The organism is Bradyrhizobium sp. AUGA SZCCT0158 (assembly GCF_018130065.1).
Taxonomy (GTDB): Bacteria; Pseudomonadota; Alphaproteobacteria; order Rhizobiales; family Xanthobacteraceae; genus Bradyrhizobium.
In genome coordinates, this window is sequence record NZ_JAFCME010000003.1 from 247,293 (window position 1) to 304,963 (window position 57,671).

The following is a 57,671-nucleotide window of genomic DNA, read 5'->3' on the forward strand; positions in this document are numbered from 1 at the left end:
TCAAGACGCTGAAAAACATCGCGCGCGAACTGGCCGCCGAACGATTGAACCTCGAGGTACTGGCAGAAGAGGACGCCGACGCCGCACACCACACGTTGACCGCGCTGCATGGTATCGGCCCGTGGACCGCCGACGTCTATCTGCTGTTCTGCCTCGGCCATGGCGATGCCTGGCCGGCCGGCGACATCGCGATCCAGGAGGCGATCAAGGTCGGGCTCGGCCTGAAGGCGCGTCCGACCGCCAAGCAGATGGCGCCGCTGGCCGAGCCGTGGCGCCCCATGCGCGGTGCCGCAGCGCATCTTTGGTGGAGCTACTATCGCGTCGTGAAGAATCGCGAGGGCGTGATCACGAAGTAGACATTGTCTCGGAGGCATGGACCCCGGATCAGCAGCGCACCGCTTCGCGCTGCGCAGCATCCGGGGAACGCAGACCGAGACAAGTCAGCCCCGCAGCCTGACCCGGTCCTCGCGCGCGCATGCCGTGACGAAGTCGATCACCGCGCGCACCGCGGGGAGTTCGACCAGATCCGGATGCGCCAGCAGCCAGAGATCGGCCACGCTGACGAGTTTTTGCGGCGCGACCCGCACCAGATCGGGGTCGATGGCGGCGACGAAGCAGGACAGCGCCGAGATTCCGAGGCCGGCCTTCGCCGCGGCCAGCATGTCGCCCTGCGACGAACAGCGCAGCACCACCGATCCCTGGCGGGTGATGAGATCGCTCCAGCGCGCCAGGCGTTCGTTCGAGGCCCGGTCGGCAAAGCCGATCACGCTGTGCCCCTTCCATTCGTCGCGCCGCTCCGGCAAACGACGCCGCGCCGCATAGGCGCGCGAAGCGTAAAAGCCGGTGCCGAGCCGGCCGATCCGGCGGCCGATCAAATTCTCCTCGCCACTGTCCACCGGACGCAGCACGACATCAGCCTCGCGGCGGCGCACGCTGGCCGGAAACGGATGGGTGATGATCTCGATCTGGATGTGGTCGTGCGCGCGCAGGAACGGACCCAGCCGCGGCATCAGCCAGTGCGAGGCAAAGGTCGCTCCGATCGAGAGCTTGACCACGCCGCGGGCGTCCGCACCGGTCGCGGAGACCGCGGCCTCGGCGCGCAGCGCCGCCGCCGCCATGGCGTCGACATGCTCACGGAATTTGCGGCCCTGCGCGGTCAGCGACAGGCCTTCGTTGGAGCGCGCGAACAGGGGTATGCCGAGCTGGCCTTCCAGTTCGGCGATCTTGCGGCCGACCGTCGGATGGCTGGAGCGGAGCTGGCGCGCGGCCGCGGCGAAGCTGCGGGTTTCGGCCACCGCGACAAAGGTCTTGCACAGGTCCCAGTCCATTGGCGATCAGGCCTAGATGTTCATTACTGAATGGTCAGCTGTTCAATATTGAACGTCGGAGACGACCCGTCCAGCCCTATAATGCAGCGCATAAGCAAGCCGGCTGGAGCGGAACCGCTCGCCGGCCTCGAAACCCAGAGGGAGGATTGAATGCCGTTGCCCGCGTCGCTTGCCAATTCGCTTGAACTGCCCGTGGTCGGCTCGCCGCTCTTCATCGTGTCCGGGCCGGAACTCGTGATCGCCCAGTGCAAGGCCGGCATCGTCGGATCGTTTCCGGCGCTGAACGCGCGGCCGGTCGAAAAACTCGACGAATGGCTGAGCCGGATCAAGAATGAACTCGGCGAGTACAAGGCGCTGCACCCCACGAAGAAGGTCGCGCCCTATGCGGTCAACCAGATCTGCCACGCCTCCAACGACCGGCTGATGAAAGACATGGAAACCTGCGTCAAGCACCAGGTTCCGATCATCATCACCTCGCTGCGGCCGCCGCTGGAGATCGTCGAAGCCGCGCATTCCTATGGCGGCGTCGTGTTCCACGACGTGATCAACGTCAAGCATGCACGCAAGGCCGCCGAACAGGGCGTCGACGGGCTCATTCTGGTCTGCGCCGGCGCCGGCGGGCATGCCGGCACGCTGTCGCCGTTCGCGCTGCTGCGCGAGGTCAAACAATGGTTCAAGGGCACCATCCTGCTGTCGGGTGCGATCTCCGACGGCTGGAGCATTGCCTCCGCGCTCGCGCTCGGCGCCGACCTCGCCTACATGGGGACGCGCTTCATCGCCACCGAAGAGGCGAATGCCGACCTCGCCTACAAGAAGGCGCTGACCGAGCACGCCGCCCATGACATCGTCTATTCGAACCTGTTCACCGGCGTGCACGGCAATTATCTCGGCCCGTCGATCGTGGCCGCGGGCCTCGATCCCGACAATTTGCCGGTCGCTGACAAGACCAAGATGAATTTCGGCTCCGGCGGCAACACCAAGTCCAAGGCATGGCGCGACATCTGGGGCTCGGGCCAGGGCATCGGCCAGATCAATGATGCACCGCCGGTCGCCGAACTCGTCGCGCGCCTGAAAGCCGAATTCGACGACGCCGGCAGCGACTTTCTCAGGCGAGCGCGCGCTTAGGCGGCGCACTCTCGGCTTCGACAACAAATGAAAACAGAGGGATGGGAACGATGAGCGTGTCACGCACTGCATTGAGCATGGTGTTCGCATTGATGGCGACCGGAGCCGTCGCCGCCGATGACAAGGGCGAAATCCGCATCGGCCAGACGCTGCCCTATAGCGGGCCGGTGTCCGGCTTCGGCACCATCGGCCGGGCGCAAGAGGCCTATTTCGACAAGGTCAACGCGGACGGCGGCATCAACGGCCGCAAGGTCAAGTTCATCACTCTCGACGATGCCTACTCGCCGCCCAAGACCGTCGAGCAGACCCGAAAGCTGGTCGAGCAGGAAGAAGTGCTTGTCATGTTCGGCTCGCTGGGCACCGCAACCAACAACGCCGTGCACCGCTACCTTAACAACAAGAAGGTTCCGCAGCTGTTCGTGCTGAGCGGCGCCACCAAGTGGGCCGACCCGAAGCATTACCCATGGACCATGCCGGGCATGGCGACCTATCAGTCCGAGGGCGTCGTCTATGCCAAGTACATCTTGCAGACCAAGCCGGACGCGAAGATCGCCATCCTGGCGCAAAACGACGATTTCGGCCGCGACTATGTCGCCGGCTTCAAGCGCGCGCTGGGAGACAAGGCCGCGACCATGATCGTCTCCGAGGCGAGCTATGAGACCAGTGCGCCGACCATCGCTTCGCAGCTTGCGACGCTGAAAGCCTCCGGCGCCAATGTGATGTTCGGCGTCGTGCTCGGGAAGTTCACCTCGCAGATGATCAAGGGCGTTGCCGAACTGAACTGGAAGCCGGACCTGTTGTTCGTGCCGACATCGGCGTCATCGATCTCGTTCCTGGAGCCCGGCGGACTGGAAAACGCGGTCGGGCTGATTTCGTCGAGCAACCAGAAGGACACGATGGACGCGCAATGGGCCAATGATGCCGGCGTGAAGGAGTATTTCGCGTTCATGAAGAAGTATCTGCCCAATGCCGACCTGAACAATTCGAATTACGCGGCGGGCTATCATTATGCCAACCTGATGACGAAGGTGCTGACGGCCTGCAAGGACGATCTCAGCCGGGAGAATATCATGCGGCAGGCCGCTTCGCTGCGCCAGGTTTCGCTGCCGCTGCTGTTGCCTGATATAACGGTGTCGACCGATGCCGAGGATTATCTGCCGTTCCAGCAATTGCGGCTGCGGCGCTTCGACGGCAAGAGCTGGGTCGGTTTCGGTGAAATCCTGGACGACCGATAAGGGAGTGCGTTGAGTGCGAACCAAATCGGCAGACGTCATCCCCGCGCAACGGCTTTGCCGTTGTCGCTGGAGGTGCGAGCCTTGCGGTGCACTTGCACCGCTGGGCGAGCCTCGAAGGATGGACCACGGGCGCTTCTCATCCTTCGAGGCTCGCCGAAGAGGCTCGCACCTCAGGATGACGCGATAGGGTGCGAGCTGGCGGCTTCAAACTAACTCATCATGCTTTAGGGAGCACGTGACGGTGATCATCGGCGGCGAACGCACAATTACCTATCCGGAAATCCATGACCGCATCGCACGCGCGGCGACCGGATTTCAAAGCCTCGGCCTTGGTGGCGACACGCCGGTCGCGATGATGCTGCGCAATGATTTTGCGTTGTTCGAAGTTACCGGCGCAGCCGCCGCGCTCGGCAGCCCGGTGGTGCCGATCAACTGGCACCTGAAGGCCGAGGAGGTCGCCTATATCCTTGCCGACAGCGGCGCCGAGATCCTGGTCTGCCATGCGGACCTGTTGCCGCAGATCAGGGACGGGCTACCAGCCCATATCAAGCTGCTGATCGTAACCACACCGCTGGAGATCGCCACGGCGTTCAATGTTCCGGCTGCGCTGACGAAGGTTCCGGACGGCATGACCGACTGGGACGTCTGGCGCGACACCCATGCGCCATCGCAGGAGCCGCCGATCGGCAGCGCGCCAATGTTCTATACGTCAGGCACCACGGGCCTGCCCAAGGGCGTGCGGCGCAAGCCGATGAAGCCGGAGCAGCAGGCGGCCTCGGCACGAGTCGGTGGCATCGCCTATGGCGTCAAGCCGAACGAGGATCAAGTCATCCTGATGAACGGCCCGATGTATCATTCGGCGCCAAGCTCCTACGGCATGCTGGCGTTTCGCAGCGGCTGCACAATCGTGCTCGAACCGCGTTTCGATCCAGAGGACATGCTGCAACTGATCGCGCGCCATCGCGTCACCCACATGCATATGGTGCCGACGATGTTCGTGCGGCTGCTGCGCCTGCCGGACGAGGTGAAACAACGTTACGACCTGTCGTCGCTGCGCTTCGTCGTCCACGGCGCGGCCCCCTGCCCGCCGCAGGTCAAGCGCGCCATGATCGACTGGTGGGGACCGGTCATCAGCGAATATTTCGGCTCGACTGAAACTGGAATCCCGGTGTGGCATTCGGCCGGGGAGGCGCTGGCCAAGCCCGGCACCGTCGGCCGCGCCATCGAAGGCGGTGTCGTCAAGATCTTCCGCCCCGACGGCGAACTGTGCGGCGTCAACGAACCCGGCGAGATCTTCATGCGACAGATGTCGGTGCCGGACTTCGATTACCACGGCAAGGCCGAGGCGCGCGCCGAGGCCGGGCGCGACGGCCTCGTCAGCGTCGGTGACGTCGGCTATCTCGACGAAGACGGCTATCTGTTCCTGTGCGACCGCAAACGCGACATGGTGATCTCGGGCGGCGTCAACATCTATCCCGCCGAGATCGAGAACGCACTGATCGGCATGGACGGCGTGCGCGACTGCGCGGTGTTCGGCATTCCCGACGACGAGTTCGGCGAGCGGCTGTTTGCCTGCATCGAGCCCGACACCGATGCCACGCTTTCGCCGGCGGCAGTGCAGGAATTCCTGCGCACCCGCCTCGCCAATTTCAAGGTGCCAAAGGACATCCAGTTCATGGACTCGATGCCGCGCGAAGCCACCGGCAAGATTTTCAAGCGCAAGCTGCGCGATCTGCATGCGGAAGGCCGCCTGCGCGCGGCTAGGTGACGGCGGCGCAGAAAAGCAAACGGCGTTTCAAACGGACAGTGTTTTAAACGTCCTTGTTGAACATACTTGCTGTTGCAAAATGGTCATTGGAGAGCGCAAAGATCAGGGCATATCAAGCGTAGGGACCTGACACATGCACGCCACTGATTTTATCGTCGCCCGCCATGATCTGCAGCAATACAAAGTGATCGAGACAGAGCTACCCAACGCGGGCACATTGCCGGGTGAGTCGTTGCTGGTCAAAGTTGTCAGTTTCGCCTTCACCGCCAACAACATCACCTACGCCGTGCTTGGCGACCAGTTCAATTACTGGCAGCTGTTTCCTGCGCCAAAGGGTTTCGGCAATATTCCGGTGTGGGGATTCGGCGACGTGATCGCGTCGAAGCATCCTGATATTGCCGAGGGCGAACGCCTGTTCGGCTATTTCCCGATGGCGACGCACGTGGTGATCGAAGCGGCTGACGTTAGCAAGCACGGCCTGCGCGATGCCGTCGCGCATCGACAAGTCGCTGCGCCGGTCTACAACGCCTATGCCCGTGTCAGCGGCGATCCCTCCTTCGCCGGACGTCGGGGCGATTTTCAGGCGCTGCTACGACCGCTGTTCATGCTGTCCTTTCTGGTCGATGATTTCCTCGCCGAGAACGATTTCTTCGGCGCGCAGAGCGTGATGCTCTCCTCGGCCTCCAGCAAGACCGCGTTCGGGCTTGCGCATCTGCTGCACACAAGGCGCAATGGAATCAAGGTAATCGGGCTCACCTCGGCACCCAATGTCGACTTCGTGAAATCGCTCGGCTGTTACGACGAGGTCGTGACCTATGACGCCGTGACATCGTTGCCGCCGGATTCACCTGTCGCGTTGGTGGACATGGCGGGGAACAGCGAATTGCGCGCGACGCTGCATAACCATTTCGGCGACCAGATGAAATATTCCGGACGCATCGGACTTACCCATCGCAGTTCGTCGCCCGACGAGCCGGAATTGCCCGGCGCCAAGCCCACCTGGTACTCCGCGCCCGTCCAGATTCGCAAACGCGCCAAGGAATGGGGCTCGGGCGGCGTCGGCACGCGGTTCGGCGCGGCATGGTCGGGTTTTGCGCCGAAGCTGGACGGGTGGCTCACCGTGACCGAAGGCCGCGGCCCGGCGGCGGTGCAACGGGTCTATCTCGACACCCTCAACGGCCGTGTGCCGCCGGACCAGGGGCATATCCTGTCGATTTAGAGATAACCGCTATCTCCTCGCGCCCTTTCTGCAGCCTCCCGAATGGGTATAGGCTCGCGGAACAGGGAAACGCCGCACAGACGGCCGGTGACGAGAAACGCGCATGCTCGACAAGACGGACGATATTTCGGTGGCCGCCGACAACTGGCTTGCGCAGTTCGAGGAGGCGCTGGCGAAATCCGATAGCGGCCTGCTGAAGACGCTGTTTCACGCCGACAGCCATTGGCGCGACGTGCTGGCGTTGAGCTGGAACATCCAGACCGTCAACGGCGCGGACGCGATCCTGAAAGAGTTGAGCGTGCACGCACCGGCCGCCGGCCCTGTTGGATTTACGGTGGATCCCAACCGCGCCGCCCCCCGCAAGGTGATGCGCGCGGGCACCAACGCAATCGAGGCAATCTTCAAGTTCGAGACCAGGGTCGGGCGCGGCAGCGGCATCATCCGCCTGATTCCGGATGCCGACAATGTCCTGAAGGCCTGGACGCTGCTGACCGAGCTTGGCGAGCTCAAGGGCTTTGAAGAGCAGATCGGCGTCGCGCGGCCACGTGGCAACGCCTATTCGCGCGACTTCCGCGGCCCCAACTGGCTCGACCTGCGCAAGGCCTCCGCCGGCTATGCCGAACACGATCCGACCGTGCTGGTGATCGGCGGCGGACAATCCGGCCTCTCGATCGCGGCGCGGCTGAAGCAATTGAACGTCGATACGCTGATCGTCGATCGCGAGAAACGCATCGGCGACAACTGGCGCAAGCGCTACCACGCGCTGACGCTGCATAATCAAGTGCAGGTCAACCACCTGCCCTACATGCTTTTCCCGCCGAACTGGCCGACCTACATCCCGAAGGACAAGCTCGCCAACTGGTTCGAGGCCTATGTCGAAGCCATGGAGTTGAACTTCTGGACCGAGACCGAATTCGAGGGCGGCAGCTACGACGAGAAGGAACAACGCTGGACCGTGACGCTGCGCCGCGCCGACGGCAGCAAGCGCACCATGCAGCCGCGCCACGTGGTGCTTGCGACCGGCGTCAGCGGCATCCCGAGCAAGCCCGACATTGCCGGCCTGAAGGATTTCAAGGGCAGCGTGATGCATTCCAGCCAGTACGACGATGGCGAGAACTGGAAGGGCAAGCGCGCGATCGTGGTCGGCACCGGCAACAGCGGCCACGACATCGCGCAAGACCTGCATTCGAGCGGCGCCCATGTCACGCTGTTTCAGCGCTCATCGACGCTGGTCGTCAGCATCGAACCCTCGGCGCAGCTGGTGTACGCGCCCTATAATGAGGGCACGCTCGAGGACAACGATCTGATCGCGACCTCGATGCCGTTGCAAGTCGCGCGGAAGAGCCACGCGCTGACCTGCGCGAAGTCGAAAGATCTCGACAAGGACCTGCTCGACGGGCTGCAACGCGCCGGCTTCAAGCTCGATTTCGGCGAGGACAATACCGGCTGGCAGTTCAAGTACCTCACCCGTGGCGGCGGTTATTACTTCAACGTCGGCTGCTCCGATTTGATCGTCAAAGGCGATATCGCTCTGAAGCAATTCGCCGATGTCGACGGTTTTGTAACTGACGGCGTCAAGATGAAGGACGGCGAGACCATCGCCGCCGATCTCGTCGTGCTGGCGACCGGCTACAAGCGGCAGGAAGAGCTGGTGCGGCTGTTGTTCGGCGAAGCCGTCATGAACCGCGTCGGCACCATCTGGGGTTTTGGCGAGGGCCAGGAACTGCGCAACATGTACACCCGCACCGGCCAGCCCGGCCTGTGGTTCATCGCCGGCGGCCTTGCGCAATGCCGCATCGGATCGAAGCATCTGGCGCTGCAGATCAAGGCGATCGAGGAAGGGTTGCTGCCGCGCGGCGCGAAGCCGGCGGCGGGCGTCGCGTGAATCACAGCTAACATCATGGGGGAATAAACATGCCGTCGATTCTCGGCTCGGGCGAACATCGCTATCGCGTGGTGGAGAACTGGGCGAAGCTGCCCGATGGCTGGAGCCTCTCCGACGTCGCTTCCGTCGCGGTCGACAGCCGCGACCGCATCTACGTCTTCAACCGCGGCGCCCATCCGATGGTGGTGCTGGATCGCGAGGGGAATTTCCTCAGGAGCTGGGGCGAAGGCCTGTTCAACCGCGCCCACGGGCTGCACATCGACGCCGACGACAATCTCTATTGCACCGATGACGGCGACCACACCGTGCGCAAGTGCTCGGTCGACGGCAAGGTGCTGCTGACGATCGGCATCCCGAACCGCCCGAAGCCGTATATGAGCGGCGAGCCGTTCCACCGCTGCACCCATACGGCGCTGTCGCCGAAGGGCGAGATCTACGTCTCGGACGGCTACGGCAATGCCTGCGTCCATAAATACACGCCCGACGGCAAGCTGCTGAAGAGCTGGGGCGAGCCGGGTTCCGATCCCGGCCAGTTCAACATCGTCCACAATATCGCTACCGATGTCGACGGCTTCGTCTACGTCGCCGACCGCGAGAACCATCGCGTGCAGGTGTTCGACGGCAACGGCAAATACGAGACCCAGTGGAACAATCTGCACCGGCCCTGCGCGCTGCATTGCTGCGGCGGCAAGCAGCCGCATTTCATCGTCGGCGAGCTCGGCCCGGGCATGCCGGTCAACCTGAACGTGCCGAATCTCGGGCCGCGGCTCTCCATCGTCGACGCCAAGGGCCAGCGGATCGCCCGGCTCGGTGGCGAGGACGGCCCGGGGATAGACACCGGCAAATTCCTCGCGCCCCACGGCCTGGCGCTGGATTCCAGAGGCGACATCTATGTCGGCGAGGTCGGCGTCACCAACTGGAAGACCAGCTTTCCCGACACGCCGATGCCCTCAGAGGTCGGCGTCGGCCGCTGTCTGCAGAAGCTCGAGAAGGTTTAGGACCGGCCGCGCGGCTCCGGGGGTTGGCACGCCCGATCACGATGGATTGACCGCGGATGCCCGCCCCTGCAGGTGCCTTGGAGATGCCCTGGAGGCCCGCGAAATCATGGCGATTCGTGGGCGGCATATGCTGGATAAGGCCCGGAACGCTCTTCACAATCCCGTCACGCTGCCTGTAGTATGCAGGGCGCATGCTGCTTCGCAGCTAACATGGGAGTCAGGAGCGTTTCTTGAACGCACACGTCTCGCAAGGCGGATGGCCGGTACTGGTGCTGAACGCGGATTTCCGGCCGCTGAGTTACTACCCGCTGTCTCTCTGGTCGTGGCAGGACGCGATCAAGGCGGTGTTCCTCGACCGCGTCAACATCGTCGAGCATTACGACCGCGCGGTGCACAGCCCGAGCTTCGAGATCCAGCTGCCGAGCGTGGTGTCGCTCAAATCCTTCGTCAAGCCGACCACGCATCCCGCCTTCACCCGGTTCAACGTCTTCCTGCGCGACCGGTTCAGCTGCCAATATTGCCTGGCGCATGACGACCTCACCTTCGATCACATCATCCCGCGCAGCAAGGGCGGCCAGACCACCTGGGAGAACGTCGTCGCGGCCTGCTCGCCGTGCAATCTGCGCAAGGGCAATCTGACGCCACAGCAGGCGCGGATGTTCCCGCGGCAACACCCGTTCGCGCCGACCGTGCATCAACTGCACCGCAACGGCCGCCTGTTCCCGCCGAACTATCTGCACGATAGCTGGCTGGATTATTTGTATTGGGACACCGAGCTCGATCCGTAGGCTCACGCGGTTTATTTCACAACGCTTCAAGCGTGCTGCGCGATGGTGCCATCGGCAGCCATTCCGGGATACGGCGCTTCGCGATCCAATATGGTCGCCAGAGCGATTGCCAAGCGGCGCGGTCGAGCGGCGCCGTGCCCCAGTCACGCCACCCCATTTCGACCTGCGACAGGTCATGCATGTGCAGCCACTGGCGCGCCGCCCACCACAGCTCACGCGGCACCTCTGCGTTCCCAGCGGCTTTGAGCTCGACGATATTCGGCAGCGGATCGCGATAACGCGAAGCAACGCGCAGCGTGGCAACGCGCTCCCCGTCGCGCCGAACGCTCCAGAGCCGCGAGCGATTATGCGCCAGGTTGTAGCCATAGGTGTGCAGGCAATTCCGCATGGCGTCCGCTTCTTCGGCGATAGCGACGATGGTGTCCAAGGGCAGGAAATCATAACCGGCCACGCGACCGGTCCGGAGCCACATGTCGCTGATCGGCAGGTGACCGAGATTCACCTGCAATGCGATGAGCATTCGCCAGTTGTCAGCAGCCGCAAGGGCCGGACCGATGCGCATGTCCGGCGTCCACGGCTTGCCGATCAGCCCGTGCGCGTACGTTGCCGGCTGGCTGGAAAACCATGACCAGAGACTGATCAGCCGCAATCGGGCCGGATTCACGCGCCGCTGCTCGCGGACGAGCTCGCGCGCGATCCACACCGCCGCCGCCTCATGCGCGAGATCGGCAACATCAGCCACGACCTGCAGCCAAGTTGGGGCGAGCTTGGGCGAGCGCGGAAAATGGTTCGCGATCTGCCGGCGAAACAGCTCGCCGTCAGGCAATCTCCCGATCGGACGCGTGAGCGCTTCCGGCGGCACCTTTCGCAGCCACATCGGCACATCGGCCGCCACCGCCGCCTCAGCTAGACCGAGGCCATCGACGACGTGCGCGAGCGCCGGCGCGGGATCGAGCCCGGGCCGCGGGACGGCCAGCGCGAAGAGAAGCGCGGGAAAGCTCGCGGCAAGGTCCGCAATGCGCGAGTGCCGCATTGCCAGAACACGCACCTCTCCCTGGAACCGGGGATGATATCTCCGGAGCCGACGTTCAAGCAGGTCGGAGCGCGCGGCCTCCCGGCGAGGGGCCAGCAACAGATTCGAGGTCATGACAACAATTCCGCAGCGCGGACTCAGAGGTCCGCAGCCAAGATTCGATCGCGTTGAGGATTTGGATATTTCACCCGGGGTTTGAATCCCGGGACGCGCGTCAAATATCGCGTATCGAACCCGGGAAGCGCGCAGACGTAAACATGGTCGCCTCCATCGATGGCGTTGCGGAGCCGTCCCAATAGCCAGTTTTCCGCCGATGCGCAACCCGGGAATGCATCCTGCCGGCAGTTCACCTGACGCCCGGCTAGCGTCGGTCTTCCTCATCTCTCAGCTTTCAACCGATCCGCCATTCGCTCGGCGATCGCGACCGTCGTCAGATGCGTGTTGGCGCGCGGGACTTCGGGCATGATGGAGGCGTCGATGACGCGCAAACCAGTGCAGCCGATCACGCGGCATTCGGGATCAACCACGGCGCGAGGGTCGTCGGCGGCGCCCATGCGGCAGGTGCCGCTGGCGTGCTGGGCGTCGCTGCACTCAGTGAACAGCCAGTCGTCGAGCTCAGTGGCGCTGAGCGCCTCGTCCATCGAGCGTCCGGTCGCGCCATACTCGACCCGGTGGGCGATGTCGGTGATGGCGGGCTGCAGGCAGATCTCGCGCAGGCGGCGCACGCCGTCGCGCATCCGAATGAGATCGCTGCGATCGGACAGCATGCGCTCCTCCACCGCCGGATCGATGGTCGGGTCTGTCGTGGTGATGCGGACGTGGCCCTGGCTGAACGCCTGATAGACCGACACCGCGATGCGGCCGCGCGCGGTGCTGGCCGTCTGATTGTCGTCGCGAGCGAGGTTGCCGGCGATCATGATCATATCGTTCTCACCGGCGTCTGCGAGGCCGGAGCTGTAGCGCAGGCAGCAATTGGTGTGCCGGTGCATCAGCGTGTTGACCTGGCCGTGCTCGCGTAAGTGCAGCAGCGCATCCATGATCGGATGATCGAGCAGGTTTTCGCCCACCGGCAGGTCGGCCAGAACAGGGATGCCCAACCCTTCCAGCAATGGCGCAGGACCGATGCCGGAGCGCTGCAGAATCGCGGGCGAGTGAATGGCACCGGCGCAGAGGATCACCTCATGCTTCGCCGCGGGTGCATATGATTTGCCGCCGATGCGCACCCGGACCGCGCGGGCGTGCAGCCGGTTGCCTTCGAACTCGATTCCTTCGACCAGGGCATCACCGACGATCCGCAGATTCTCGCGGCCGCGCGCCGGCTCCAGATAGCCGTCATTGGTGGAGACGCGGCGCCCGGCCTCGCTGTTGATGGCGTAGGGCGACACACCGGTGCCATCAGGCGCGTTGTGGTCGTCGCACCAGCCATAGCCGAGCCCGAGCGCGGACTGGCGCAGCGCCCGGTCCACATTTCCCCAATCCGGCACCGGCGCGCGATACACCGGGATCGGGCCGCGATCGCCGTGATAGGGCGCGTCGGGAAAATTCTTGTCGGTCTCGAGCTTGCAGAACCAGGGCAGCATCGCGTCCCAGCCCCACCCCTCGCAGCCGCTTCTCTCCCAGCGGTCGAGATCGTCGGGCACCGCGCGGATGGCGATCTGGCCGTTGATCGTGGAACTGCCGCCCATGGCACGCCCGCGCCACAGCAGGCGCGGCGCCTGCCGCTCGGTTCGCCTTGCCAAGAGCTTGGGCCAGCGGAAATTGTCATCGCCGATGGCGCGCATCGGGTTCGGGATCTGGATGTGCTCCGGCGTGTCGGCGGTGCGAAAATCCTGCCCGGCCTCGAGCAGCAGCACGCGGTGCAAGGGATCCTCGCTGAGGCGCGCGGCCAGCGTGGCACCGGCGGAGCCGCCGCCGATGATGATCGTGTCGTACTCGGAATCAATCATGCTACGAGGTTGTTCCGATCTTTTCGCGCTTAAACAATTTGCTGAAATGAGCTGAGCGGTCGTCGTAGCTTTCGTCGCTCTCCCCTTCCTCCCGATCGAGAACGAACTCAGCTTCGAGGTCGACATGATTGTAGGCGAGAATGCTCATTTCGCCGGGTTCGCGTTCCATATCCCGAAGGAGGAGCTGCGACACATATTCTTCGGTCGTCAAACCCTGCTGTTTAGCGCGGTTGGCGGCTGCCGTCGCGACCGCACGGTCAATATTGATGGTCGCGAGTTCACCCATGTGCTGTACCTCGTCCCAACTCAACCCAGCGACATATCCAGCGGCGGCGCGACGTTATCCGGCAACGGACAGACATAGGGCGTGCGGGCGGTGCGCTTGTTGAGGTCGGCTTTCGCGGCGGCGATCAGCTCCGGCTCGCCCAGCGCCTGGACGCCGAGCGCGGCCATCGCCTTGGCGGCCTGCACCATGGCCTTGTGGGCATGCGGGCTCTTGCCCTGGGCGACGATCTGCCAGGTGTGAAACGGCGTTCCGATGGCGACCGTGGGGGCGTGGACCTGAACGGTCGGGACCACCCAGCTGACATCGCCGACATCGGTCGAGCCGATCTGCGGATTGCGTTTTGCATTTAGCGGCACGATGAAATCGGCCAGTGGGCGGTCGGTCGGATCCATGCCGATCGAATGATAGACGGAGGCGATGTCCTTGTCGGTCAAAGTGGCGCGGATCTTCGTGGCGAATTCCTTGTCCGCTTCGTCGAAATGCGGGGGACCAAGTTCTTCCATGATGCGGTGCAGGGTTTGCTCGAGCGGGGTGTTGTCCAGAACATTGGAGACGGCGGAAATGATCCGCATCTCCACACTCGTTTCGGTCATCAGCGCGGCGCCTTGCGCGATCTTGTGCACGCGCCCAACCAACGCGTTCATCCCGGGCAGATCGCGGTCGCGGATCGAATAGCGCACGCGGGCGTGGGCCTGCACCACGTTGGGGGCAATGCCGCCGGTGTCGAGCAGCGCGTAATGGACGCGGGCTTCGCTCGGCATGTGCTCGCGCATGTAGTTGACGCCGACATTCATCAGTTCCACCGCATCGAGCGCGCTGCGGCCAAGATGCGGCGAGACCGCGGCATGCGACGCGCGCCCGGTGAAGATGAAATCGGCGCGCGTGTTGGCAAGCGACGGCGTCACCGCGACCTCCCAGAAACTGTTGGGGTGCCAGGTGATGGCGATGTCGGCATCATCGAAGGCGCCCGAGCGCACCATGAAGGTTTTCGCCGCACCACCTTCTTCGGCGGGGCAGCCGTAATAGCGCACGCGGCCCGGAATCTTGCTCGCGGCAAGCCAATCCTTCACGGCGGTAGCGGCGAGCAGTGCCGCCGAGCCCAACAGGTTGTGGCCGCAGCCATGGCCATGGCCGCCGGCCTCGATGGGGCGGTGTTCCGCGACGCCCGCCTCCTGGCTGAGGCCGGGCAGCGCATCATATTCGCCAAGGAAGGCGATGACGGGACCGCCTTCTCCCCATTCGCCCATCAGGGCGGTGGGAATATCGGCGACATTCTCGGTGATGCGGAAACCCTGATGGCGCAGTTCGGCCAGATGTTCGGCGGCAGAGCGCGCCTCGGTGTAGCAGACCTCGGGCATCGCCCAGACCCTGTCGGCCAAATCGATGAAGCGCGGCTTGATGACGTCAATGCCCCGCCAGATGTCGCTGCGATTGTCCATGCTACGGTCCCCAATCGTTGTTTGGATGAAATCGTATCAGCTTCGCCTGACGCGGCCTAGCGCCGGGCGGGTGACCTGCCATGCGGCCGACGCGATGAATATGCGCCTGCAACCTCGCGGCGCGATGCGCCCGAGCTTTGCTGGAAATCTCGCCCACTCATTGAGAGGGCGCAGGGAAGACCGGGTGCGCGCTGCACCCGCGGTCTCGTGTGCGAATAGTGCAAAGAAAGCTGCACACGAGCATACAGGGCAGCGGAGAACACCCGGCCTTCCCTGCGCAATGGCTTTACGGCTTATGCCGTGCTCTCCCCGGAGACGAGTTCTTGGTTGACTCCGTCGCTGCCGTTCGGCTCTCGCCTACCCGACAGCTTGACACCTGCAACGGGCGCCAGGACCACACGGTTTTGCCGTACGCTTATCCACGCCATCGTCTCAGCGTAAACCAGCGTCCACCGCAACCCGCCCAACGTCCGTGACGACGGCCGACGCCCTTCTGACCAGGACGGGATGGCGATAGATGCGCACTGATTTGGGTCGGCCGGCAACAAAATATTTTTGATTTACAGAAGTTTTCTACTTGACACGATTTCCGTAAACCAGAACTGATTTGCCCGTCGGGTCAATTTGCCGCACTCAGCCGTCATTGCGAGCGAAGCGAAGCAATCCATCCCTCCCGGGGCTGGCTATGGATTGCTTCGCTGCGCTCGCAATGACGGGTGGTTAGACGCGGGCCTACGCCACCAGCGCCGCATCCACCTCGGCCCCCTCGCCCCGCTGCGCCTTCAGCAGGCTGATGATCTCGGCATTGGGGCGGGCACGGCTGAACAGAAAGCCCTGGCCTTCGTGGCAGCCTTCGTTGCGCAGGCAGCTCAGTTCGGCTTCGGTCTCGACGCCTTCGGCGGTGATGGTGACGCCGAGGCCCTTGCCGAGGCTGATGATGGAACGCACGATCGCCTGCGCATCGCGGTTGGAGCCGAGATCGCGCACGAACGACTGGTCGATCTTGATCTTGTCGAACGGAAAGCTGCGGAGGTAACTCAGGCTGGAATAGCCGGTGCCGAAATCGTCCATCGAGATGCGGACGCCGAGCGAGCGCAGCGCATGCAGCGTCGCCAGCACCTGGCTGCTCTTTTCCAGCACCAGGGTCTCGGTGATCTCGAGTTCGAGCCGCGTCGCCGCCAGACCGGTTTGCTTCAACGTTTCCATCACCATCGACAGCAGATTGCCGACGCGGAACTGCAGCGGCGACAGATTGACCGCGACGCGGACGTCGTCGGGCCATTGCGCGGCATCCATGCAGGCGCGGCGCAGCATCAAGCCGCCGACGGCGTTGATCAGGCCGGTCTCTTCGGCGACGGGGATGAACTCGCCGGGCGAGACCATGCCGCGTTCGGGATGCGGCCAGCGCACCAGCGCCTCGAAACCGGTGATGCGCCCGGTCGAAAGATCGACCAGCGGCTGATAATGCGGCCGCAGCAGATCGTTCTCGATCGCATGGCGCAGCTCGATCTCGATCTTGCGGCGGGACTGCGCGCGGGCGTCCATTTCGGCTTCGAAGAAGCTGAACGTACCGCGGAACTCGTTCTTGGCGCGCGACAGCGCCATGTCGGCGTTCTTCAGCAATCTCTCGGATTCGTCGCCATCGCCGGGCGACATCGCGATGCCGATGCTGGCGCCGATCACCACCGAATGGCCGTCGAGCAGATAAGGATCGCCGATCGCCTCCAGCAGACGCCTGGCCAGCAGCACGGCGTCTTCGGGGCGCGTCGCCCCGCTCTGGACGATCGCGAACTCGTCGGAGTTGAGGCGCGCCAGCACGTCTTCCTCACGCAGCGTCGATCGCAGGCGCTTGGCGACGCCGCGCAGCAGCTTGTCGCCGATGCCGTGGCCGAGCGTATCGTTGACCGCCTTGAAATTGTCGAGGCCGAGCACCAGCACGGCGACCTTTTCGGCGCTGCGCCGCGTATGCAGCAGCAGATCGTCCATCTGCTGACGCAGCAGGGTGCGGTTCGGCAATCCGGTCAGGCCGTCGTGCTGGGCCATGAAGGCCAGCCGCGCTTCGGCGCGCTTGCGTTCGGTGATGTCCATCAACGCCAGCAGCACGGCTGGCTGGTCGCCGTAAACCAGCTGGCGCGAATAGATCGCCAGATCGATCAAGGCGCCGTCGGCCCTGACATGCTTCCAGGTCCGGGCCGCCTGTTCGTCGCTGCTGCGATCGCCCGCCCACGGCAATTCCGGATCGAACGCCTGCAGACTGCGGATCGTCAGTCGCTCGAACTCGGTGCGGCTATAGCTGTAGTGCTGGACCGCGGCGTCGTTGACGCCGAGAATGCGCTCGCCATCGAGCGAACAAACGATCATCGGCACCGGGTTGCTGTCGAACAGCAGGCGGAATGACGCCTCCCGCTGTTTCAACTCGGTAATATCGACGCGCAGGCCGATGACGCCGCCGTCTTCGGTCAGCCGCTCGTCGATCAGGATGACGCGGCCATCGGCCAGTGTCTGCTCGTGACGATCGCCCGGCTGGTGAAGCCTGGTCAGACGCTCGGTGAGCCATTCCTCCTCGCGGCCAATCGCTTCCGGATAATCGCCGCGCTCGACGCCGACGCGGATGGTGTCCGCCAGCCGCGCGCCCGGCTCGAACAGATCCGAGCTGCGGTTGTAGATCTCCGCATATTTCTTGTTCCAGAGAATGTAGCGGCCTTCGGCGTCGAGAAACACGATGCCCTGGGGCAGGATGTCGATCGCCTCGCGCAGCCGTTCGTGCGATTTGCGCGCGTCAGCAATCGCGGCCTCCGCCTCGGCGCGCGTGCGCACGATTTCGCTGCGCTCGGTGGGACCTTGGCGGCGATCAGCTGAAAGCTTTGGGCTGGGTTTTACCGGTCGACCGAACAGGCGAGCAATCGAGGTTCGCTTTGGTTTCTTGATTGTCTTTGGCCTTATCTTCGGCATTGCTGCGTCTCATCCGCCTTCTGCGTGCAACGTTCTCCGATAAGTGTCTGAAAAAATGGTATCTCTTGCCGGTTCGAAGCGCCCCGCGCCCGGCTCTCCGGTGCCCGCTAAAAAGGCTGGTTCACGCTATGCGTGTGCCGCTGCAACAGGTGCGCGAGACCAAACGCAGATGCACACGCAGAATCTCATCCAGCGCACGAAAAGCACGCGACACGCATTCGGATTGTACACGGAATGCGCGAAATCTGCGCCGGCGCATCAATATGCGCCAATGGTCGGGACGGTTATTGAAGCGTTAAGCCGGCGCTGATCGCCGCACAATGCAAGCTGTCCAAAGGGATTAAGCCTCGCGCACCGTGTCGAGGAATTTGCCGACTTCCAGCCGGAGGCGGTTGCTTTCGCCGGACAGCGACTGGGCCGAGGAAAGAACCTGCGCGGAAGCGGAGCCGGTCCGGCGGGCACCCTGGTTCACATCGACAATGTTGGTGGCGACATCGGAGGTGCCCACTGCCGCCTGCTCGACATTGCGCGCAATCTCCTGCGTGGCGCTACCCTGCTGATCCACGGAGTTCGAGATCGTCGCCGCGATTTGCGAGATCCGGCCGATGGTGGTGCCGATCTGCTTGATCGCCAGAACCGATTCCTGGGTCGCCACCTGCATCCCGGCAATCTGGCTGCTGATTTCCTTGGTTGCATTGGCGGTCTGCGCGGCGAGCGCTTTGACTTCCTGCGCGACCACCGCAAAGCCCCGTCCCGAATCACCCGCGCGCGCCGCCTCGATGGTGGCGTTGAGCGCCAGGAGATTGGTCTGTTCGGCGATCGTGGTGATCAGATTGACGACGTCGCCGATCCGCAAGGCGGCCTTCGACAGCTCGTTGATGCGGGCGTCGGTCATTTCAGCCTGAGTGACGGCTTCGCCGGCGATCCGGTTCGACTCCTCGACCTGGCGGCTGATTTCGGCGACCGATGCGGTCATTTCTTCCGTCGCGGCGGCGACCGACCTGACGTTTGAGGAGGCCTCCTCGGACGCTGCCTCCACCCTGCCGGAGAGCTGCTGCGTCTCCTCGGCGGTCCGGGTCAGACTGGTCGCCGAGGCTTCCAGCTCCGTTGAGGCCGAGGATACCGTCTGCACGATCTCGCCGACCGCGGCCTCGAATTCGGCCGCCAGTTTCTGCATTTCCGCCTTGCGCTGGGCATGCGCTTGCTTTTCGGTTTCCGAACGTTCGGCGCGCAGCCGGTTCGATTCCAGCATGTTGTCCTTGAAGACCTGCAGCGCGCCTGCCATGTCGGCGATCTCGTCCGAGCCGCCGGTCGCGATATTGGCCGCCAGATCGCCCGCGGCAATCGACTTCATGCTGTTCTGCAGATGCACCAGACGGCGCACGACGCCGCGCCCGACATAGTACCAGCCAATGACCAGCGCCGTTAAAAGGCTGACGAGCGCAAGACTGATCAGGATGATGCGTCCCTGCCCGATCTCCGCCTCCGATTCACGGACCGCGGTGGCGGCGCCCGCTTCGCTGCGCTTTCGCAGGCTGGCGACTTCCTTCTCGAACTCCAGGGCGAGCGTGCGGTTCTCCGTCACCACGTTGGCGCCGGCCTTCGCGGCCACCAGTTCGCGTTGCTTGAGCTCGAAAATGTTGCCGGCATCCTTGCCGGTCTTGACCAGTTCGTCGACCAGTTTCGACGCTTCGGGATTCTTGAAGGTCGCGGCTGCCTTGCCAAGGCGGCCCGCGGTCGCCGTGAAGCGGTCCTTGACCGGCGGCAGCAGATCGGCGGACGGCAGGTCGGCGGCCTCCACCAGGATTCCCAGTATCAAATTGGATTCCGCACGCAACTCCAGAATGGCTTGCAGCGATGCCAGTTCGTTGTCGGCCAGCGCCGACAGCGTCTTCTGAACGACTTCCAGATCCTTGTTGTCGGCCGCGGTCTGCAGGCCCATCGTCAGGCTGAACCCGGCGTCATCGGCCATCGGCGCCAGTTTTTCGGCAAGCTTCTGATGCGATTTGCGCAAGCTCGCGACCAGCGCGTCGCGCGAGGCGGCAATGGTCTGGCGCTCGGTGACGGATTGCAACAGCCGGTCGAGATTGACCAGGATGCGATCGGCGGTCTTGCTGACTTTGGCGACGTCGTCGGCGGCGAGCGCGCCGATGCTCTGCTTGAGCTCCTGACGCGCCGCGGTCAAGATTCTGGAGGCGTGATCGCGCTCGGCCTGATCGGTCGCGGCGAGAAGGCGGGGTGCCGCGGCGGCGACGTCGCCGGCGGCCCTGGCGACCTCGGAGGCCCGCGTGATCTCAGGCAGGCTCTTCTCGGAGATCGCGCCCAGCGAACGCCCGAGGCTGTCGTAGGAGATGATCGCACTGCCGCTCGCCAGCACCGTGAGTGCGGCGACGACGCCAAAGGCCATAAACAGGCGACCGCGAAGGCCGAGGCGATACCACGACATGCCAGCGTTCATCGCAAAACTCCAATCAACAAAGCAAAATCGTGCCCGCGAGCAGCCGGGTGTTACCCGGTGCTCGCGACTTTCTGAACTTACGATCCGGACTTCTCGAGCCGGTCGACCGCCTTGAAGCTGCCGTCCGCCTGGATCACGGTCAGGAACACTTCATTCGAGCCGCGGTTGCTGGTGGGGCTGTAGGAGAGCTTGAAGCCGCCGAGATCGAGGCTGCCGGCTTTTTGCACGGCGTCGATCATGGCCTGGCGGGTGAGGTCGCCATCAACCTTCTCGAGCGCTGCGGCAATCGCACGGCCGACGAGGTAACCCTCGAGCGAAACGAAGCCGGGCTGCGCGTCGGGCGCGCTGGCCTTGAGCGAAGCATGGTAGCGCCCGACCACCGGGATCGCCGCATCCTTCGGGAACGGAACGACCTGCGTGATCACGACGCCGGTGCCGGCAGCGCCGAGTTCCTTTGCAAGCGCATCGGACCCGACAAAGGAGATGTTCACGAAAGTGGCGTCGAGCTTGATCTGCTTGGCCAGCTTGATGAACTCAGCCGCGGGCTTGTAGGGGCTGATCATGATCACGGCCTGGGGCTCGACCTTCTTGATGGCCAGCAGCGCGGCTTTCACGGCCACGGTGTTGCGCTCGAAGGTGCCTTCGCCGGCAAGCTGCATCTGCCGCTTTTCGAGCGCCTTCTTGACGCCGGCAAGGCCGGCCTGACCGAAAGCGTCGTCCTGGTACATGATCGCGATCTTGGTCGCGCCGAGGTCCTTGGTCACCCGTTCGACCATGGCTTCGGTTTCCTGGAAGTAGCTGGCGCGAATATTCATCACCAGCGGCTTGTGCGGCTCGCGCAGGAATTCGGCGCCGGTGAAGGCACCGATGAAGGGCGCGCCTGCCGCCGTTGCGATCGGCTGGGTGGCGGCTGAGGTCGGGGTGCCAACCGCACCGACGAGCGCGAACACCTTGTCTTCTTCCAGCAGCTTCTTGGCCGCTTCGATCGACCTGGTCGGCTCATAGCCGTCGTCGACGCTCTTGAGCTCGAGCTTGCGGCCCTTGACGCCGCCGGCCTTGTTGATCTCGGCGAAGGCCGCTTCCAGCCCGATCTTCATGCCCTGGCCCAAGGCCGAGGCCGGACCGTCAAGCGCCGCGGCTTGACCAAACACGATCTTGTCGGCCGACACGCCGTTTTCGGCGGATGCGGGAATGCTGGTCGCGAGGAGAACAGCCGACGCAGCAAGGAAGGCGTTGAACGGAGTAGCTCGCATATGATTGTCCTTTGGCGGGTGTAATGGTCGAACGGATCTGCTGGCCCGGTCATCGTTGGCATGACGACACAGCAACACTGCGTTGCGATTGTGAGCCAGATAGCTTCAGAACAGATTAATGATTTGAGCGGTGCGTATTTGTACGGTTGCGCGATCGAGGCGAGGTTCGCGGCGGAGTTGCAGCCGTGAACACGCAGCCCGCACAAGGCGATCGTGGCCCAATCAAAATTGGCAGGGAATACCCGAGCGTGAATCGCCACTTGCGCGGATCAGCGACAAGTGTCCGGAATTCCAGCGGGGACCGGCAAGGTTATCGAAGGGTTAAGCTGATCGCCTGTCCGTGCGACGCAGTCCCGATTGTTCTTCGACACGATAGCTTAGTTGATCTGAATCCGCGTATTGCGTTGGCCGTTGCGCTGTACCAGCGCGAACAGCGCCGCCGCATGCGACGGGTGCAGCCTGACGCAGCCATGCGAGGCGCGGCCGCCGAGCCGCTTGATATCCGTGGTGCCGTGAATGGCGAATCCGTAATGGAAGAAGATCGCGTGCGGCATCGGCGAATTGTAGTATTTGCGCGAGAAGTAATGTCGATGCATCGATTGCGGACGGAATACGCCGCTCGGCGTGCCATAGCCGCTGCGGCCGGTCGAGACCGGCCAGCTGTACCGCGTCGCGCCGTCGATGCTGACGGCCATGCGCTGGGATGATTTGTCGATCTGGACCACGACCGCGGCGCGTGCCGGGCTCAGTGCCAATGCCGACATGAAAATCGCGGCCATACATGACAGCCGCAAACCCAATCGAAATTTCATAATGACGCCCTGCCGTCAAAAAAAGCTCTCTAATGGCGGCATGATGTGTTTTGGAAACGCGCCCCTGTAAAGAGCGGCGGCCCGGCCGGGCGCAAAGGGTCCGAATTAATCTTAACCCGGGGCGACCGGAATAGCGTGGAAATGCTGCGTGCAGATGCTGTGGGAGATTAAACAATTGCGATTGGTACGGTTGTCCCGCGCGGCCGATTCCATGTTACGTCTTGGGCAGCTAGAGTGATCCGATGACACCCCGCCTGATTCTGATCTCGCTCCTGGTTTTGATCGGTCTCGCCAATGCCACCCTGGCATGGGCGCAGGACAAAGGCAGCGTTGATCCCAAGCCGCTGCCGCCGCTGGCCAACCCCAACGATCCCAACATCGCCGCCAAGGAGTTGTTCGGCCGCAAGCTGCTGCCGGCAGCGACGCCGACGCGGGTGCTGGGCTTTTACGCCCATGGCTGCATCGCGGGCGCGGAGGGACTGCCGATCAACGGCGACACCTGGCAGGTGATGCGGCTGTCGCGCAATCGCTACTGGGGGCATCCCGACATGGTCGCGCTGGTGAGGCGGCTGGCCAACAAGGCGCACAGAGATGCCGGCTGGCCCGGCATTCTGGTCGGCGACATGTCGCAGCCGCGCGGTGGCCCGATGTTGACAGGCCATGCCAGCCATCAGGTGGGGTTAGATGCCGACATCTGGCTGACGCCGATGCCGAACCGCCGGTTGTCGCGCAACGAACGCGAGGAAATGTCGGCAGTCATGATGGTGCGCTCCGACCGGCTCGACATCGATCCCAAAGTGTTCACACCAGGTCATCTGGTGGTGATCCGCGCCGCCGCGCAGGAGCCGACGGTGCAGCGCATCTTCGTCAATGCCGCGATCAAGAAGGCGCTGTGCCGCGAAGCCAAGGGCGATCGCAGCTGGCTGCACAAGGTGCGGCCGATGTACGGCCACGACTATCATTTCCACATCCGCATCAAATGCCCGCCCGGCGCCGGCGAATGCGAGAGCCAGCCCGATCCGACCGAAGGCGAAGGCTGCAGCGCCGGCGACCTCGCCTTCTGGTTCAAGGACTCGGTTCTCCATCCGAAACCGCCGCTCATTCCGCCGAAACCAAAACCGCCGATGACGATGGCGCAGCTTCCCCCGGCCTGCAAAGCGGTGCTGACCGCACCGGATGCAAAGCAATAGCTGGCGGCGCGGAGCCTTTGCGCCGCCCCAACAATGCTGTAAGCTCGGCCGCGCGATATCCCGACCGACCGTAAGTCATCGGGATTGCCGGAACGGCGCTTCCGCCTGTCGCATCCCTGACCCAACCAATACCTGATTTGCGCGCGCGAGCCGCGCCGCAGACTCGCACGGAGCGCCAACATGCATCGTCCCGCCGGAATTTTTGCCGCCTTTTTCATTCTGTTTGGCGCGATCCAATCGCCCGCTGCCGCACAGGACAAGACGGTTACGGTGTTCGCCGCCGCCTCGATGAAGAATGCGCTCGATGACATCGACGCCGCCTATACCGCCAGGACCGGCGTCAAGATCACGGTAAGCTACGCTGCGAGCTCGGCACTGGCAAAACAGATCGAACAGGGCGCGCCGGCCGACGTGTTCATATCCGCCGACACCGACTGGATGGATTATGCGATCGGAAAGAAAACCCTCAACGAGCCGACCCGGGTCAACCTGCTCGGCAATTCCATCGTGCTGATCGCTCCGAAGGATTCGAAGATCGACAATGTCAGCATCGGCGCGGGCTTCGATCTCGCCAAGCTCGCGGGTGACGGCAAGATCGCGACCGGCGACGTCAAATCCGTGCCGGTCGGAAAATACGCCAAGGCGGCACTGGAGAAACTCGGCGCCTGGCAGGCGGCCGAGCCGAAATTCGCGATGGCCGACAGCGTGCGCGCGGCGCTGACGCTGGTGGCGCGCGGTGAAGCCACACTCGGCATCGTCTACTCCACCGACGCCAGGGTCGAGCCCGGCGTCAAGGTCGTCGGCACCTTCCCGGGCGATTCCCATCCCGCGATCATTTATCCGGTCGCAGCGACCACGACCGCCAAGCCGGAGACCTCGGATTATCTTGCCTTCCTGCGCTCGACCGCGGCCAAGAACATCCTCGAAAAATACGGCTTCAAGTTCCTGGTCAGCCCCTCGACCTGATGTTCGATATCTCGCCGACGGAATGGACGGCGATCCTGCTCTCTCTGCGGGTCGCCATCATCGCAACGCTGGTGGCGACGCCGTTCGGCATCGCGCTGGCGTGGCTGCTGGCGCGGCACAATTTCTGGGGCAAGTCGATCCTCGATGCGTTGGTCCATCTGCCGCTGGTGCTTCCGCCGGTCGTGACCGGCTATCTGCTGCTGCTCACCTTCGGCCGCCGCGGCATGGTCGGCGCGTGGCTGGCCGACAATCTCGGCATCGTGTTCGCGTTTCGCTGGACCGGAGCTGCGCTGGCCTGCGGCGTGATGTCGTTTCCGCTGCTGGTGCGGCCGATCCGGCTGTCGATCGAGGCGATCGACCGCCGGCTGGAACAGGCATCGAGCACGCTCGGCGCGGCACCGTGGCAGGTGTTTGTCACCGTGACCCTGCCGCTGGCGCTGCCGGGCATACTGGCCGGCATGGTGCTCGGCTTTGCCAAGGCGATCGGCGAGTTCGGCGCCACCATTACGTTCGTGTCGAACATTCCCGGTGAAACCCAGACGATTTCCTCGGCGATCTATTCGCTGATCCAGACACCCGACGGCGACCGCGCGGCGGGACGGCTGGTGCTGATCTCCATCGTGATCGCGATGGGCGCGCTGATCGCATCCGAGTGGTTCGCACGGCGCGCCACGCAGCGCCTGCACGGGAACTGACCATGCTGCGCGTCGAGGTCACAAAGCAGCTTGGCGAGTTCTCGCTGGAAGCCTCGTTCACCAGCGAGGGCCGCGTCACCGGCCTGTTCGGCGCGTCCGGCGCCGGCAAGAGCTCGCTGATCAACATGATCGCGGGCTTGCTGCGGCCCGACCGCGGCGTCATCACCCTCGACGGCGAAACGCTCGACGACACCTCGACGGGCGCGCACGTGCCGCCGCACCGCCGCCGCATCGGCTATGTGTTCCAGGATGCCCGGCTGTTTCCGCATCTTACCGTGCGGCAAAATCTCGACTACGGCCGGCGCATGAACCGCCTCACTGAAGATCCCGCGCAGCATGCGCGCATCACCGATCTGCTCGACATCGGCGGCCTGCTGGATCGCCGGCCCGGAAAACTCTCCGGCGGCGAGCGTCAGCGCGTCGCGCTCGGCCGCGCGCTGTTGTCGAAGCCACGATTGCTGCTGCTCGATGAGCCGCTGGGATCGCTCGACGAGGGACGCAAGGTCGAAATCCTGCCCTATCTGATCCGGCTGCGCGACGAAGGCATCCCGATGGTCTATGTCAGCCACGATGCCGCGGAGCTGCGCCAGCTCGCGACGCAGATCGTGATGTTGCGCAACGGACGCGTCACCGCGCTCGGCGGCGTCAAGGTGCTGACGGGCAGCACGCCTGCTTGATATCGTCCGTGATCCAGATCACGTTCGATCGGCGCAGAATCCAAGAAATCCAGTGTTTATAGGCACTTCCTGAACACCCGTTCAGAAAAATCCTTCGAACTATTTTCGCGGGCGACGCGTCTCATAAGCGCATCAGGCAATCACGCCTAGCACAATGGAGACTACAACTATGTTCCGTAAAATCGCTCTTGCAGCTGCTGCCGCGATCGCACTGACCGCTGCTGCTGTTGCCCCGGCTTCGGCTGGTGGCAAGGGTGGCCACGGTCATGGTGGTCATCACGGTCATGGCCATCACGGCCATCATCATGGTCATCATCATCACGGTCATGGCCATCATCACCACCACGGTCATCATCACCACGGCCACCACCACTTCGGCTCGTTCTACATCGGCGGAAGCTGCTGGCGGACGGTGTGGACCGACTTCGGACCGCGTCGCATCTACGTCTGCGGCCGCTATCTGTAAGCTGACGGCCGTCGCAAGAAGGTCTCAGTCGAAGGCTGGGGCCTTCTCCCTTTTGCAGGGTTGCGTCAACTCACCTAAACAATTTCGCGCGCCCGCAAATCCGCGATCGCGCCCGCGTCGTAACCGATCGAGGCCAGCACCTCATCGGTATGGGCACCCAATTCAGGCGCCATGCGGTCGAGCTTGCCGCCGCCATGGGCGAGCTGAAAACCGCTGCCGGCAAAACGAAGCCGGCCATAGGGCGTGTCGATTTCCTGAATGGCGCCGCGCGCTGCGATCTGCGGATGATCGATCACTTCCTCGACCTTCCAGATGCTGGCGCAGGGCGCGCCGGCCGCCTCCAGGACGGTCTCCCACTCGCGCGGATCCTTCTTCGACAGCGCCTCCTCGATGATGGCGCGCAAGGCCGGCTCGTTTTCCTGCCTCGCGAACCAGTCGACGAAGCGCGGGTCTTCCAGCGCGTCAGTGCGGCCGAGCGCCTTCATCAGCGACTGGTACTGCTTCTCGCTGTTGACGGCGAGCAGGAGATAACCGTCGCCGGCCTTGAACAGATTGGCGGTCGGCCGGCGGCTGACGGCCTGATTCCCGGAGAGTTGCTGGCGATGACCGGCAACCGCGTAATCCGCCACCTGACCTGAAAGAAACGCCAGCGTCGCTTCCAGCATGGAGACGTCGACCATCTGTCCCTTGCCGGTATGGGTACGCTGGAACAGCGCGCTGGAGACACCGAACGCCGCGGTCGAGCCGGACAACACGTCGCAGACCGCAAAGCCGGCGCGGGTCGGTCCGGTCTCGGCGTGGCCCGTAATGGACATGATGCCTGATAGAGCCTGGATCTTGCCGTCATAGCCGGCGCCAAGCCGCGCCGGACCGGTCTGGCCAAACCCCGAAATCGCGCAATAGATCAGCCGCGGGTTGATCGCCGAGAGCGCCGCATAGCCGATGCCGAGCTTGTCCATCACGCCGGGACGGAAATTCTCCATCACTACGTCGGCCTGCGCCGCGAGCTCCTTGACGATCGCGATCGCCTCCGGCTTTTGCAGGTCGAGCGTCAGGCTGCGCTTGTTGCCGTTGATCGCCTGCCAACCCGGGGCCAGACCGCGCTCGGCCCATTCGCGGGAGAGCGGCGTGCGGCGCATGTCCTCGCCCTCGCGCCGCTCCACCTTGATGACATCGGCGCCGAGCAGCGCGAGCTGGTAGCTCGCATAGGGGCCGGCCAGCACCTGCGTGAAGTCGAGAATCTTCACGCCTTCGAACGGTCGGGTCAATGGAGGTCCTCCTCGTTTTCTTCCCTCTCCCCTTGTGGGAGAGGGTGGCGCCTCACGAAGTGAGGCGACGGGTGAGGGGTTCTCTCCTCACGGCAACATTTCGAGATGAGGATAGAGACCCCTCATCCGGCGCTTCGCGCCACCTTCTCCCACAAGGGGAGAAGGAAGGCACCGCCTCACGCCGCGCGGTTGCCGCGCGCGATTTCTTTCTGCTTGTCGAATTCGGCGCGGCGCCGTGCCAGTTCTTCCGGGCTCATCTGCGCGATGTTGTTGTAGTCGAGCTTCCAGGAGGCATCGTCGCTCCAGCGCAGCGGCGATTGCATCGTGGTGCGCGCGCCGGACGCGGTTTCCAACAAGCGCAGCGCCAGTTCGAGCGTCTGCGCCTGCGAGGCCACATCCTGCGGCTTGCCGGAGGAGTTGCCGAGCGGAAAGTCCGAAAACAGGAAGCGCGGCACGGCGGCGTGTTCGACGATGTCCTTGGCGCAGCCCATCACCACGGTGGCGATGCCGTTGGCTTCGAGGTGGCGCGCGACCAATGCCGAGGTCTGGTGGCACACCGGGCAGTTCGGCACCAGCACGGCGACGTCGACCTTGTCGGCAAGACAACGCGCGAGGATGTCAGGCGCGTCGGTGTCGATGGTGACGCGATGGCTGCGATTGGTCGGCGCGCCGAAGAAACGCGGCGCCACCTCGCCGATCCGCCCCGCGGCTTGCGCCTTCAGGAGCTGCGGCAGCGGAAACCAGGTGCCGCTGTCGGTTGCTGTGGTGTGCTTGCGGTCATAGCCGATATGCGAGATGCGCAGATCGTGCTGTTTCGAGGTATCGCCGTCATACACCGTGTAGAATTTCGCGCCGCCATTATACGCAGCACCCGGACCCTGATCGCCCTTGGTGGGATCATATTGCGCGGCTGTGGTAACGATGGTCACCCGCGATTGCGCCAGCGGCTTTTTCAAAGGCTGGAACGGCGCATCGACGTAATGCGCCCAGCGGTAGGGCGTGGTGTAGCCGATCGCAGCGTAATAATCGCGGGTCCGCTGCATATACGGGACCGCGGAATCGTAGTCGGGCGCAAAGCCCAGTTGATCGTCGGACGGGCCGGACATTGTTGTGTCTCCTGCGTTTCCACCGTGAGGGCGCTGATCTTGAGCCTAAGCTAGTGATAGTCCGCCTGTTCCTCAACAGCGGATATTGCACGAGCCAAGACCCATGACCATGCGCGCCACGGCCGGACGGCAGGCCTTAACCGCAGGCTGGTATCTTGTTTTGCCGGTGCGGGTGCCGGCAACGGCGCGACCTAGTCGTCCTCCTCGGCCGGCTCACCCATTCTGCACGGGCGCAAAGCATCGCCGCCCTTGAGCACGATGATCGAGACCGCCGCATGATTCTGCCGGAAATCGTTGAGGCGGAAGATTCCGGCGGCGTAGCGTTCGCGCAGGCCTTGTTCCACCCTGGCGTCGATCGGATCACGGAATATCTCGCGCGCACGCAACAAACCCAAATCGCCATGGTCGCGGTACAGAGTCGAGGTGTGCTGCAAGCGCGAGGACAGATACCAGAACATCGCCGAGCGGTATTCCTTCAAGGCGTCTTTCGGGCAGGACTGCGGCGTACAGACACGCAAAGCCAGCGTGATCTTGTCGGGGTCAAAGTTGGGGAAACGATCATCGATCGAGCGCCCGCCGCGGTCGCGCGAGCCGCGCGAGGGAATGGCTTTCGTTCCAGCGACGTGCTGGCGGCCGTAGCAGGCCGGCGCCGTCTTCGGCTCGGACATGTATCTTTCCACGCGGGCGAAAACACCGAAGCCGACCATCGCGACGCCGCCGATGGCCAGACCCGTGGCAACCGCGCGCCAGCGGGTGAAGAAGCCCGAGGGCAAGCCTTGTTCGAGCATGCTCATCCGCATGCGTTCTTGCTGGGCCGAGCGGGGCCTACGACAGGCATCGGGGGCATCCCGCGCGGCGGCGGCGGACTTCCGAAGACTCCCGGCGTTCGGTTCGACATGAGCCGGGCAACATCGCTGGCCGGGATGTAACCGTCGGTTTCGAGCGCGACCAGACCTTCCTGGAGTTGCGGGTCGATCCGGGCGCTGGGCATGCCGGTCGCGCGTTGATTGTAATCGATCGGCCCCCCGGCAACCATTGCCGCCGGGCTGCCCACCTGCAATTGCCATTCTTCACGCGCCTGAACGACCAGCTTGGCATACTGCCGAATTGCCTCGTACAAATGATCCCGGTGCGGCTTCTGACAGAAGCGCTGCGGCTGTTCCCTGGTCAGGCACGCCACATAGGCGCCGCCGCGCACGACCCGGTGCTCGACGACATAGAGGCTATCGAAAGCTGCGTTCCTCTGCACAGCGGTCAGTTCGACCGTAGCGGCGCGGTCGGTGCAGATGCGATGAACTCTCTTCAGTTGTGCGTCACCGCCGCCGACCTGCTCGATCGCCGCAGCCGGATTGCCGGGGTTTGCGGTTTCGACGAAACCCCGGTCGAGCGACTTGCCCACCTGCTTCATGGAGTAGACACCGGCGCCGCCGATTGCGAATGCCAGTGCGACCCCGAGCGCCATGCCGCCGACCTGCTTGACCAGCGGCGGCATCCCGCCGTCGGAAGACGCCGGGATCGGTCGCCGCGCCTCGGGCGCCGGCTGCATCCCGCGCCGGCCGAAATCGCCATTCTGTCGACTCATGGGTTCTTCCTTTCGGTCAGCGGCGCGCGCGCTGCTTGCACAGGCGATCCAGGTCGCCGGCGTACATGGTTTTGTTGGCAGCGCCGTCGCTCTGCGCCAGACCCGAAGTCGGCGTGATGCGGGATGGATTGAGCAACAGAGTGTAGCGGACAGCATCGAACGGCAGACCAAAATGATCGGCCCAGTTCTGCAACGACGTACACAATCCCTGACGGCTGCTGACTTCGTCGCCGGTCGGGTCCACGGGGCGCGCAAAACTGGGGGCGCCAAACGTGCCGATCCGGAAGCCCGCCAGCGAGCCCGGTTGCGCGTCGAGAACGTCAAAGGCTGCATAGCCTTCAAATCCGACGCGTGGCGCCGATCCAGGCGTCAAGCCTTGCAGGCGCCAGCGGATCGGTTGATCGGCGATGATGACGACCCCATCACGCGGGACCTGCTTGAGGTCGAGTTGCAGCATCCGATAGCCGTCCTGATCGACGGCCAGTCGCGCCTGCGACGACGTTCCCCCGCCATCCGGTTTTGCGCTGTCGAATGCGACCGCAATAACCTGAAGCGATGCGGTCGCGCCGGAGGCCATTTCCGGCCTGCCGGTCAGCGCCCTGAGCCTCGCTATCTGCCGCCCGCGTTCCTTATCCAGTACCGAGGTGACGATGCCTGGCTTCGATGCTGGCTCGTCGCGGGGACCGGCGTGCTCCAGAATCTGCTGAAACCTGTTATTGTTGCGACCGACGACCGAGCCGAGCACGTGCCCATACGTCATCGTCAGCACGACAATCGGCGTGGCGATAAAACCGAGCACCGTGAACCAGACAAAGAAGCGAATGACCTGGTCAAGCAGCGGCGGTCGCGGCGGCGGATCTGTCTGCGTCACACTCATCAACGGCCCCGATGGCCGCCGGAGGGAACGCGACCTTACGGACCGAACTTACACGGAGAGGTTGAAAGGCTTTTTTGAGTACCAGACTAAAAGTCGCGCGATCCCGGCCATGTTTGATTAACGGGTTGTGTCTTTTCGAGACGACACCTCAAACCCCCGCGACCTGCGACCATATCTCGGCGAGCTTGCGCCTGAACCGCTGCATGCGCGTCAGGGGCACGGCCACTTCCTCTTCCTCGGGCAGTCGAAGGCCGATGACACTGACCCGGCCGCCACTGATGCTGCGCGCGACCAGGACGATGGGATCCAGCACCAGCTCGGCGCCTTCCTTTGGCGCGTGGTCGAGATGGATGTCGAAATGATCCGCCAGCGTCAGCTTGGCCTGCTCTTCACCGACCGCAACGCCGTAGATCGCAGCGAGTTCGCCCAGCGTGTGCTCGCCCGACACCGTGAAATCGCCGAGCAGATGCGGATCGGGCGCCGAACTCGGCGCCATGTCGACGAAGAACCGATCCAGCGCCTCGGCCTTTTCCGGCGGCGCCAGCAGATAGATGTAGTCCCCGGGCGCGATCGGATCGGCCTCGATCGGCGAGAGGATCCGCTCATCGCGGATCACCAGCGTCGGCTTCGACCAGGACGGGATCAGCCCACGCCGGAAATACAGGCTCTTGGAGCGCACGGGGTAGCCGACCAGTTGCTGCTCGAGCTGGCCCGGCAGATCGAGCTCCACGCGGCGCGGGCCACGGTCCGCGCGGGGCAACGCCACATGCAGCAGCCGCGCCGCCGGCGCCAGCGTCCAGCCCTGCAGCAGCAGCGAGATGAAGACGACGACAAAGGCGACGTCGAAATAGAGATAGGCTTTCGACAGCCCCACCAGCATCGGGATCGACGCCAGGAAGATCGCTACCGCGCCGCGCAGGCCGGTCCAGGCAATGAAGAGCTTTTCCCGCCAGTTGAAGCGAAACGGCGCGAGGCAGAGAAACACCGCCAGCGGCCGCGCCAGCAGCATCAGCACCAGCGCCACCAGCACGGCCGGACCGATGCTGCTCACCAGCCGCTGCGGCGACACCAAGAGGCCGAGCATCACGAACATCACGATCTGCGCCAGCCAGGTCGCGGCATCGAGGAACGTCACCACCGAATTATGCGCGCGCGTCGGCCGGTTGCCGATGATGATGCCGGCGAGATAGACCGCGAGAAAGCCGCTGGCGTGCGCGATCTGCGCCGCCCCGAAAATCACCAGCGCCGCGGTGGCGACAAAGGGCGCATGCAGGCCTTGCGGCAGCGCCACGCGATTGAGCCCGACCACCACCAGACGGCCGCCGATCACGCCGACGACGGCGCCGAGCCCGGCTTCACGCACGAATTCCAACGCGATATGCGCGGCCGAGCTTTGACCGAGCGAAATGTACTGCACCAGCATCAGCGTAAGGAAGACCGCGAACGGATCGTTGGTGCCGGATTCGGCTTCCAGTGTCGCACCGACCCTGGGGCGCAGCCGCAGGCCCTGCGCATGCACCAGCAGGAATACCGCCGCCGCATCGGTCGAAGCGACGACGGCGCCGACCAGCAGCGACTCGCTCCAGTTCAGATCGAGCACGTATTTGGCGAATGGCGCGGTGACCAGGGCGGTGAGCAACACGCCGACCGTCGCCAGCACCGTGGACGGCGCCAGCACCGCACGGATGCTTTGAAACCGCGTTTTCAGACCGCCGTCGAACAGGATCAGCGCCAGCGCCACCGACCCCACCAGATAGGTCGAGCGTACGTCGTCGAAGCTGAGCTGGCCGGGCCCGGAATCGCCCGCCAGCATGCCGATCATCAAGAAGACCAGCAGCAATGGCGCGCCGAAGCGCAGCGCCAGCAGGCTCGAGAGAATTCCGGCCATGATCAGGACGGCTCCGAGCAAAATCGCCAGACTTACTGAATCGAGAGAAGCCATGAATCCAGGTAAGCCTCGAATCTAGAGAAGGTTTGCACCGCTGCAATGTTGGGCAAATACTTGCAATTGCATCCTTATCGTCGCCACAGTTGAACGCCAACCCATTTCTCCGGATAGCGGCAATGTGCCCGGTTTATCGGCCTAACTTGCCCTTGCGGACGTCTTGTATCGATGGCATCCGCAGCGGGCTTGTGGGAATCTGCCAGCGCTTCGAATCAATTTTGCATGATGGGGCAGCTGGATAAGCAACTTGCCCCGAACGAGATTTTGCCGATGGATCCGAAAGAGATTATCGAGTTGCTGCTCACCACCGCACGGTCGCTCGGCGCGGAAGTCACCTCGCCGTGGTTCTATCTGCAGTTTGGCCTGATCCTCGCCGGCGCAGGCATCGCCTATGCTTGCGACGCGGCGATTCGTTCGCGCATCGACATGACCTCGTTCGCGATGGGCTTGCCGCTGCCGCTTCGGCACTTCGCCCGCGTGCTGATCTTCAGCGCTTCCACCGCGGTGTTCGCCGTTCTGATGATCGCCGCCCGCATCGCAATGGTCCACTCGACCTGGCCGAGCCGCAGCTATCTCTTGGCGGTCTCCGCCAAGCTGGCGCTGGCCTGGCTGGTCATTCGCCTCGTGACATCGGTCATTCGCAACGAGTTCATCGTCCGCCTGGTGTCGCTGTCGGCGTGGCTGGTCGCCGCGCTCAGCGTCGTCGGCCAGCTTCAACCGACCCTGGACTTGCTGGATTCGGATGCGGCCTCGATCGTGCTCGGCGGATTGCGGCTGACGCCGCTGGTCCTGATCAAGCTCGGCGCCTTGCTGATCGTGGCGCTATGGCTGACCAACATCGCCAGCAACTTCGTCGAAAGCCGGATCACCCGCTCCGCGGATTTGACGCCGTCGATCCAGGTGCTGCTGGTGAAGATGATCCGGATGGGCCTGATGGTGCTGGCGGTCATCATCGCGCTCAGCGCCGTCGGCATCAATCTGTCCGCGCTCGCGGTATTTTCCGGCGCGGTCGGCGTCGGTATCGGTATCGGCCTGCAGAAGATCGTCGCCAATTTCATCTCGGGCATCATCCTGCTGGCAGACAAGTCGGTGAAGCCCGGCGATCTCGTCACCATCGGCGACAGTTCGGGGCGGATCAGCGCGATGAAGACGCGCTACATTTCGGTCGCCGCCGGCGACGGCCGCGAATTCCTGATCCCGAACGAGGATCTGGTGACCCAGAAGGTGGTGAACTGGACCTATACCGACAAGAATACGCTGGTGAAGGTGCTGTTCGGCGCCAATTACGACGCCGATCCGCGGCTGGTCTGCAAGCTGGCCATCGAGATCGCCGCGGCGGCGCCGCGCGCCATCAAGAACAAGCCGCCGAACTGCATCCTGACCGAGTTTGCCGAGGCCGGGATGAAATTCTCCCTGACCTTCTGGATCGCCGACCCCGACGGCATGGACACCGTAAAGAGCGACGTTATGCTGGCGCTGTGGGATGCCTTCAAGCGCGAGGGCATCCGGGTTCCCTACCCGGTGCGTGAAATCCGGGTCCGGGGCGGCGCGCTGCCTGTCGAATCCGTGGTTGAGGTTTCCAGCTGAAATCAAGCGTTTAGATGCCCCCCGGCCCCGAACCTTGGCTTGCACTGCAAGCTGCGATCATTAAATTAGGCTGCAAATCAGCCTTTGACGCCCTCAATTCCGAAGCATGACCCGCCCATGAGCTATATCGAAGCGACAGATACCTCCTTGCGAAAGACCGGACAGATCAAGCTGCATGGCGCGAGCGGTTTCGCCGGCATGCGCAAGGCCGGCGCGCTGGTCGCCAAATGCCTCGACGAGCTCACCGACATCGTCAAGGAAGGTATTCCTACCTCGCGGATCGACGAATTCGTCCGCGATTTCGCTTTCAGCCACGGCGCCTACCCGGCGACGCTGATGTATCGCGGCTACCGCTATTCGACCTGTACCTCGATCAATCACGTGGTCTGCCACGGCATGCCCGGCGACCGCGCGCTGAAGGAAGGCGACATCGTCAATATCGACGTCACCTTCATCGTCGACGGCTGGTACGGCGATTCCAGCCGCATGTATGCGATCGGCCCGATCGCCCGCAAGGCTGAACGGCTGATCGAGATCACCTATGAGGCGATGATGCGCGGCATTGCCGCCGTAAAACCCGGCGCCACCACGGGCGACATCGGCCACGCCATCCAGAGTTTTGTCGAGCCGCAAGGCATGAGCGTGGTGCGCGATTTCTGCGGCCATGGTTTGGGACGCATGTTCCACGACGAGCCGAACATCATCCATATCGGCAGGCCCGGCGAAGGCGTGGCGCTGAAGCCCGGCATGTTCTTCACCATCGAGCCGATGATCAATCTCGGCAAGCCGCATGTGAAGATCCTGTCCGACGGCTGGACCGCGGTGACGCGCGACCGCTCGCTGTCGGCGCAGTTCGAGCACTCGGTCGGCGTAACCGCCGATGGCGTCGAAATCTTCACGCTGTCGCAACGCCACGCCGAGAAGCCGCTGGTCAAGGCATAATTGGACCGGCGCGTAACCCTACCTCGCAAGCCGAAGGCCGTCGTCTTCGATATGGACGGCCTGCTGATCGACACTATTCCCGCCTATGTCAGCGCCATGGTGGAGGCCGGCCATGATGTCGGACACGTCGTCTCGAAAGACTATGTGCTGTCGCTGGTCGGGCTGCTCGGCCTTGAACTGGAAGCGCAGCTTCGCACCGATCATGGCACGGCATTTCCGCTTCCTGCCTATATGGCCGCAGTCTCGGCACGGCTTGGTCCGATCCTGGATGCCGGCGTTCCCTTGAAGACCGGCGCATCAGAATTGCTGGCAGCACTGGCACGGGCGGACATGCCAATGGCGGTCGGGACCTCGATGACGCGGAAGGAAGCGCTTCATCATCTGAACCGCTGCGAGGTCGAACATTTCTTCCGCACCGTCGCCGCGCGAGACGACGTGGCCCGCGGCAAGCCGCATCCGGACGTTCACCTGAAGGCGATGTCAGCGCTGGGGTTCGAGGTCCGCGATTGCCTGGTCCTCGAAGATTCCTTCAACGGCGTGCGCGCAGCGCACGCGACCGGCGCCATGGTGATCATGGTACCGGATGTCGTGGCGCCGACGCCGGAGATCGCAGCGCTTTGCACGCTGGTGGCCGCCGACCTGCATCAGGTCGGGGAGATCATCGGGAGGATGGAAGCCCCGGCCAACTAATTCCTGCCGTTCCGGTTAGTCATGATTGCAACGGCACGGGACGCTGGATGCCGATGCCGTGAGAACGACGGCCGACGCCGCTTGTTGCAAATGGTTCTTAATACCAATGCAGCCGTCTGCGCTCCTGCGGCAAGATGCCGATCCCTTGAGTTGAATCCATGCGGAATACGCCGCGCGCGACGGGGTAGAACTCGACGCGGACGCTCTCAGTCGGGGCCTCCGACGGGCGATCAACCAAGGGAGCAAGAACAATGTTCGAGATTTCACGTCGTGATCTGATTCTCGGGAGCACGGGGGCTGCGCTCGTATTCGGCCTCAAGGGGCCGGTTTCGTTTATCGATGCGGCACACGCGCAGCGCGCCGCGGACAGCCTCAAATACAAGGTCGGCGACATCGAGGTGTTCAGCCTGCATGAGGGCTCCGTCGAGCGCACCGTCACTGAAGCGATGGTCAAGAATGCCTCGCTCGACGACGTCAAGAAGGCGCTGAGCGCGGCGGGCATCGGGCCAGACAAGATCGACAACCCCTTTACCGTCACGGCGATCCGGACCGGTGGCAAGGTCGTGCTGTTCGATACCGGATTTGGCGGCAACGGTCCGGCCACCGTGGGCAAGCTCGCCGACAATATGAAGGCTGCCGGCCTCGATCCCGCGACCGTCTCCACGGTCGTGATCTCGCATTTCCATGGCGACCACATCTCCGGCCTGTGGGTGAAGGAGACCAGCGCGCCGGTATTTCCGAACGCGGAAATCATGATGCCAGAGGCCGAGTACAAGTTCTGGACCGATCCGGCGCTGGTCGAGAAGTTGCCGGAAGCCAACCGTCCGATCGTCAAGCGCATCCAGGCAACGTTCCCGACCTGGAAGAACATCAAGCAATATAATGACGGCGCCGACCTCGCGCCCGGCGTCAAGGCGATCGCCACGCCTGGCCATACTGTCGGACACATGTCCTTCCTGGTGGCCTCCGGTGGACAGCAGCTCTACATCCAGAGCGACGTCACCGGCATGCACCAGCTGTTCGTCAGGAATCCCGGCTGGTTCTCCAGCTTCGATGCCGATGGCCCGAAGGCGGAAGCCACGCGCCGCGCTCTGTTCGATCGTATCATCGCCGAGAAGGGCATGATCGCCGGCTATCATTTCGGCTTCCCGAATGTCGGCACCCTGTCGAAGGACGGCAACGGCTATGCGTTCGCGGCCGTGAAGGCCTGATCGCGCGCCCTGGTCCGAAACACCTGGAAGGCGCCGCATGGCGTGCGGCGCCTTTTCTCTATCCGAAATCCGCCGCCGCCCCGCACTTCAGAGTTGCAAAAGCTGGCCGGCACGGCATGCTTGATGCCGATGCCCGCCAAGAATAGCGATCCCAATGCCGAACCCGCCGAGACGCCGCATTACCACGGCCATCGCGAGCGGCTGCGCGAGCGCTTCTACAGCGCCGGGCCGGACGCGCTCAGCGATTATGAGCTGCTGGAGATGGCGCTATTCCCAGCCCTGCCCCGGCGCGACACCAAGCCGCTGGCCAAACTGCTGCTGAAGAAGTTCGGCTCCTTTGCCGAAGTCGTCCACGCGCCGGAAGCGCGCCTGCGCGAAGTCGAGGGGATCGGCGATGCGTCCATCCAGCAGATCAAGCTGCTCGCCGCCGCCGCAAGCCGGGTGGCAAAAGGCGAGATCAAGCGCAGCATCGCGCTGTCGTCCTGGAACGACGTGATCGGCTATTGCCGCAGCAGCATGGCATTCGCCGACAAGGAACAGTTTCGCCTGCTGTTCCTCGACAAACGCAACCAGCTGATTGCGGACGAGGTGCAGCAGACCGGCACCGTCGACCACACCCCGGTCTATCCGCGCGAGGTGATCAAGCGCGCGCTGGAATTATCGGCGACCGCGCTGATCCTGGTGCACAACCACCCGTCCGGCGATCCGACGCCCTCGCAGGCGGATATCGAGATGACCAAGGCGATCGTCGACATCGCCGCCCCGCTCGGCATCTCCGTGCACGACCACATCATCGTCGGCAAGAACGGCCATGCGAGCTTGAAGGGGATGCGGCTGATCTAGCAAGACGGCCTTCAGGCGCGAAGCCAATCAGCTACCTTGTCGGCCTCTGCACAGAGCTCACGATCTCGCGCGCGGCATTCTGCAGATCGGCAAGGTGCCGGGCTGCAAAATCCTCCACCGTGAACGCCGTCCTGATCCAGCGAAAATTGATCGAGCCATGAACGCGTCTGCCATCGAACAGCGCCACGGCAACTGCAGAAGAAGTTCGGGCTTACGCCGGCGGAAGTCGGACTCATTCACGAATTAATCCAGGGCAGCAGCCTTCAGACCGCCGCGGACCGGCTTGGGATCAAGATTGCGACGGCACGGACCCGTCTTCATCGGATCTTTGCGAAAACCGGCACGACGCGTCAGGCCGAACTCATGCGTCTGATATTGACAAGGGAGCATTGGGCCCGGCCCGGCAGAAACTAATTCACCAGCAGAACCTCGCCGACACGGTCGATGTCGTAGCCTGCAAGTTCTGTCGCATGCTCGCGGAACGCCGCCGAGCGCAGGAAGCCGAACAGGCGCTGCGGCCCGGGCAGGAAGTAATCGCGCTGCCGCAGCACCAGGTCAAAATTCTCCCATGTCAGCGGCAGGAATTCGAGCGCGGCGGCGAGCGCGACCGACCTTGTTGCGATCCCGCAATCGGCGCGGCGCGAGCGCACCGCCTGCGCGATGTCGGTCCCGGTCGGGCACACCGGCTTCAACAAGCTGACATCGTGGGCTGCGAGGCCGGCGCGGGCCAGCAGCGCGAGCAGCAGCAGTTGCGCGCCGGCACCGAGCGGACGCTGCGCCATGCGCGCGCCGGTGCGCGCGACCGATGCAATATCGCTCAACTTCAGTGGATTATCAGGTGCGACCAGGATGCCTTGCTCGCGCCGCGCAAACGAAATCACGACGGCATCGTGCAACCCCGGTGCGCCGGCAACGGTTGCGATATTCACCTGCTCATCATCCGCACCATCTTCCTGGGCGTGCAAATGGATCGCCGCGGCCATTACCTCGCCGCGCGTCAGCCGCCGCAATCCTTCTTCGCTGCCTTCCGGCAGGCTCGCGAGACCGCAGCCGCTCTCGCGCAGCGCCCATTCCAGCAGGGGATCATGACTGCCGCCAAGGATCGGAGGGGCTGCGACATGGGTGAGCGCCGCCGGCGCGATCAGGCCGGCCGTCACCCAGCGGTCAAGCGCCGCGCGCGGAAACAGCCATCGTCCCGTCACCTTGGTGCACGGCACGACGCCTTGCGCGACCAGCTCGTAGAGCTTGCGCTCGGACAGACGCAGGTAGATCGCGGCCTCGTCGGTGGTGAGCAGATCGGCCATCGGCAAATAAGCACGGACATGCATTAATATGAATAGGTTACGAAATTTGACCATAACCGCGGCTTCTGCACAAGATGCGCAGAAGGATGGATTTCGATGCCGGGCGATGTTTCTGCGCTTCAACTGGTGCTGACCGGTGACCCAGCGCTGCTGGCCATCGTGCGGCTGTCGTTGATCGTGAGCCTTTCCGCCGTTGTCCTTGCCGCCCTGATTGGAATCCCCTTCGGGGCAGCGCTGGCACTGATCCAGTTTCCCGGCCGTCAGGCCGTCATCGTCGTGCTCAACGCGCTGATGGGCCTGCCGCCGGTGGTGGTCGGGCTGGCGGTTTTCCTGGCGCTGTCGCGTGCGGGCCCGCTCGGCTCATGGGGCCTGCTGTTCACGCCGAAGGCGATGGTGATCGCACAAACGGTGCTGGTGGCTCCGATCATCGCGGCCCTGACGCGCCAGACCATCGAAGATCTGTGGCTCGAATACCGCGACGAACTCAATGCGATGAATGTCGGCCCGGTCGGCCGGGTGGCGACGCTGATCTGGGACGCGCGGTTCAGCCTGGTCACCGCACTCCTCGCCGGGTTTGGCCGGGCAGCGGCCGAGGTCGGCGCGATCATCATTGTCGGCGGCAATATCGACGGCTTCACCCGCACCATGACGACCGCAATCGCGCTGGAAACGTCCAAGGGCGACCTGCCGCTGGCCGTCGGACTCGGCATGGTGCTGATCGTGATAGTGATCGCGGTCAACGCGCTCGCCTGGACCGCCCGGCGCGCGGGCGAGCGAATGGCGGGGTGACCATGCGCGCACCAATTTCCGATCTGCCGATCAGGTTCGAGAACGTCACCGTCGCCGCCGGGGCGGTGACGCTCCTCGACGGCATCAGCCTCACGCTGAACCCGGGGAGGCCGACCATTCTGATCGGCCCGAACGGCTCGGGGAAGAGCACGCTGCTGCGCACGGCGATGGGTCTGGTGCGGCCATCACAGGGGCTCGTGACGTGGGGAGGACGGGAAGATGTCCCGCCGACGCGGCGCGCCATCGTGCTGCAGCGCCCGGCCATGCTGCGGCGTAGCGCAAGCGGCAACATCCGCTACGCCCTGCGCGCGTCTGATGTCGCGCGGACGGAGCAGCAAAGCCGGATCGATGAATTGCTGGCGCTGGTCGGCCTCGGCCAACTGGCCGATCGTCCCGCGCGCCGGCTGTCGGGCGGCGAACAGCAGCGGCTTGCGCTGGCGCGCGCGCTCGCGCGCGATCCCGCCATCCTTTTTCTGGACGAGCCGACCGCGAGCCTCGATCCCGCCGCCACCAAGGCGATCGAGGACATCGTCCACGCGGTGAGCCAGCGCGGCATCAAAATCGTCATGGCGACCCATGACCTCGGCGAAGCCCGGCGGCTGGCGGGCGACATCGTCATGCTTCACCGCGGCCGCGTGGTCGAAACCGGCCCGGCCGCGTCGTTTTTCAGCACACCACAAACCGGCGAAGCGAAAACGTTCCTCGCCGGCGAACTGCTCGTTTGACTGATCTTTTGGAGGACATGAAATGTTTACTCGCCGCTTGCTGATGGCGATCGCCGTCAGCGCCGTTTTCGCCGGCTCCGCTTTCGCGCAGGACAAATCGATCCTGGTGGCGTCGACCACCTCGACGCAGGATTCCGGCCTGTTCGGTCACCTGCTGCCGATGTTCAAAGACAAGACGGGCATCGACGTGAAGGTGGTTGCACAGGGCACCGGCCAGGCGATCGATACCGGCCGCCGCGGCGACGCCGACGTGCTGTTCGTCCACGCCAAGGCGGCGGAAGAAAAATTCCTCAGCGAAGGCTTTGGCGTCAAGCGTTACCCTGTCATGTACAACGACTTCGTCCTGGTTGGCCCGAAAAGCGATCCTGCCGGCATCAAGGGATCAAAGGACATCGTCGCCGCGTTCAAGACGCTCAAGGACAAGGGCATCGACTTCATTTCGCGCGGCGACAAGTCCGGCACGCACCAGGCCGAGCTCAATCTCTGGAAGGTCGCCGGCATCGACATCGCGACGGACAAGGGCCCCTGGTACAAGGAAATCGGCCAGGGCATGGGCGCCGCGCTCAACACCGCGGCGGCTTCAAACGCCTATGTGCTGACCGATCGCGCCACCTGGCTTTCGTTCAAGAACAAGGGCGAACTCGTCATCGAGGTCGAAGGCGACAAGCGGCTGTTCAACCAGTATGGCGTCATGCTGGTGAACCCGGCGAAGCATCCGAACGTCAAGCAGGAGTTCGGCCAGCAATTCATTGACTGGCTGGTCTCAAGCGAGGGCCAGAAGGCGATCGCCGATTTCAAGATCAACGGCGAGCAGCTGTTCTATCCCAATGCCAGCGATCCCGGCGCCTGATGCGCATTCGCCCTCTTGCAAGCCTTGTGGTTCTCATATCGATGTCAGTGCCAGCCACCGCAGAAGATCCGGTGCTGCTCCATGCCGCCGGCAGCCTGCGCGGCGCGCTAACTGACATTGCAGCTGGTTTCGAGGCGGCCACCGGGACCCAGGTGAAGGCAAAGTTCGGCGCATCCGGTTTGCTGAAGGACGAGATCGCCGGCAGCGCCAAGGCTGAAGTGTTCGCTTCCGCCAACATGGAGCACCCCCGCGCATTGGCGTTCGCCAAACGCAGCGGCCCGGCGGTGCTGTTCGCGCGCAACAAGCTGTGCGCATTGGCGAGGCCGGGGCTCGCGATCGAGCCCGCGACGCTCCTCGACCGGATGCTCGACGCCGAGATCAAGCTCGGCACCTCGACGCCGCGCGCCGACCCGTCGGGCGACTATGCTTGGGAAGTGTTTCGCAAGGCCGACAGGATCAAACCGGGCGCCTACGCCCTGCTCGACAAGAAAGCGCTGCAGCTCACCGGTGGACCGACCAGCCCGCCGGCACCTCCGGACCGTTCGATCTATGGCAATTTGCTCGCACAGCGCGCCGCCGACATCTTCCTGACCTATTGCACCGGCGCGCTGGCGGCGCAGAAGGAAAATCCGGCGCAGCAGATCGTCGGCCTTCCCGATGCGCTGGCGGTCGGCGCCGACTACGGATTGACCGTGATCAACGATGCGTCGGCCCCTGCCTACAAATTCGCGTTGTTCATTCTTTCCACCGAGGGCCAGCAATTGCTCGCCAAGCACGGATTTGCCGCGCCGGGTGCAGCGCCATAGGGGATTAGTCAGGTCAGCGGGATTCATCGGATATCATCGCGATCAGGCCTGACGAACATGTCCAGCGCGGCTTGGAAGCTAGATTTGGCAGCCCAGGTAGGCCACCTTGCCGCCCCGCGGAAGAATGCCTATGACCGGACGGCCCAGTGTTCCCTTAGGCGGAAGAACAAATGGACCGCATCGACGCGATGAAAGTCTTTGTCTCCGCCGTCGACGAGGGCAGCCTCGCCGGTGCCGGCCGGCGCCTGCGCCGGTCACCCGCCGCCGTGAGCCGCGCGATCGCCTTCCTCGAGAACCATGTCGGGGCTGAACTGCTGCATCGCACGACGCGGTCGCTGAAGCTGAGTGAGGCCGGCGAGCGCTATGTCGCGGCGTGCCGCCGCGTCCTCGTCGAACTCGAGGAGGCCGATCTCGTCGCCGGCAGCGAACGCTCGGCGCCACGCGGCACGCTGACCCTGACCGCGCCCATCATCACCGGTGAAGATATTTTGCGGTCGATCCTCGAAGCCTTCATGAACGAATATCAGGCGGTGACCGCGCGCCTCGTTCTGCTCGACCGGCCGGTGAATCTGATCGACGAGGGCATCGACGTTGCGCTCCGCATCGCACATCTCGCCGATTCGAATTTCGTCGCAGTGCGTGTCGGCGAAGTTCGCCGCGTGATCGCGGCGTCACCGGGATATCTGGCGCGGCATCCCGTCATCCGCGAACCGGCCGATCTGGCAAAGCACCGTATTGTCGCCATGACCCATTTCGGACTGGATTCCTGGAGCTTCCCGCCGCTGAAGGGATCCTCCGTTCCACGGGTGGTCCAGTTCGCGCCGCGGCTGGTCGTCAACACGGTTCGCGCGGCGATCGCCTCCGCGACGGAAGGGCACGGGGTCACGCGGCTTTTTTCCTATCACATCGCCGACGAAATCCGCGACGGACGGCTGCAACTGCTGCTCGGCAAGGACGAACACCCGCCGCTGCCGGTCCACCTGCTGGCGCCGCAGGGGCGCTTGTCGGTACCGAAGGTGCGCGCCTTTGTCGACTTTGCCGCGCCGCGCCTGAAGCGGTATTTCACTCGGCTTTCGAGCGAGGCCGACAAGAACGCCAGCGCCATTCGTGCGCGCGGCGGAAGAGTGCCTTCCGAATAGCGGGCATTCGCACCGAAACCTGGAAGAACTAGCCTGATCTCCATCGGCGCACACGGCCCGGCGGCAAACCTGCCGCTTCACAGAGATCAGGAGGCTACCATGGGTAAGGAACAGAAAGTCGTCATCATCACCGGCGCATCGCAGGGTATCGGCGCGGATCTGGTGAAGGGATATCGCGATCGCAACTACCGCGTCGTCGCCAATTCCCGTTCGATCAGGCCGTCCAGCGATCCGGATGTTCTGACCGTCGCGGGCGACGTTTCCGACCCGGCGACCGCGCAGAAAATCGTGTCGCAGGCGCTGGAGCGTTTCGGCCGCATCGATTCCCTGGTCAACAATGCCGGCATCTTCGTCGCCAAGCCGTTCACCAGCTATACCGCCGAGGATTTTGCGTCGGTCATTGCAACCAATGTTGGGAGCTTCTTCTACCTGACAAAACTCGCCGCGGCCGAGATGCTGAAGCAGGGTTCGGGTCACATCGTGCAGATCACGACCAGCCTGGTCGACCATGCCAACAGCAACGTTCCCTCGGTGCTGGCCTCGCTGACCAAGGGCGGTTTGAACGCCGCCACCAAATCCCTGGCGATCGAGTACGCAAAGCGAGGCATCCGCGTCAACGCTGTCTCCCCGGGAGTCATCAAGACTCCGATGCACAAACCTGAAACGCACGAATTCCTGGCCAATCTGCATCCGGTCGGGCGCATGGGCGAAGCCAAGGACATCGTCGACGCCGTGCTGTTCCTGGAAGGAGCCGCCTTCGTCACCGGCGAGATCCTGCATGTCGATGGCGGCCAGAGCGCCGGTCACTGACAGCCATTCGGAACAACTCCAGCAAGGATAATGAACATGCCCATCGTTACCATCCAGATCACCCGCGAAGGCACCCACCCCGGTGCCGACGCGGCCACGCCCGAAGAAAAGGCCGCCCTGATCAAGGGCGTCAGCCAGCTGCTGCTCGACGTGCTCAAGAAGCCGCTGGAGTCGACATTCGTCGTCATCGACGAAGTCGACACCGGCAATTGGGGTTGGGGTGGGCTTCCCGTGCTCGACTACCGAAAGAAGCGTGCGAGCGCGCGCACGGGCTCCGCAGGCTAGCGGGAAGGATGCTCGAAATACGGACAGGGACTACGCCGCCCTGTTCGTGATCGGCGCGGACGCTGTCACCGTCTCGCTGGCGATTGACCTCGTTACCACGACCGAACGAGGAAGATAGCTTCCGCGCCTCACGGCCTGACCCAGCGCTGCACCGCTTCTGCCGTATCCGCCGGCGTAGTGTTGAAGCAGATCCGGACATGCGGCACGTGGATCAGGACGAGATTGATGATCTTCTCGAACAGCAGCAGTCGTTCCGGGGGCTCGCGCAGGCCGGCGCCGATCACCACGCAATCCAGATGTCTCGATTTGAGCGCGGCAACGGTCACCGCCTCGGCGGTTTCGCCGGGATCGATCAGACAGCTCTCCGCGTCGTAGCCGAGCGCGCGCAGTATTTCGATTTGCGCCTCGATGAAATTCCTGACGAGTTCGGGTGTCAGCCCCGGAAAGGCGTTGAAATCCACAAACGAAGGCTCGATGCCGATCGCGAGCACGGTCTTTTTCGCCATGCGTTGGTTCCATATCGGGTGAAGCGCTCGCGGACCAAACGCGTGGATCCTCGCGCCGGTTCCAAATCCCGTCTTGATATGACAATTCGACTGACACCGAAGCATCGATGTCGTGATCCCGACTAGGATGGACGTCAGTCGCCGGTATCGGCGCTGGATGTTTCACAGGAGAACAACATGGCAGCAATCGACAACGCCAACCAAAGCCTGGTCGTCACCGCGTTCTGGGAGGTCAATCCGGGCGAGGAAGCGGCGGTCGCCAGTCTACTGAAAGATTTCCTGCCGCAGGCGCAGCGCGAGCCCGGCGTGAAGGAATTCCAGATCCATCAGAACCTGGCCGAGCCGCGGAAATACTTCTTCTACGAGGTGTTCGCGGGCGAAGCAGCCTTCGCCGATCATCAGCAAACGCCGCACTTCAAGAACATCATCGTCGGCCAGGCGATTCCAAAACTTGCGAAGCGCGAACGCTCGCAGTTCCGCTTCATTTAGGCTCAAGCCGGCGCGCCGCTGCCTGCTTCGGCGGCGCGCCGCTTCAACAATTCCTGCTCGCGCTTGTTGCCAGCGAGACTGGCGGCGGCCTCGAACGCGGCGCGCGCTTCTTCGAAGCGCCCGAGTTTGTGCAGCAGATCGCCGCGAACGCTTCCCAGCAGGTGGTAGGTCTTCAGCGCCGGCTCGTGCGCAAGACGGTCCACGATCGCAAGCGCTGCCGCTGGTCCCTCGGCCATGCCGACCGCAACGGCGCGGTTGAGTTCGATGATGGGCGAGCGAACCAACGCGGCCAATTCAGCGTAGAGTTCTGCAATGCGCGGCCAGGGCGTCTCATCGGGCGCCGACGCCTGAGCGTGGCAGGCGATGATCGCCGCCTGCAAGGCATAGAAACCGGCGGCGCCGCCAAGTTCGTGCGCCCGCGCCAGTGCCGACATGCCGCGGCGGATCTGGAGTTGGTCCCACAGCCCGCGGTTCTGGTCCATCAGCAGGATCGGATCGCCGGCTTTGTCGGTGCGCGCGGCGATGCGCGAGGCATTCAATTCCATCAGCGCCAGCAGGCCATGCGCCTCGGATTCCTGAGGCGCGATCGAGGTCAGCACGCGCCCCATCCGCAGCGCATCGTTGCACAGCTGCGGCCGCAGCCATTCGTCGCCGCGGGCCGCGGTATAGCCTTCGTTGAAGATGAGGTAGACGACCTCCAGCACCGAGGCGAGCCGATCGGAAAGCTCCTCGCCGCGCGGGGTCTCGTAAGCGAGACCTGATTCCGACAGCGTCCGCTTTGCCCGCACGATCCTTTGGGCAATGGTCGCCTCCGGCAGCAGGAAGGCGCGCGCGATCTCGTCCGTGGTCAGGCCGCAGATCATCCGCAGCGCCAGCGCGGCGCGGGCTTCGCGCGACAGGCGCGGATGGCAGGCAGTGAAGATCAGCCGCAGCAATTCATCGCCGATATCGTCGTCGAGTGCGCTGTCGAAATCGGGCATGGCCTGCTGTTCCTGCTCCATGTCCCGCGCCACGATCTCGTGCTTGCGGGTGAGCATCTGGCGGCGGCGCAGATGATCCAGCGCGCGCCGCTTGGCGATCGCCATCAGCCAGGCGCCGGGCTTTTCCGGAACGCCCGTGACAGGCCAGTGCTCGATCGCCGCCAGCAGCGCTTCCTGTGTCAGGTCCTCGGCCAGCGGCACGTCGCGCAGCATCCGCGACAGGCTGGTGAGCAGCCGCGGCTGCTCGATGCGCCAGACGGCGACGACGGTGCGATGGATGTCGGCGGCGGTCATCGCCGCCGACGCTGCTTGCATGGCGAGAGCCTCAAGAGGCGGCCCGCGCACTGACCGAGCAGGCCGCCTCCCAATCCGCCGTCACAAAAGCGCGGACTTCGCACGTGCCTTCCCAACCCGGCATGTAGTCGCGGTGGACCTGCATGAACTCGACCGCCTTCTCGATCGCCTCCTGCTTGTCGCGGAGTTCGAAGATCGCATAGCCGCCGATCACTTCCTTGGCTTCCACGAACGGCCCGTCCACGACACCGAGCCTGCCGTCCGTGATCCGCACCTGCGCGCCCGATGTGCGCGGTTGTAGCGCACCACTGGTGACCATGCGGCCCGCCTTGATTTCGCGTTCGGCGAGCTTGTGCACGGCCGCCATCAGTTCGGGCGTCGGCGGTGTGGGGTGGACAGGCGTAACGATATACATGAAGCGCATGTGAAGAACTCCCTTGTGAGCCAGCCACCACTATCGCTGGCTAGCGGCGGCCGGGATGGCGAACGGCGATGATCAGGAACACTCGCCCGGCGCGCCGTCGAAGAATGCGCGAATCTCGCACGTCCCTTCCCAGCCCGGCATGTGATCGACGTGGAGCTGCATGAATTCCTTCGCCAGCGCCACCGCCTCTTCCTTGCTGCGCAGTTCTGATATCGCGTAGCCGCCGATCACTTCCTTGGCCTCCACGAACGGGCCATCGACGACGCTGAGCTTGCCGTCGGTGATGCGCACCTGCGCGCCCATCGCCAGCGGCATCAACCCGCCGGTGTCCAGCATGCGGCCGGCCTTGATTTCCCTGTCGGCGAGCTTGTTCATCGCCTCCATCATTGCTGCCGGCGGCTCCGCGGGCGGATGGGACGACATGACGATCGACATGAAGCGCATGAAAAACTCCTGTTTGAGGCGAGCTGCAGGCACCGAGCCCGCGGAACTGTCCCGCTATTTCAGACGACGAACGGGATTGCCGGGAATCGACAGGGGTTTTGACAATTTTTCGAGGGGACCAATGGACGCGGCAATCCGGGATCAGCGCAGGCTGATCCGGGATCAGCACAGCCTCGGCAATAATCCTGGCCTCATCCGGTGCAAAACAGCCGGTTTCGATCCGCGCCACCGCGCAAATAGGTCGTCAACGCCAATATTTCCGGTTCGGTCAAGTCCTGGCGCAAGGGGACGCCGGGGAATTCCCGTGCCATCATGGCCTTTGCCGCCTCGGGCTGCTCGCCCTTGACCACCACGGTGAGATATCTGGCAACCGCCTTGACCTCGCGCCGCTCCTGAACGGTCCTGGGCTGCGGCAGCTTTGCCGACGACCCGGCCATCAGGTCCTCGAGCGCGACCCAGGCAAGCCGGCGCTGGTTGGTATCGGGATCGTCGACCGTCGGCCGGCCCGCATAGGTCAGTGCGGTCAGATAATAGTGCGCAGCCGCGATGTAGTCGCGGACCGCGGGCAGCATCGGCTTGTCATTGCGCAGCGGCATCAACCTGACGTCTCCGCCGGTGGCGGAAGCGAGATAGCAGCGCCAATGCTGCAGGGCGGAGAGCTCGGACACCATGATGCCCGCGCGCAGCCGGCGCAATTTTTCGGGCTCTATCTTGACGAAGACACGCGGTTCTTCACCTGCGGCCTGACGCAAGAAGAGGGTACCGTCGTCCACATCCACCCGACCCTCGACCATCCAGGCACTTGTTGCGCTCACGCTGCGCGCGCGGATGATCGGATCGCCGCGCGGCGAATCAATTCGGTTCGCCGCGGTACTGATATCGCTGAAAAGGAGTTTGCTTCCGGATGCAAGGATCTGTTCCTTGCCGGTGGCAGGGGCCGAACCTGAAAGCGCGAGCCGTCCGGTGGCCACCAGCGGTGCATCGCTGCAGAGATTTTCCTTGGCGCAATAGCCGGGATCGATACCGTAAAATCCCATCATGCGGTTCTCGAACCGCCCGTCGCTCTCGATGATGAGAAGCTCCTCCATCGGCACGATGGTGCCGTCCCGCCACAGCGGCGGAAAGGCGACGTTGTCGACCGCGATCCACCAGCCCGCAAGGTGGGGTGGAACCGATGACTGCGCCGAAGCCGATCCCGCAGCCGTCAAAGCCAGGAAGGCAATGGGCGCAATCAACATGCGCTGCAAACAGCCCAAGAGCGACATGACCGAATTCCTACGGTTCCTGTCCCGCTGCCGTTCAGCTTCGACGCGACCGAACCGCGTGCGCGTGACCTGGCGACACCAATTGGTGATCGCTGCGGCTTAGAAGAAAGGCTGCGACAGCGAAAAAGGTTCCGCCGGGCCCTCCTGTGGTCGGGGCCGGCGCGGATGGTGCCTACTGCCCCCGGATCATGATCAGGGGATCGGCGCTGTCGGGCACCCGCCGCCATTGCGCATTGTCGTCGGCCTCGAACTGCCAGGTCTGGCCGCTGGCCGACAGCAATATCATCCGGCCGTGATCGAGCCGCCACTGGTTGGGCGCGAACGCAGCCACCGCGGGATCACAGCGCGGCTTCAAAAACACCTGGAAATTATCGCCGGTCGCCTCGGTGTTGGTGAGCGTCAGGCCGCAGATCGCCTTGCCATTGCCGCGCACCATCGACCAGTCGCCGATCATCTGGTCCATCGATTTGGCGAGCGAGCGGGCGGCTGCGAGATTCTGCAGGATGTAGACGCCTTCGCCGGTCCGCAGTCCTTCGAAAATGCCGCTCTCGACTTCGGTGAAATCGATTACCGGCTGGCCGGCGGCATCCTGCAGCCGCACGATGTCGCCGAGGCCCTTGATATTCCAGGCGATGATATCCTTGGTGAAGGGCAGCGCCGCCGCGCAGCCGGGCTCGAGTTCCAGTTTCAATCCCTGCGGCGTCGCATCGCCCTTGAACGTGACGACGCAGGTCTTGCTGCGCTCGGTGGTCGCAAGCTCCCACTGGCCGACCATGTCCTTCTGCAGGTTCGGGCCGCCCTGCGACCGCGCCGGTGACCCGGAAGCAAGCAGAACGGCAAGCAGCGCCCATAGCACTGCAACCGCGACACCTGGGCGGCCAGAGCCTTTTCCGTTTCGATTGAATCGAAACGGGGCACTAGATTCCTTATTTTGACGCGTTTTCTTGCCGCGAACCGGGACCACTTCGCTGGAAAACGCTACGCGAGGCATCAGCGCCCCTTCACCGGCGTTTCCGGCACCGGCGTCAGCGGCGCCTTGCCGGCAAACCAGTTCTTGATGTTATCGACCACGAGCTGGTCCATGGCATTGCGCGTGACCACCGAGGCCGAGCCGATATGTGGCAGCAGCACGACGTTTTGCATGGCTTTCAGATCGTCCGGCACGCTCGGCTCGTTGGCAAACACGTCGAGCCCCGCCGCCAGGATCGTCCCCGACTTCAGCGCCGCGACCAGCGCCTCTTCGTCGACGACCGAGCCGCGCGCCACGTTGATCAATACACCGCGCGGCCCAAGCGCCTTGAGAACATCGGCATTGATCATTTTTGCGGTAGAGGCGCCGCCCGGCACGATCACGATCAGGGTGTCGACCGCCTTCGCCATTTCCAGCAGGTCGGGGTAATGCTTGTAGGAGACCGCCGATGACGGGTTGCGCGAATGATAGGAGACCGGCACCAGCGAAGCCTCCAGCCGGCGGCCGATCGCCTGGCCAATGCGGCCCATACCGACAATGCCGACCTTGCGGTCGCGCAGCGAGCCGACGCTCAGGGGATAATTCTGCGTCTGCCACAGGCCCGAACGCAGATAGCGGTCGGCCTTGACGAATTCGCGCAAGGTCGAGATCAACAGCCCCATCGCGACGTCGGCGACCTCTTCGGTCAGCACATCGGGTGTGTTGGTGACCACCACATTGTGTTCGCGCGAATAGTTGCAATCGACGTGGTCGTAGCCGACGCCGAAGCTGGCAATGAGCTCGAGCTTCGGAAAATGCGACAGTGCCTTGGCATCGGCCGGCACCGAATGATAGGTCACCGCCATGCCACGGGTCTTGGCCAGCACGTCGGGCGTCAGCCGTTCGAGATCCGCCCGGCTCTCCGCCTTGTGCAGTACATATTGGTCGGAGAAGCCGTTTTCGAGGATCGGCCTGATTGGCCCATAGACCAGCAAATCGATCTTTTCGGACGAAATATTCCCGGCAGCCATCAGTTTTCCTTTCGAAGCGCGCTTTCATGCCAGCGCCGCAGTACCAGATGCGAAATTAGCGCCAGCAGCCCATAGATGACAATCCCGGCGACGGAGAGCAACAGCAGAGCGGCGAACATTCGGGGAATGTTGAGACGGTAACCGGACTCGGCAATACGGAACGCAAGGCCCGAGCCTGCGCCCGCCGTGCCGGCCGCGATTTCGGCGACCACTGCGCCAATCAGGGATAGTCCGCCTGCGATCCGCAATCCACCGAGAATATAGGGCAATGCTGCTGGCAACTTCAGGTACCGCAGCGTCTGCAGCCGCGACGCGCCATAGAGGCTGAACAGGCCGGCCAGATTGCGGTCGACCGAATTGAGCCCGAGCGTGGTGTTGGACAGCACCGGAAAGAAGGCGACGATCCAGGCGCAAACGATGACCGCGGTTTGTTGCTGCAAATAGATCAGCAGCAACGGTGCGATCGCGATCACAGGCGTGACCTGCAGGATTACCGCATAGGGAAACAGCGAATATTCCAGCCATTTCGATTGATTGAACAACAGCGCCAGCGCGACGCCGCCGATCGCGGCGGCGATGAAGCCTTCCAGCGTGGTCAGCAAGGTGACGCCGAGGGATTCCGATAGCACCGGCCAGTCCGCGACCAGCGTCTGGAACACCGCCGATGGCCCCGGCAGCACATAAGGCTGGATGTCGTTGACGCGCACCACCAGCTCCCACAACGCGATGCCGGCGGCGAGCACCACGACGGGTAGCAAGAACCGAACAAAATCCCGTGAAGAACTCATGCGCTTGTTCGCCCCGAATAGGAGGGCACCAGCGCTTGTGAGACCTCGCGGCAATAGGCGGCATAGGAAGCCGACATCCGGAAGTCCTCGACCCGCGGCTCCGGCGTGTCGATACGAAATTCAGCGCTGACGCGCCCCGGCCGTGACGACATCACGACCACGCGCTGCGACAGATACACCGACTCGAACACCGAATGGGTGACGAAGATGACCGTCATATTCAGCTTGCGCCACAACTCCAGGAGATCGTTGTTGAGACGGAAGCGCGTGATCTCGTCGAGTGCGGCGAACGGCTCGTCCATCAGCAGGATATCCGGACGGGTGACCAGCGCCCGCGCCAGCGATACCCGCATCTTCATGCCGCCGGACAATTCGCGCGGGTATGCAGCGGCGAACTCCGACAGGGCGACCTGCGCCAGCGCCTCGCTGATCCGCCGGTCCGCTTCCGTCGTCGCCATGCCGGCAAGCTTCAGCGGCAGCCGGACATTGTCCTGCACGCTGGCCCACGGCATCAGGGTCGGCTCCTGAAACACGAAGCCGATGTCATGACCCGCGCGGGTTTCCTTCGCGTGGTGCGAAACGGCAACCACACCCGAACTCGGCGTGGTCAGTCCCGCAATCAGCCGCAAGGCGGTGGATTTGCCGCAGCCGGAGGGGCCTAGCAAGGAGACGAATTCGCCACGCTTGACGTCGAGGTCGAACGGTCCAAGCGCGGCCACGCCATTGTCATAGACCTTGGTGACGTCACCAAGGCTCACCGCCATCGCATCAGACAAAGCGGGACCGGCCATCACGCCTAGTTCTTCGGCCGCAGATTGAGGCCGATGCCCTTGTTGATGAAGCGCAGCGTATAGGCCTGGCGGTAGTCGATATCGCGGCGAACCACGCCGGCGCGCACCATCTTGTCGAAGAAGCTGGCGACGCGGGCATCGGTCATGGCGCCGATGCCATCCTTCAAGGTGTCGCCGGAATCGACGATGCCGTATTCCTTCATCTTGGCCGTGGAATATTTCAAGAGTTCATCGGTCATTTCCGGATTGAGCTTCTTGATCATGGCATTGCCCGGCGTGTTGTCGCCGTAGAGATAATTGTACCAGCCGATCATGGACGCATCGACGAAGCGCTGCACCAGGTCGGGCTTCTTGTCGACGATCTCGGTACGGGTCTCGATCAGGGTCGAATAGGCGTTGAAACCGTAATCGGCCAGCAGCACGACGTTCGGCTTGAAGCCGGCGGCCTTTTCGACCGCGTACGGCTCGGAGGTGACATATCCCTGCATCGCGCTTTGCTTGTTCACGATGAAAGGCTGCGAGTTGAAAGTGTAGGGTTTGACCTTGCTCTCGCTGAACCCATACTCGGACTTCAGCCACTGGAAATAGCTCGTAATGCCTTCCTTCGACACCAGCAGCGTCAACGGTTTGAGATCCTCCAGTTTGCTGATCTTGAATTCCGGATGGGTCAGAAAGACCTGCGGATCCTTCTGGAAGATGGCGGCGACCGCCACCAGCGGCACCTTGTTCGTGACCGCATCGAAGGATTGCAGCGTGTTCGCGCTCATGAAGAAATCGAGCTTGCCGGCGATCAGCAGCATGCGGTTGTTGGTGTTGGGGCCGCCCGGCACGATGGTGACGTCAAGCCCGTAATTCTTGTAGGTGCCGTCGGCGACCGCCTGGAAGAAGCCGCCATGCTCGGCTTCCGCGACCCAGTTGGTTCCAAACGAGACCTTGTCGAGGGTCTGCCCGCGCGCAGGCACCAGCGCGGCCACCAGCGCCAATAGGGCTGCGGTTAACGTTCGCGGCAAAAAGGCCGGGTTCATGGTTGGACTCCGTCGATCATTCTGGCCCATGATAAGGAGGGTGTGGACGTGGATCACGCCCCCAAGGAGGGAGATATCGTCCCTGGTTGGCTAACAAACTACCCTGCAAATCCATTCAAAGAAACGCTTGGCTCGATGACTTCGCCCGTTCCGCCCCGCAACTGGACCGACATCCACTGGCCCGATATCGCAGCCAGCGGCCCCGAGCGCTGGATCGCGGTGCTGCCGCTGGCGGCAACCGAACAGCACGGCCCGCATTTGCCTGTCGGCACCGACGTCATGATCGGCGAGGCCTATCTGGCGCGGGTCCGCGAGCTGCTGCCGGCGAGCGTTCCGGTCACGTTCCTGCCACTGCAGCCGGTCGGGATTTCCACCGAACATATCGATTATCCGGGCACGCTGACGCTACCCACTGAAATCGCGCTGAAGAGCTGGATGGCGCTCGGCGAAAGCGTCGCGCGCGCCGGCGTCAGGAAGTTCGTCATGGTGACGAGCCATGGCGGCAACAGCGCGGCGATGACGCTGGTCGCGCAGGATCTGCGCGCACAACATGGACTGTTCGTGGTCACCACCAGCTGGTCGCGCTTCGGTGTCCCGGACGGACTGTTTTCGGCGGAAGAACTGCGCCACGGCATCCATGGCGGCGCGATTGAGACCTCGATCATGCTGGCGCGATATCCGCAAACCGTGCGCGAGCAGGCGATCATCGATTTTCGCCCGAGCAGCATCGCCATGGAAAAGGATCACCACTGGTTGTCGGCGCATCGGCCCGCGCCATTCGCCTGGCAGGCTCAGGACCTGCACGGCAGCGGCGCCATCGGCGACGCTACCCAGGCCTCCGCCGAAAAGGGCGAAAAGCTGCTCGATCACGGCGCCCGCGCGTTCTGCGAATTGCTTGACGATGTCGATAAATTCGACGTGAAGCGCCTGGCGACCGGGCCCGATTACATCCTCTAAGCGACTGTATAGACTGCCGAATAATCTACCATCCGGATTGCCCAAACTTCGTTCGAACCGGAATCGGGATGGCTCCGTCCAACTGGGTGCGGACCACGTTGACCGCCTTACGGCTGCTCTCGTGGTTCCCTGTCCGGCATGGCGCCTCATCCACCCTGTGCCGAACCAGACCCGCCCGGTTGTCCCCCCGGGCGGGTCATTTTTTTGGGCCAGCCATCCCTGCCCCACCGCTGTTGCAAAACCGTCATGCAGCAATGCCATCCAAGACGGACTCCATCGCCTTATTGTTGCGAGTTAATTGCAACTGGGATTGGGGTGTATGGTGCGTTTTTCCGATCTGGCTTTGAGCGGACGAATCGGGAAGAAGCCGACCGGGGGCGGCGGGGTTGATGACTTCATTTCTTGGGTGGCGGCCGGCGTTCAAATCTGCAGTGATGGTGCGAGACCGCAGCCCGCTTCGCGCTGGACCAGGCCGCACCATGGGTTCGTACCGCCATTCCCTGCAGCATGTTTTGGCTGGCGCCGCCGTCGGTGCCATGACGCTCGCCAGTCCCGTCCTGGCGGCTGATCTGTCTCTCAAGGCGCCTGCACTCAAGGCCGTCTATAACTGGACTGGTTTCTATGTGGGCGGCCATGCCGGTTATGGCGCCGGCAGCCTGGGCCCGAACACCAACACCGAGCCCTTGCAGGGCGTGTTCCTTCCCCACAGCGTCACGGGACTGACCGGCGGCTATCAGGCCGGCTACAACCACCAGCTGGCCAACAGGGTCGTGCTCGGTGTGGAGGCTGACGTTTCGTTCGGCAGTCCGGTGGACATTCCGCGGCTCGCGCCGGTGCCGTTCAACAGCACCATCGATTACATCGCAACCGCGCGCGGCCGGGTCGGCTACGCGATGGGAACGTGGATGCCCTACGTCACGGGCGGCCTCGCTTGGGGAAGCACCCATGTCAACCTCAACGACACCGGGGTCATCATCCCGCCGAAGCGGTACCTCACGCATGTCGGCTGGACCGCGGGCCTCGGCATCGAGGTGGCGGTCGGCGGCAACTGGACTGCCAAGGCCGAATACAACTATGTCGACCTGGCGCCGCGGACCTATGACCTGACCGATGTCGGATTGCCGCGCGTCAACGTCGATCCCAACATTCATCTGCTCAAGCTCGGACTGAATTACCGGCTGTGGGAGACGCCGCCTTGGGCGGGTCCCACACCGGTCGATGGACGCACCGCGCTTGCCGAGCCGAAAAACTGGAATGTGCACGGTCAGACCACGGTTATCGCGCAAGCCTATCCCCGCATGCGCTCGCCCTATGAGGGCACCAACAGTCTTCCGGGCGGCGGCCAGGGCCGCCAGACCTGGACCGCGGACGTGTTTCTCGGCTGGCGGCTGTGGCAGGGCGGCGAGTTCTATTTCAACCCCGAACTGGCGCAGGGTTTTGGCCTCAACAGCACGCTGGGACTTGCCGGCTTCTCCAACGGCGAAGCCCAGAAAGGCGGCGCGCCCTATCCGAAATATCGCCCGCAGCGCTACGTCTTTCGCCAGACCTTCGGCCTCGGCGGCGAACAGGAAGACGTCGCCGACGGTCCGATGCAACTCGCGGGCAAGCGCGACATCGACCGCGTTACGGTCACGGTCGGCCGTTTTGCCGTCGGCGACTATTTTGACGGCAACTCCTACGCCAAGGATCCCCGCGTCGACTTCATGAACTGGGCGATGTGGTCATCTGCGGCCTACGATTTCCCCGCCGACCTCCCCGGCTTCACCCGTGGCGCCGTGGTCGAACTCAACCGCAAGGACTGGGCAATTCGCGCCGGCCTGTTCCAGGTCCCCAACGCGCCCAACAGCGACGTCCTGGTGTTCAAGTCCGGCGGCGCGGTGGTTGAATTCGAGGAGCGCCACACGATCTTCGATCAGCCCGGCAAGCTCAGGCTCGGCATTTTCGGCAATCGCGGCAACACCGGCAGCTACCGGAACGCGCTGGGGATAGCAGCGGCGGACCCGACGCTTGACATCAACGACGTCATCGTCGGCATCCGGCGCGAAAACACCAAATACGGATTCTACATCAACGCCGAACAGCAGATCATTAGGGATGTCGGGATGTTCGCCCGCGCGAGTTGGAACGACGGGCGCAACGAAATCCTGTCCTTCACCGACGTGGATCGCAGCGTTTCCGCCGGGTTATCGGTCAAGGGCAGTTATTGGGGCCGGCCGAGCGATACGTTCGGCATCGGCGGCGCCGTCAATGGACTTTCATCTGGCCATCGCGACTTCCTGGCGGCGGGCGGCCTCGGCCTTTTGATCGGCGACGGCCGGCTCAACTACCGCAATGAAAGTATCTTCGAGACCTTCTATGCGTTCGCGCTCGACAAGAATTTCACGTTGACCGCTGATTATCAGCGGATCGCAAACCCCGCCTATAATGGCGACCGCGGCCCCGTCCATATC

General features: G+C 63.6%; 54 protein-coding genes (2 of these 54 cut by a window edge). 28 read left to right on the forward strand and 26 right to left on the reverse strand.

The features are described 5' to 3' along the window. Positions 1-356, forward strand: the 3' portion of a protein-coding gene (locus JQ574_RS05985) for a DNA-3-methyladenine glycosylase (RefSeq protein ID WP_212213493.1). Its footprint begins 292 nt before the window's first position; 356 of the gene's 648 nt are visible here — the last part of the coding sequence; its start codon lies off the left edge, out of view; its stop codon occupies positions 354-356. Between the two features lie 84 nt (positions 357-440). Here JQ574_RS05985 and JQ574_RS05990 read toward each other — a convergent pair whose 3' ends face one another. After that, on the reverse strand, positions 441-1,328 hold the full coding sequence (locus tag JQ574_RS05990) for a LysR family transcriptional regulator (protein ID WP_212213490.1): 888 nt from the start codon (positions 1,326-1,328) through the stop codon (positions 441-443). 150 nt (positions 1,329-1,478) lie between these two features. Between JQ574_RS05990 and JQ574_RS05995 the strand changes: the two genes are divergently transcribed. The 7 genes from JQ574_RS05995 to JQ574_RS06025 all read left to right on the forward strand — a co-directional run bounded on the left by JQ574_RS05995 (position 1,479) and on the right by JQ574_RS06025 (position 10,346). After that, positions 1,479-2,453: a nitronate monooxygenase family protein gene (locus JQ574_RS05995; RefSeq protein WP_212213487.1), complete on the forward strand. Its 975-nt coding sequence runs from the start codon at positions 1,479-1,481 to the stop codon at positions 2,451-2,453. 77 nt (positions 2,454-2,530) lie between these two features. Continuing rightward, positions 2,531-3,688, forward strand: a complete 1,158-nt coding sequence (locus JQ574_RS06000) for an ABC transporter substrate-binding protein (protein WP_249119153.1) — start codon at positions 2,531-2,533, stop codon at positions 3,686-3,688. Between the two features lie 241 nt (positions 3,689-3,929). Then, positions 3,930-5,456, forward strand: a complete 1,527-nt coding sequence (locus JQ574_RS06005; RefSeq protein ID WP_212213643.1) for an acyl-CoA synthetase — start codon at positions 3,930-3,932, stop codon at positions 5,454-5,456. 133 nt (positions 5,457-5,589) lie between these two features. Then, the gene (locus JQ574_RS06010) at positions 5,590-6,675 is read left to right on the forward strand and encodes a DUF2855 family protein (protein ID WP_212213473.1); all 1,086 of its coding nucleotides are present in this window, start codon (positions 5,590-5,592) and stop codon (positions 6,673-6,675) included. 103 nt (positions 6,676-6,778) lie between these two features. Next, entirely contained in the window at positions 6,779-8,560 is a 1,782-nt protein-coding gene (locus tag JQ574_RS06015; RefSeq protein ID WP_212213463.1) for an NAD(P)/FAD-dependent oxidoreductase, read from the forward strand. A gap of 29 nt (positions 8,561-8,589) precedes the next feature. Next, positions 8,590-9,558: a peptidyl-alpha-hydroxyglycine alpha-amidating lyase family protein gene (locus tag JQ574_RS06020; protein ID WP_212213461.1), complete on the forward strand. Its 969-nt coding sequence runs from the start codon at positions 8,590-8,592 to the stop codon at positions 9,556-9,558. A 230-nt stretch (positions 9,559-9,788) separates the two neighbouring features. Beyond that, positions 9,789-10,346, forward strand: coding sequence for an HNH endonuclease (locus JQ574_RS06025; RefSeq protein ID WP_211994154.1), 558 nt, complete (start codon positions 9,789-9,791; stop codon positions 10,344-10,346). Between the two features lie 16 nt (positions 10,347-10,362). Here the strand turns inward: JQ574_RS06025 and JQ574_RS06030 are convergent, their stop codons facing one another. The 8 genes from JQ574_RS06030 to JQ574_RS06065 all read right to left on the reverse strand — a co-directional run bounded on the left by JQ574_RS06030 (position 10,363) and on the right by JQ574_RS06065 (position 22,492). Next, complete coding sequence (locus JQ574_RS06030) at positions 10,363-11,493, reverse strand: hypothetical protein (protein WP_212213459.1); 1,131 nt, start codon at positions 11,491-11,493, stop codon at positions 10,363-10,365. A 263-nt stretch (positions 11,494-11,756) separates the two neighbouring features. Next, positions 11,757-13,325 carry a GMC family oxidoreductase gene (locus tag JQ574_RS06035; protein ID WP_212383394.1) on the reverse strand — a complete coding sequence of 523 codons (1,569 nt, stop codon included), beginning with the start codon at positions 13,323-13,325 and terminating at the stop codon, positions 11,757-11,759. Between the two features lies 1 nt (position 13,326). Then, positions 13,327-13,611, reverse strand: coding sequence for a hypothetical protein (locus JQ574_RS06040; protein ID WP_212213457.1), 285 nt, complete (start codon positions 13,609-13,611; stop codon positions 13,327-13,329). A 20-nt stretch (positions 13,612-13,631) separates the two neighbouring features. Beyond that, the gene (locus JQ574_RS06045) at positions 13,632-15,050 is read right to left on the reverse strand and encodes a M20 family metallopeptidase (RefSeq protein ID WP_212213455.1); all 1,419 of its coding nucleotides are present in this window, start codon (positions 15,048-15,050) and stop codon (positions 13,632-13,634) included. 732 nt (positions 15,051-15,782) lie between these two features. Continuing rightward, complete coding sequence (locus tag JQ574_RS06050) at positions 15,783-18,002, reverse strand: bifunctional diguanylate cyclase/phosphodiesterase (protein ID WP_212209667.1); 2,220 nt, start codon at positions 18,000-18,002, stop codon at positions 15,783-15,785. A 340-nt stretch (positions 18,003-18,342) separates the two neighbouring features. After that, entirely contained in the window at positions 18,343-20,460 is a 2,118-nt protein-coding gene (locus JQ574_RS06055) for a methyl-accepting chemotaxis protein (protein WP_249119137.1), read from the reverse strand. A 77-nt stretch (positions 20,461-20,537) separates the two neighbouring features. Then, positions 20,538-21,713, reverse strand: a complete 1,176-nt coding sequence (locus JQ574_RS06060; protein ID WP_212209668.1) for an ABC transporter substrate-binding protein — start codon at positions 21,711-21,713, stop codon at positions 20,538-20,540. 377 nt (positions 21,714-22,090) lie between these two features. After that, on the reverse strand, positions 22,091-22,492 hold the full coding sequence (locus tag JQ574_RS06065; RefSeq protein ID WP_212209669.1) for a L,D-transpeptidase: 402 nt from the start codon (positions 22,490-22,492) through the stop codon (positions 22,091-22,093). Between the two features lie 275 nt (positions 22,493-22,767). On the opposite strand from JQ574_RS06065, the gene mepA reads away from it, so the two are divergent. The 5 genes from mepA (at position 22,768) to JQ574_RS06090 (ending at position 26,519) form a co-directional block, all read left to right on the forward strand. Next, positions 22,768-23,715, forward strand: a complete 948-nt coding sequence (mepA, locus tag JQ574_RS06070; protein WP_212209670.1) for a penicillin-insensitive murein endopeptidase — start codon at positions 22,768-22,770, stop codon at positions 23,713-23,715. 180 nt (positions 23,716-23,895) lie between these two features. Next, positions 23,896-24,681, forward strand: coding sequence for a molybdate ABC transporter substrate-binding protein (modA, locus tag JQ574_RS06075; protein ID WP_212209671.1), 786 nt, complete (start codon positions 23,896-23,898; stop codon positions 24,679-24,681). Next, positions 24,681-25,376: a molybdate ABC transporter permease subunit gene (modB, locus tag JQ574_RS06080; RefSeq protein WP_212209672.1), complete on the forward strand. Its 696-nt coding sequence runs from the start codon at positions 24,681-24,683 to the stop codon at positions 25,374-25,376. Before modA ends, modB begins: the two co-directional genes overlap by 1 nt. A 2-nt stretch (positions 25,377-25,378) precedes the next feature. Next, a complete protein-coding gene (gene modC / locus JQ574_RS06085) occupies positions 25,379-26,053 on the forward strand; it encodes a molybdenum ABC transporter ATP-binding protein (RefSeq protein WP_212209673.1) in 675 nt (224 codons plus the stop codon). Between the two features lie 169 nt (positions 26,054-26,222). Next, on the forward strand, positions 26,223-26,519 hold the full coding sequence (locus JQ574_RS06090) for a hypothetical protein (RefSeq protein WP_212209674.1): 297 nt from the start codon (positions 26,223-26,225) through the stop codon (positions 26,517-26,519). 74 nt (positions 26,520-26,593) lie between these two features. Here the strand turns inward: JQ574_RS06090 and JQ574_RS06095 are convergent, their stop codons facing one another. From JQ574_RS06095 to JQ574_RS06120, 6 genes are all read right to left on the reverse strand, one after another. Next, entirely contained in the window at positions 26,594-27,787 is a 1,194-nt protein-coding gene (locus tag JQ574_RS06095; protein ID WP_212209675.1) for a CaiB/BaiF CoA-transferase family protein, read from the reverse strand. Positions 27,788-27,963: 176 nt separating this feature from the next. Continuing rightward, positions 27,964-28,893: a glycine reductase gene (locus tag JQ574_RS06100; protein ID WP_212209676.1), complete on the reverse strand. Its 930-nt coding sequence runs from the start codon at positions 28,891-28,893 to the stop codon at positions 27,964-27,966. Between the two features lie 191 nt (positions 28,894-29,084). Further along, complete coding sequence (locus JQ574_RS06105) at positions 29,085-29,687, reverse strand: hypothetical protein (protein WP_212209677.1); 603 nt, start codon at positions 29,685-29,687, stop codon at positions 29,085-29,087. Next, on the reverse strand, positions 29,684-30,385 hold the full coding sequence (locus JQ574_RS06110; RefSeq protein WP_212209678.1) for a hypothetical protein: 702 nt from the start codon (positions 30,383-30,385) through the stop codon (positions 29,684-29,686). The genes JQ574_RS06105 and JQ574_RS06110 overlap by 4 nt, the downstream gene beginning before the upstream one ends. 106 nt (positions 30,386-30,491) lie before the next feature. Then, positions 30,492-31,352, reverse strand: a complete 861-nt coding sequence (locus JQ574_RS06115) for a hypothetical protein (protein ID WP_212209679.1) — start codon at positions 31,350-31,352, stop codon at positions 30,492-30,494. Between the two features lie 148 nt (positions 31,353-31,500). Then, a complete protein-coding gene (locus tag JQ574_RS06120; protein ID WP_212209680.1) occupies positions 31,501-33,294 on the reverse strand; it encodes a potassium/proton antiporter in 1,794 nt (597 codons plus the stop codon). Positions 33,295-33,567: 273 nt separating this feature from the next. Between JQ574_RS06120 and JQ574_RS06125 the strand changes: the two genes are divergently transcribed. The 5 genes from JQ574_RS06125 to radC all read left to right on the forward strand — a co-directional run bounded on the left by JQ574_RS06125 (position 33,568) and on the right by radC (position 38,570). Continuing rightward, positions 33,568-34,884, forward strand: coding sequence for a mechanosensitive ion channel family protein (locus JQ574_RS06125; RefSeq protein ID WP_409363413.1), 1,317 nt, complete (start codon positions 33,568-33,570; stop codon positions 34,882-34,884). A gap of 117 nt (positions 34,885-35,001) precedes the next feature. Beyond that, entirely contained in the window at positions 35,002-35,826 is an 825-nt protein-coding gene (map, locus tag JQ574_RS06130; protein WP_212209681.1) for a type I methionyl aminopeptidase, read from the forward strand. Next, on the forward strand, positions 35,827-36,516 hold the full coding sequence (locus tag JQ574_RS06135) for an HAD family phosphatase (RefSeq protein ID WP_212209682.1): 690 nt from the start codon (positions 35,827-35,829) through the stop codon (positions 36,514-36,516). Between the two features lie 251 nt (positions 36,517-36,767). Beyond that, a complete protein-coding gene (locus JQ574_RS06140) occupies positions 36,768-37,727 on the forward strand; it encodes an MBL fold metallo-hydrolase (protein ID WP_212209683.1) in 960 nt (319 codons plus the stop codon). Between the two features lie 129 nt (positions 37,728-37,856). Beyond that, entirely contained in the window at positions 37,857-38,570 is a 714-nt protein-coding gene (gene radC / locus JQ574_RS06145) for a RadC family protein (RefSeq protein WP_212209776.1), read from the forward strand. A 410-nt stretch (positions 38,571-38,980) separates the two neighbouring features. Here radC and JQ574_RS06150 read toward each other — a convergent pair whose 3' ends face one another. Then, on the reverse strand, positions 38,981-39,874 hold the full coding sequence (locus tag JQ574_RS06150) for a helix-turn-helix transcriptional regulator (protein WP_212209684.1): 894 nt from the start codon (positions 39,872-39,874) through the stop codon (positions 38,981-38,983). Between the two features lie 96 nt (positions 39,875-39,970). On the opposite strand from JQ574_RS06150, the gene JQ574_RS06155 reads away from it, so the two are divergent. The 7 genes from JQ574_RS06155 (at position 39,971) to JQ574_RS06185 (ending at position 45,278) form a co-directional block, all read left to right on the forward strand. After that, complete coding sequence (locus tag JQ574_RS06155) at positions 39,971-40,663, forward strand: ABC transporter permease (protein WP_212209685.1); 693 nt, start codon at positions 39,971-39,973, stop codon at positions 40,661-40,663. Between the two features lie 2 nt (positions 40,664-40,665). Beyond that, positions 40,666-41,388 (forward strand): ABC transporter ATP-binding protein, encoded by a 723-nt coding sequence (locus tag JQ574_RS06160; protein ID WP_212209686.1) that lies wholly within the window; start codon positions 40,666-40,668, stop codon positions 41,386-41,388. Positions 41,389-41,410: 22 nt separating this feature from the next. Then, positions 41,411-42,238, forward strand: a complete 828-nt coding sequence (locus JQ574_RS06165; RefSeq protein WP_212209687.1) for an extracellular solute-binding protein — start codon at positions 41,411-41,413, stop codon at positions 42,236-42,238. Then, positions 42,238-43,044 (forward strand): molybdate ABC transporter substrate-binding protein, encoded by an 807-nt coding sequence (locus tag JQ574_RS06170; protein WP_283813691.1) that lies wholly within the window; start codon positions 42,238-42,240, stop codon positions 43,042-43,044. Before JQ574_RS06165 ends, JQ574_RS06170 begins: the two co-directional genes overlap by 1 nt. 170 nt (positions 43,045-43,214) lie before the next feature. Continuing rightward, the gene (locus JQ574_RS06175; protein ID WP_212209689.1) at positions 43,215-44,183 is read left to right on the forward strand and encodes a LysR family transcriptional regulator; all 969 of its coding nucleotides are present in this window, start codon (positions 43,215-43,217) and stop codon (positions 44,181-44,183) included. A gap of 99 nt (positions 44,184-44,282) precedes the next feature. Further along, positions 44,283-44,993, forward strand: a complete 711-nt coding sequence (locus JQ574_RS06180; RefSeq protein WP_212275400.1) for an SDR family NAD(P)-dependent oxidoreductase — start codon at positions 44,283-44,285, stop codon at positions 44,991-44,993. A gap of 36 nt (positions 44,994-45,029) precedes the next feature. After that, positions 45,030-45,278 carry a 4-oxalocrotonate tautomerase family protein gene (locus JQ574_RS06185; protein WP_212209690.1) on the forward strand — a complete coding sequence of 83 codons (249 nt, stop codon included), beginning with the start codon at positions 45,030-45,032 and terminating at the stop codon, positions 45,276-45,278. A 128-nt stretch (positions 45,279-45,406) separates the two neighbouring features. On the opposite strand, the gene JQ574_RS06190 is transcribed toward JQ574_RS06185, so the two are convergent. Continuing rightward, positions 45,407-45,784, reverse strand: coding sequence for a hypothetical protein (locus JQ574_RS06190; RefSeq protein WP_212209691.1), 378 nt, complete (start codon positions 45,782-45,784; stop codon positions 45,407-45,409). A gap of 177 nt (positions 45,785-45,961) precedes the next feature. Between JQ574_RS06190 and JQ574_RS06195 the strand changes: the two genes are divergently transcribed. After that, positions 45,962-46,273: a putative quinol monooxygenase gene (locus JQ574_RS06195; protein ID WP_192739249.1), complete on the forward strand. Its 312-nt coding sequence runs from the start codon at positions 45,962-45,964 to the stop codon at positions 46,271-46,273. Between the two features lie 2 nt (positions 46,274-46,275). Here JQ574_RS06195 and JQ574_RS06200 read toward each other — a convergent pair whose 3' ends face one another. The 9 genes from JQ574_RS06200 to JQ574_RS06240 all read right to left on the reverse strand — a co-directional run bounded on the left by JQ574_RS06200 (position 46,276) and on the right by JQ574_RS06240 (position 54,264). Then, a complete protein-coding gene (locus JQ574_RS06200) occupies positions 46,276-47,547 on the reverse strand; it encodes an RNA polymerase sigma factor (RefSeq protein ID WP_212209778.1) in 1,272 nt (423 codons plus the stop codon). Between the two features lie 31 nt (positions 47,548-47,578). Next, positions 47,579-47,971: a YciI family protein gene (locus tag JQ574_RS06205; RefSeq protein WP_212275398.1), complete on the reverse strand. Its 393-nt coding sequence runs from the start codon at positions 47,969-47,971 to the stop codon at positions 47,579-47,581. A 72-nt stretch (positions 47,972-48,043) separates the two neighbouring features. Continuing rightward, positions 48,044-48,415 (reverse strand): YciI family protein, encoded by a 372-nt coding sequence (locus tag JQ574_RS06210; protein WP_192739251.1) that lies wholly within the window; start codon positions 48,413-48,415, stop codon positions 48,044-48,046. 191 nt (positions 48,416-48,606) lie between these two features. Continuing rightward, positions 48,607-49,680, reverse strand: a complete 1,074-nt coding sequence (locus JQ574_RS06215) for a hypothetical protein (RefSeq protein WP_212209693.1) — start codon at positions 49,678-49,680, stop codon at positions 48,607-48,609. 172 nt (positions 49,681-49,852) lie between these two features. Next, positions 49,853-50,524, reverse strand: coding sequence for an AprI/Inh family metalloprotease inhibitor (locus JQ574_RS06220; RefSeq protein WP_249119155.1), 672 nt, complete (start codon positions 50,522-50,524; stop codon positions 49,853-49,855). A gap of 146 nt (positions 50,525-50,670) precedes the next feature. Then, positions 50,671-51,660 carry a 2-hydroxyacid dehydrogenase gene (locus JQ574_RS06225; protein ID WP_212209695.1) on the reverse strand — a complete coding sequence of 330 codons (990 nt, stop codon included), beginning with the start codon at positions 51,658-51,660 and terminating at the stop codon, positions 50,671-50,673. Then, on the reverse strand, positions 51,660-52,448 hold the full coding sequence (locus JQ574_RS06230) for an ABC transporter permease (RefSeq protein ID WP_192739255.1): 789 nt from the start codon (positions 52,446-52,448) through the stop codon (positions 51,660-51,662). The genes JQ574_RS06225 and JQ574_RS06230 overlap by 1 nt, the downstream gene beginning before the upstream one ends. Then, complete coding sequence (locus JQ574_RS06235) at positions 52,445-53,239, reverse strand: ABC transporter ATP-binding protein (RefSeq protein WP_212383395.1); 795 nt, start codon at positions 53,237-53,239, stop codon at positions 52,445-52,447. Before JQ574_RS06235 ends, JQ574_RS06230 begins: the two co-directional genes overlap by 4 nt. A 5-nt stretch (positions 53,240-53,244) precedes the next feature. Further along, entirely contained in the window at positions 53,245-54,264 is a 1,020-nt protein-coding gene (locus tag JQ574_RS06240) for an ABC transporter substrate-binding protein (protein ID WP_212209697.1), read from the reverse strand. 135 nt (positions 54,265-54,399) lie between these two features. On the opposite strand from JQ574_RS06240, the gene JQ574_RS06245 reads away from it, so the two are divergent. Continuing rightward, positions 54,400-55,221 carry a creatininase family protein gene (locus JQ574_RS06245; protein WP_212209698.1) on the forward strand — a complete coding sequence of 274 codons (822 nt, stop codon included), beginning with the start codon at positions 54,400-54,402 and terminating at the stop codon, positions 55,219-55,221. A 479-nt stretch (positions 55,222-55,700) separates the two neighbouring features. Continuing rightward, a protein-coding gene (locus tag JQ574_RS06250) for a carbohydrate porin (protein ID WP_212209699.1) crosses the window boundary here: on the forward strand, positions 55,701-57,671 show its 5' portion. 30 nt of this gene lie beyond the right edge of the window; the window shows 1,971 of its 2,001 coding nt (coding positions 1-1,971); the start codon lies at positions 55,701-55,703; its stop codon lies off the right edge, out of view.

Coding starts and splice junctions, on each gene's coding strand:
- modA (WP_212209671.1), top strand. CDS start 23,896: ATGCATCGTCCCGCCGGAATTTTTGCCGCCTTTTTCATTCTGTTTGGC.
- JQ574_RS05990 (WP_212213490.1), bottom strand. CDS start 1,328: ATGGACTGGGACCTGTGCAAGACCTTTGTCGCGGTGGCCGAAACCCGC.
- JQ574_RS06140 (WP_212209683.1), top strand. CDS start 36,768: ATGTTCGAGATTTCACGTCGTGATCTGATTCTCGGGAGCACGGGGGCT.
- radC (WP_212209776.1), top strand. CDS start 37,857: ATGCCCGCCAAGAATAGCGATCCCAATGCCGAACCCGCCGAGACGCCG.
- JQ574_RS06110 (WP_212209678.1), bottom strand. CDS start 30,385: ATGCCGCCGCTGGTCAAGCAGGTCGGCGGCATGGCGCTCGGGGTCGCA.
- JQ574_RS06245 (WP_212209698.1), top strand. CDS start 54,400: ATGACTTCGCCCGTTCCGCCCCGCAACTGGACCGACATCCACTGGCCC.
- JQ574_RS06155 (WP_212209685.1), top strand. CDS start 39,971: ATGCCGGGCGATGTTTCTGCGCTTCAACTGGTGCTGACCGGTGACCCA.
- modB (WP_212209672.1), top strand. CDS start 24,681: ATGTTCGATATCTCGCCGACGGAATGGACGGCGATCCTGCTCTCTCTG.
- JQ574_RS06000 (WP_249119153.1), top strand. CDS start 2,531: ATGGTGTTCGCATTGATGGCGACCGGAGCCGTCGCCGCCGATGACAAG.
- JQ574_RS06230 (WP_192739255.1), bottom strand. CDS start 52,448: ATGAGTTCTTCACGGGATTTTGTTCGGTTCTTGCTACCCGTCGTGGTG.
- JQ574_RS06020 (WP_212213461.1), top strand. CDS start 8,590: ATGCCGTCGATTCTCGGCTCGGGCGAACATCGCTATCGCGTGGTGGAG.
- JQ574_RS06180 (WP_212275400.1), top strand. CDS start 44,283: ATGGGTAAGGAACAGAAAGTCGTCATCATCACCGGCGCATCGCAGGGT.
- JQ574_RS06170 (WP_283813691.1), top strand. CDS start 42,238: ATGCGCATTCGCCCTCTTGCAAGCCTTGTGGTTCTCATATCGATGTCA.
- JQ574_RS06150 (WP_212209684.1), bottom strand. CDS start 39,874: ATGGCCGATCTGCTCACCACCGACGAGGCCGCGATCTACCTGCGTCTG.
- JQ574_RS06235 (WP_212383395.1), bottom strand. CDS start 53,239: ATGGCCGGTCCCGCTTTGTCTGATGCGATGGCGGTGAGCCTTGGTGAC.
- JQ574_RS06105 (WP_212209677.1), bottom strand. CDS start 29,687: ATGAGCATGCTCGAACAAGGCTTGCCCTCGGGCTTCTTCACCCGCTGG.
- JQ574_RS06045 (WP_212213455.1), bottom strand. CDS start 15,050: ATGGACAATCGCAGCGACATCTGGCGGGGCATTGACGTCATCAAGCCG.
- JQ574_RS06060 (WP_212209668.1), bottom strand. CDS start 21,713: ATGCGAGCTACTCCGTTCAACGCCTTCCTTGCTGCGTCGGCTGTTCTC.
- JQ574_RS06165 (WP_212209687.1), top strand. CDS start 41,411: ATGTTTACTCGCCGCTTGCTGATGGCGATCGCCGTCAGCGCCGTTTTC.
- JQ574_RS06015 (WP_212213463.1), top strand. CDS start 6,779: ATGCTCGACAAGACGGACGATATTTCGGTGGCCGCCGACAACTGGCTT.
- JQ574_RS06115 (WP_212209679.1), bottom strand. CDS start 31,352: ATGAGTGTGACGCAGACAGATCCGCCGCCGCGACCGCCGCTGCTTGAC.
- JQ574_RS06190 (WP_212209691.1), bottom strand. CDS start 45,784: ATGGCGAAAAAGACCGTGCTCGCGATCGGCATCGAGCCTTCGTTTGTG.
- JQ574_RS06215 (WP_212209693.1), bottom strand. CDS start 49,680: ATGTCGCTCTTGGGCTGTTTGCAGCGCATGTTGATTGCGCCCATTGCC.
- JQ574_RS06100 (WP_212209676.1), bottom strand. CDS start 28,893: ATGTCCGGCCCGTCCGACGATCAACTGGGCTTTGCGCCCGACTACGAT.
- JQ574_RS06225 (WP_212209695.1), bottom strand. CDS start 51,660: ATGGCTGCCGGGAATATTTCGTCCGAAAAGATCGATTTGCTGGTCTAT.
- JQ574_RS06160 (WP_212209686.1), top strand. CDS start 40,666: ATGCGCGCACCAATTTCCGATCTGCCGATCAGGTTCGAGAACGTCACC.
- JQ574_RS06120 (WP_212209680.1), bottom strand. CDS start 33,294: ATGGCTTCTCTCGATTCAGTAAGTCTGGCGATTTTGCTCGGAGCCGTC.
- JQ574_RS06195 (WP_192739249.1), top strand. CDS start 45,962: ATGGCAGCAATCGACAACGCCAACCAAAGCCTGGTCGTCACCGCGTTC.
- JQ574_RS06175 (WP_212209689.1), top strand. CDS start 43,215: ATGGACCGCATCGACGCGATGAAAGTCTTTGTCTCCGCCGTCGACGAG.
- JQ574_RS06210 (WP_192739251.1), bottom strand. CDS start 48,415: ATGCGCTTCATGTCGATCGTCATGTCGTCCCATCCGCCCGCGGAGCCG.
- JQ574_RS06125 (WP_409363413.1), top strand. CDS start 33,568: ATGGATCCGAAAGAGATTATCGAGTTGCTGCTCACCACCGCACGGTCG.
- JQ574_RS06065 (WP_212209669.1), bottom strand. CDS start 22,492: ATGGCCGCGATTTTCATGTCGGCATTGGCACTGAGCCCGGCACGCGCC.
- JQ574_RS06055 (WP_249119137.1), bottom strand. CDS start 20,460: ATGAACGCTGGCATGTCGTGGTATCGCCTCGGCCTTCGCGGTCGCCTG.
- JQ574_RS06185 (WP_212209690.1), top strand. CDS start 45,030: ATGCCCATCGTTACCATCCAGATCACCCGCGAAGGCACCCACCCCGGT.
- JQ574_RS06050 (WP_212209667.1), bottom strand. CDS start 18,002: ATGCCGAAGATAAGGCCAAAGACAATCAAGAAACCAAAGCGAACCTCG.
- modC (WP_212209673.1), top strand. CDS start 25,379: ATGCTGCGCGTCGAGGTCACAAAGCAGCTTGGCGAGTTCTCGCTGGAA.
- JQ574_RS06200 (WP_212209778.1), bottom strand. CDS start 47,547: ATGACCGCCGCCGACATCCATCGCACCGTCGTCGCCGTCTGGCGCATC.
- JQ574_RS06040 (WP_212213457.1), bottom strand. CDS start 13,611: ATGGGTGAACTCGCGACCATCAATATTGACCGTGCGGTCGCGACGGCA.
- JQ574_RS05995 (WP_212213487.1), top strand. CDS start 1,479: ATGCCGTTGCCCGCGTCGCTTGCCAATTCGCTTGAACTGCCCGTGGTC.
- JQ574_RS06035 (WP_212383394.1), bottom strand. CDS start 13,325: ATGATTGATTCCGAGTACGACACGATCATCATCGGCGGCGGCTCCGCC.
- mepA (WP_212209670.1), top strand. CDS start 22,768: ATGACACCCCGCCTGATTCTGATCTCGCTCCTGGTTTTGATCGGTCTC.
- JQ574_RS06010 (WP_212213473.1), top strand. CDS start 5,590: ATGCACGCCACTGATTTTATCGTCGCCCGCCATGATCTGCAGCAATAC.
- JQ574_RS06205 (WP_212275398.1), bottom strand. CDS start 47,971: ATGCGCTTCATGTATATCGTTACGCCTGTCCACCCCACACCGCCGACG.
- JQ574_RS06090 (WP_212209674.1), top strand. CDS start 26,223: ATGTTCCGTAAAATCGCTCTTGCAGCTGCTGCCGCGATCGCACTGACC.
- JQ574_RS06030 (WP_212213459.1), bottom strand. CDS start 11,493: ATGACCTCGAATCTGTTGCTGGCCCCTCGCCGGGAGGCCGCGCGCTCC.
- map (WP_212209681.1), top strand. CDS start 35,002: ATGAGCTATATCGAAGCGACAGATACCTCCTTGCGAAAGACCGGACAG.
- JQ574_RS06240 (WP_212209697.1), bottom strand. CDS start 54,264: ATGAACCCGGCCTTTTTGCCGCGAACGTTAACCGCAGCCCTATTGGCG.